Here is a 56,467-nt window from a genome sequence, read left to right on the forward strand (position 1 = left end):
AAGCGACGCCTTTCCGCCGGCGTCGTGTCTCGCGCTCGACCTCGACCGCTTCAAGGCGATCAATGACCGCTTCGGCCACGAAGCCGGCGATGACGTACTGAAGTCGTTCGCGAAGATTCTGCGCAGCGTGCTCGGACGCGATGTGATCCTGGCGCGCATCGGCGGCGAAGAGTTTGCCGCGCTGTTGCCGGGGCACGAAAGCGCCCGCGCGAAAGACCTGGCCGAAGCCGTCGTTCGCCGCTTCGCGCAGACCGTCACGCGCACGGCGGGCGGCGTGGAGATCGAGGCGACGGTGAGTATCGGCATGGCGCGCATCGGCACCGATGAAGACACGCTGGAAAAAGTGCTCGCTGCCGCGGATCGCGCGCTCTACAGCGCAAAATCGCGCGGCGGCAACCGGCTTGAAATCGCGCGAGCCGCGACGGCCCGCGCGAATCTCGACGATGCGCCGGACCGCCGTCTGACGGCACTCTGAGCGTTCATTCGCCTGGGTCGAGAAGCCCGTTGCAACACCCGGACGATCACCGGCTGCTCAAGAGCTTGTCGAAGTCACGATCGAGTCCGGCCAACGATGAATCGATCGTCTTGCGCTTCTCGGCCACCCATGCGTCCTGCTGCGCGATCTTCGCTCTTGCCGCAGTCAGCATGCGTGCCATCTCGGCCGGTTGAGGCCCGCCGACGGTACGCCGGTTATCGACGATAGCCGCCGGATTCAGCGTCGAACGAAATTCCTCTTCGCTCATCGGCAGCACGCCGTTGCCGTAGCCTTTGGTCGTTTCGGCGTAGATGCGCTGCGCCTGATCGTAGGGGAAATCGCTGGGCTTGATATCGTTCGCTCGCGCGTATTCCACGACCTCCGACGCGAAGTGGTGGCCCAATCGGAAAGGCAGCTTGTATTTGCGCATCAGCACGTCGGCGACTTCCTGCGATGCGGTCCAGTCGCTGTTCAGTTCCTCCAGCGCCCGGCCCTGATCGATCACCAAAGCCTTGAGAATGTCGTCCCATTTGCGCAGGACGGTGATAGCGCTGTTCACCATTTCCTTGTTGTCCCTGACTTCCTTCGCGTCCGGCATGCCGGGCGGCAGATTGTGTGCGCGAATGACCGGTCCCATCGCGAGCGTGATGGCAGTCGATGCATACGCGCGTGTCGAATTCAGCAGGCCCGGATTGCGCTTCTGAGGCATCGCGCTGGAAACGTAGGTGTTGTTGCCGCCTTCCTGAAGCAGAATCCACGGACGCGGCTGCGCATATTGCGTCATGACGTCCTCGATGAAACTGCCCGCATGAAGCGCGATGCTCGTCACGATCGAGCCGACTTCTACCGGATGATCGACCGCGGCGATTTGATGCGCGTCGTAGGCGTTGTCGACGATGTCGGCGAAGCCCAGATATTGCGCCATGCGAACGCGGTCCAGCGGCCAGCTCGTGCCGTTCAGCACCGTGGTTCCCATCGGGCACAGATCGATGCGTGCGTACGCTTCGCGGATGCGCTGCGCGTCGCGATCGAGGGCGGCAGCGTAACCGAGCAGATAATGCCCGTAGCTGTTCGGCTGGGCGGCGACGCCATTGGTGTAATTCGGCACGATGGTGCGCTCGTGCTTTTGCGCCAGCGTCACGAGCGTCGCGGATGTCTTGTTCAACTGTTCGGCGAGGCGCAGCATATCGTCGCGCAAGATGGCGGCGCGATACGTGGCATGCATGTCCTGGCTGGAGCGCCCGGCGTGCAGCAGCGTCACATCCATTCCTGCGGCTTGAATCAGCAGCGGCTCGAATGTGATGACGGTGGAAGGGCGCTTGCCGCCGGGTTGATTGCCGTCGTGAATCACTTTGGCGAGGCCTGCCGCGATGCCGGGCACCAACGCCTTGTCCAGCAACCCTTCCTGACTATTGATGACCGCGGTAGCCTTGTTGATTTCGCCGAGCCAGTAAAACTCGTCGCGGTTCGTCGTCTGCTGGGCGCTCGCGGGCAACGCATGGAGAAGAATCGCGAAAGCGAGCGGAATTACCTTCTTTCTGAGCATGGTCTCGATTGTCCTTGTCGCTGCAGTGACAGCGTTTGTTCGAATAGCCGTTGCGCCGATAGCGAAGAGCGCATTCTAAACGCGGGCCTTTTCATCCATCATCGCAATCGATGAAGCGGGTCATCGCGGTGTCTCCTCGATCTCGCAAGCGCGGCGGGGTCATCGATGCGAATCTGGAACCCGAGCTTTCGCGCCGCTTTCGATGGCGCGCGCCGCCGATGCGCGCTTCGTAAAGCTAAAATTGCGGTTTTAGCCCGGAATACGTGCATGTCCTTCGCCTCGCTTGGCCTGATCGGTCCGTTATTACGTAATCTGCAGGACCTCGAATATCGGACACCTACGCCGGTGCAGGCGAAGGCGATTCCTGCCGTGCTCGGCGGCAAGGACGTCATGGCTGCGGCGCAGACCGGCACTGGCAAGACGGCGGGTTTTGCGCTGCCGCTGTTGCAACGGCTGGTGCAGCACGGTCCGCCGGTGTCCAGCAACCGGGCGCGCGTTCTGGTGCTGGTGCCTACGCGTGAGCTGGCAGAACAGGTGCTGCAGAGTTTCATCGAATACGGCAAAGGCCTCGACTTGCGATATCTGGCCGCCTACGGCGGTGTGAGCATCAATCCGCAGATGATGAAGTTGCGCAAGGGCGTCGATGTGCTCGTCGCCACGCCGGGCCGTTTGCTGGATCTCAATCGGCAGAACGCGGTGCAGTTCGATCAAGTGCAGACGCTCGTGCTGGACGAAGCCGACCGCATGCTCGATCTCGGCTTTGCGCGCGAACTCAACGCTGTCTTTGCGGCGTTGCCGACCGAGCGCCAGACGCTGCTGTTCTCCGCCACCTTCACCGACGATATCCGCGCGATGGCGGCGGGCATTCTGCGCGGGCCGGTCAATATCAGCGTCAGTCCGCCCAATGCGACGGCCAGCAAGATCAGGCAGTGGGTCGTGCCGGTGGACAAGAGAAACAAGCCTGATCTCTTCATGCATCTCGTGGCCGAGAACAACTGGGAACACGCGCTGGTGTTCGTCAAAACCCGCAATGGCGTGGATTATCTGGCGGCGATGTTGGATGAAGCGGGATACGCCGTCGACACCATTCACGGCGACAAGCCGCAGCCCGCGCGCTTGCGTGCGCTCGAGCGCTTCAAGACGGGCGAAGTGAGCATGCTGGTCGCCACCGACGTAGCCGCGCGCGGGCTGGATATCGATGACTTGCCGCTGGTGATCAACGTCGATCTGCCGATCGTCGCGCAGGACTATGTGCACCGTATTGGCCGTACCGGACGCGCGGGCGCCAGCGGTGTGGCGATGTCCTTGGTGTGTGCCGATGAAGCGCCGCAACTGGCCGCGATCGAAGCGCTGATCCGGCAAACGCTGCCGCGTGAAGAAGAGCCGGGTTTCGAGGCCGAACACCGCGTGCCGCAAACCAGCGCGACGGGCCAGATCATCAAGAAACCCAAAAAGCCGAAGAAGCCCAAAGTCGCGCCGGCCGCGACGTCCCGCGTTGCGACCGCGGACAAAGGCATGATCTCGCCTGGCAGCAATCCTTTCGGCGTGCAGAAGCCACGCGGCAAATCCGCCGGCAAGCCAGCGGCGGGGTCGCGCAAGCCCGCTGGTAAATCCGCTGATGGGCGAAGCAAACGGCGACCCTGATCCGGTGTGAACCTCAGCGTGGCGATAAACGACCGCTAGTGGCCGAGAGCAATCAGCGAGACCCGTGCCATGGGACGGCGGTCGAGCGTGACGTCACGGATGCGCCGCGCCGCCACGATCCGCTCTTCTTTAGCCTTTCGAATCCGCTGAACAACCAGCCGTTTTCGAGTCTGATCGCCGGATCGCGGTGCTGACGCTTGCCTTACGCTGATGACGTCGATGGTCGGCTTCCCGAAAGCCGCATCGGACACATCAAGCGCGGTTCATCGCCGCGCCCGCATCCTTATCGGTAAGGTCATCGTGAAGCCCATTCTTTTCACCGCCGCGGCGAGCGCGGCGTTTTCCCTGTGTCTGTCCGCGTGCGGCGGATCGACTCCGTCGACGTCGGGCGGCGTATACATGGGCCCGGTCGCGAACGCATCGGTGACCGTGCACGAGATCGCGGCCGACGGCACCGTCGCCGACAAGGCTTCCGCCGTCGCCACGACCGGCAGCGACGGCACGTTCAAGCTGACGGGCACGCTGCGCTATCCGCTGCTCGTGCGCGTGAAGGGCGGCAGCTTCGAGGAAGAAGCGAACGGCACGGCGACGACGCTCACCGGCGAACTCGACGCGGTCTATCTGAGCGCGCCTTCGCAGATGGTCGTCTCCGCGTATTCGAACGCGATCGTCGCCGATGCGCGCGCCGCGGGCGGTCTTATCGCGGGCAATATCGCGGCGGCTATGTCGCGCGTGAACGCGTTCGCCGGCGATATCGACGTGCAGCAAACCATGCCGGCACTCGTCGCGGCCGGCACGGCGTCGACGGTCACGGACAGCGCGAAGATGGCGCTCGCCCTCGGCGCGGAGTCCGAAAGCCGCACGGCCCACGGCAGCAGCATCGAGGCGAGCACGCAGGACATCGTCGCGCAGGCGGCCAACGGCGACACGCTGACGTCGTGTCACGCGGGCGCGGGCAACATCGCGGAAGACGGCACGGTGAGCGCGCCGGGCGGCGGCAACTGCTCGATCACGACGGGCGCGGCGACGTACATGTCGAATCCGCGCAACCGCTCGGGCATCACGTCGGTCGCACAGATCGAGCCGGTGATGCCAGGCGCGGTGCAGACCGCGAAGGGCAGCGCGAGCACGTGCGGCGACCGCGTCGCGCTTCTGACCGATAACCTCGCGCTCTTCGATGGCCGCCGAAACGACGTGCAGGCGAAGCTCACCGGCAAGCTGACGAAGACCAACTGGTCGACGCTCAAGACGCCGAGCAGCTGGGGGCCGCTCGCCGGCCAGTACGGCGCGATCCAGGCGCCCGCCGGGTGCGCGGATATCGGCACGTTCCAGCGTGAACTGGTGATCGCGGTCGAGAATTACTGGGTCGATCAGAACATCAACTATTGCCACCACCATATTCCAGGCTGGCTGCCGTTCGACGATTCGTCGGACGCCGATCCGAAATATCGCAACTCGTCCAAGGGCAGCACGTCGGGCGGAAAGACCGATCCGGCGCAGACGTACGGCATGACATGCACGGCGCAGCGCAGCGGCGTCGACGGCTCGCAGGTCGTGCAGCGCAAGGGCGAAACGAACGCGGCCGCGCTCGAGCCGGCGCAGATTCAGTGGCACGGCGTCGACTGCTCCGACTTCACCGCGTGGGTCTACAACTTCGCGGGCTTGACCACGGACAATCGCGAAGTCGAAACCGGCATCACGACGCAGGCGTGCATGACGCCCGCGGGCGCCACGACGACGCCGAAATGGGCGGGCGTCAAGCAAATGGGCGTGTTGCTCGACATCAACCACGGCAATTTCGATGCGACGTCGAAGCTGCTGTTGCCGGGCGATCTGCTCTATATCACGCAGGCGCCGAAGAAGGTCAACGGCGTGACGGCGCCCGAAACGGCGACGTCGACGATCGCGTTGTCGCACGTCGTCACGTGGACGGGCAAGACGTGGTCGCAGTTGCGCAACGGGCCGGACGGCTGGCGCTACGATCCGGCGCACATCGGCGAGCCGGGTTCGCGTCTGGGCGGCGATCTCGCGTACATCCTCAACGACGACGACGTCGAGGCCGCGCTGAAGCGTCTCGATCCGTACATGATCATCGACAGCCATTACGCGGGTCCGGCGTATCGCCCGTTCTACGGCTGGTATCGCGGCAGCGTGTCGAACGCGCGACGCATCATCGATGCGGACGCGGCCCGCGCGAACCCCGAGCTCGCCGATCTGATCATCGAGCAACGTTCGACGCGCGCGGCCACGACGACCACGCTCGGCCAGATCGTGCTGGCGTCCAATCGCGGTCTCAAGAACGGCTACACGCTGCAGTACACGCAAGGCAGCAACGGCGCGATCGCGGACTGCGAACGCGTGGGCATCGCTAAATAAAGCGGCGTAAAAGCCGTCAAGCAACGGCGCGGCAAGACCACGGACAGTCGCCTCTTCGGCGCACTGCTGGACGTTTTTGGCCGCGCCGCTTCGGCTAGGCGAGGACGTCGCCGCGGCCGGATAGCGTGCGTTCGAGGCCGCCCTCACGAGCGACCCTGTGTACGCGCCAAGCTACGGACATTACTTCCCGTACATGTCGAAATCGAAGTACCGTGCTTCGATCTTGCGATAGGTTCCGTCGCGCAGCATTTCGGCGAGGGCGCCATTCAACGCCTCACGCAGTTCCGGATCCGATTTGCGCACGCCGGCGGCGTCGCCGTCGCCCATGATCTTCGCGTCATAGACCACATCGCCCGCGAATGCGAAACCCTTGCCCGCGGGCGTCGCCAGAAAACCCAGCTTGCCCTGCACGGCATCCATCAGCACCGCATCGACGCGGCCCGCCGTCAGATCGGCATACGCCTGGTCGTAGCTCGGATACGCGACCACTTCGACGCCGGACGATGCCCACTTTTCCCGCGCATAGGTTTCCTGCACCGTGCCTTGTTCGACGGCCACCCGCTTGCCGGCGAGCTTCGACGCGTCGGGCAGCAGATGCGCGCTCTCCTTGGCGATGAGGCGTGTCTGATTGCGGTACAGCCGGTCCGTGAAATCGATCTGCTCGCGGCGCTTCGCGTTCGCTGCCATCGATGACAGGATCACGTCGAACTTGCGCGCCTGCAGGCCGGGGATCAGGCCGTCGAAGCTGCTTTGCACCCAGACGCACTTCGCCTTGAGTTTCGCGCACAGTGCATTGCCGAGGTCGACGTCGAAGCCCACGACCTGACCGTCCTTCGCGACCGATTCGAACGGCGGATAGGTCGGGTCGACGCCGACGCGGATCGTGCTCCATTCCTTGGCCGATGCCATCGTGCTGACGGCCATCAGGGCGAGCGCGGCGGCGGTCAACATCGTCTTTGCGCGGGTGGTCTTCATTGGGGGCTCCGTGTGTGGGTGTCGTTTCGTCTGTCGTGGATGGATTCAACTGGGAAATTCGCCGCGTGCGAAGTCGTCGTCGAGCGCGATGGACTCGGCGATTTCATCGACCGTGACCGGCTTGATCGGCGCGCGGATGCGGTAGTAACCGACATCGCCGACCGCGCGCTCCTGCACCTGCGCGATCAGTTCGCCGACCGTCGTGCCGCACCATCGGCCCTGACACGGGCCCATGCCGCAGCGTGAGAATGCCTTCATCTGGTTGGGTCCCTGGCAGCCCAACGCCGCGATCGCGCGAATCTCGCCCGCGGTGACTTCCTCGCACCGGCACACGATCACGTCGTCGGCGGGACGGCGCAGCGCGGCGGGCGGCGCGTAGAGCGCATCGAGCAGCGGACGCACGGCGAGATGGCGTTTCATCGCAAGCCGCGCAGGACGGCTGCGTGCATCGCGCGCTGGCGCATCGAGCGCGCCGAGTTCGCGCGCGATATCGAGCGCCGCAAGCGTGCCCGCGTGCGCGGCGGCCTTCGCCCCGCCGATGCCCGCGCCATCGCCCGCGATCCACACGTTCTTCACGCTGCTGCGCCCGCGCGCATCGGTGCGAGGCCGCCAGCAGGCCGACGACGCATCCCATTCGTGCTCGCAAGCGAGCGCGCGCGACAGTTGCGTCGACGGAATCACGCCCTGATGCAGCAGCACGAGCGACGTGTCGATCGATCGGGACGCGCCTTGTTCATCGACGAAACGCACGCGTTCGACCCGTCCTTCGCCTTCGATCGAAAAAGCGCCAGCACGGCGATGCACCGGGATGCCCGCGCGCTTGACCGCGCGCATCATGCGCAGACCCTTGAGCAGATAGTCGGCGCCGGCGAGTGCGGGGAGCGCATGAGGCAGCGCGGCGCGCCAGGCATCGCGCGGTGTCGTGTCGATGATGGCCCGCACACGGCGTCCCGCATTCAGCAATTGCGATGCGAACAGCCACAAGAGCGGTCCGCAGCCGGCGAGCACGGCGTCTTGCGAGGGCGCCAATCCGGACGACTTCAGCAGCGTCTGCGCCGCGCCGACGCCCATCACGCCCGGCAAGGTCCAGCCGCGCACGGGCCACGGACGCTCCTGCGCGCCGGTCGCGACGAGCACCGCGCGCGCCGAAACGTCGAGCGTGCCGCCGGGCTCGCCGTCGTGCGCGCGGCGCGTGAGCATGGCGACGGCGCGGCCGTTTCCGGACTCGATCTGCCATACGACGCAGCGCGCGAGATGGGTCGCGCCGCTGGCCTCGAAAGCGTCGATCAGCGCGCGTCCCGCGAGATAGTCGTCGCCGAGCACGGATGCATCCGCGAGCGGAGACCGCGACGCGTTGCGATAGATCTGTCCGCCGGGCGCTTCGCCTTCGTCCGCGACTAACACCTCGAGGCCCGCGCGGCGCGCGACGATCGCCGCCGACATGCCCGCAGGCCCGGCGCCGATGATCAGCAGATCGCACTTCGACTGTGCCGGATGCCGTGTCATGCGAGTCTCGCCTTGCCGGGCATCGGACGCACACGCATGCCTTCGCGCACGCGCGTCATGCACGCCTGCACGTTCGGCACGCCGTCGATTTCGACCAGACAGTCGAAGCACACGCCCATCATGCAGAACGGTCCGCGCGGTGCGCCGCTGACCGGCGTGTTCCGGCACGCCAGCGTGCCGCTTTCCAGCAGCGCCGCCGCGACCGTGTAATGCGTCGGCACCTGCCGATGCGCGCCGTCGATGTCGATGCACACCAGCGGCGTCGACAGCGTGGCGAGGGATTCGAAGTGCGTGGGCATGTCTAATTCGAAAAGCGCGTGGCGACGAAAGGATGAAGAATCGCGGGCCGTGCGCCGCCCGCGATCCACGGTGCGATGACGTCCGCGTGCGCGGCGGCGAGCGTCACGCCGCTATGACAAATGGCGAGGAACGCGCCGGGATGCGCCGCCGATTCCTCGTAGACCGGCAGTCCGTCCGGCGTCATGATGCGCAACGCGCCCCATGCCCGCACGATGCGCGCATGCGCGAGTGCCGGAAACGCGGTGCGTGCGCGCCGGGCAATATCGGCCATGACGGCGCGTGTCTGGCCGTCGTCGAAGCCGACCTGCTCGGCGGAGTCGCCGAGGAGCACGGAGCCTTCGCGCGTCTGCCGCACGACCAGCGTCGGATAGTCGAGAAACGGCGCGAGCCGCTCGGTCACCATGATCTGACCGCGCAGAGGCGTGATCGGCGCGTTCATGCCGACCATCGGCGCGAGGCGCTTGTTGTCGAGGCCCGCGGCGAGCACGACGCGTCCGGCTTGCAGCATGCCGTGCGTCGTGTCGATCTCGAAGCGGCCCGCGCGAGGGCGAATCTCGCGCACCTCGCTATGCGGAAGATACGTGCCGCCGTGCGACGCAAAGGCCTGCTGCATGGCGCGCAGCGTGTAGAGCGGGCTCGCGTGGCCATCGTGCGGCGAATAGAGCGCGCCCGCAAGTTCGTCCGATGCCGAAGGCACACGCGCCTTGACCGCGTCGATGTCGAGCACTTCGTAGTCGAGCGATGCGTCCTGCGCATGAATCGATTGGAGCAGCTGCCGGCCGGCTTCGAGCTGCTCGGCCGTCTCGCACAACTCGATGCCGCCGGGCCGTTCGAATCCGGCGTCGATGCCCGTTTCGCGCTTCAATTGCGCGGCGAAAGCGCTCCAGCGCTCCGACGACTCGCGCGACCATTGCGCATACGGCAGGCATCGTCCGCCTTTGCCCTGCACCCAGACAAGGCCGAAATTGCCGCGCGCCGCGCGATGCGCGGAGTCGGCTCCGTCGCACACGGCAACGCGCCGGCCCGCACGCGCGAGCCCGTAGGCGATGGCCATGCCGACGAGTCCGCCGCCCGCGACCACGAGATCGAACAGGCGGCATGTGTTATGGGCGAGATCGACGTGCATGAATTGCGCTTTGTGCCTGCATTGATGTATCGAGACGCAACTTTCGGCGGATAAAAAACGCCCGTCAAATGCCGAATGATCGGTCATCTATAATTCAATGTTATGGAAATGTCCGAGCTCAAAATCCGGCAGATCGAAGCGTTTCGCGCGGTCATGCTTCGACACACCGTCACGCGCGCCGCCGAGTCGCTGCATATCTCGCAGCCCGCGGTGAGCCGTCTTATCGCCGATCTCGAAAGCCGCGTCGGTTTCGTGCTGTTCGAACGGCAGCAGGGGAGGCTTGCGCCCACGGCCGAAGCGCGCGTGCTGTTCGAGGAAGTGGAGCGCGCGTTCGTCGGACTGGACCGGATCACGCAGGCGGCCCACCAGATTCGCGCGATGCGACGCGGTTCGCTGCGCGTGGCAGGGTCGCCCGCCGTCGCGCTCGATCTGCTGCCGGCGGTGATCGCGCGTTTCGTCGAGCAGCATCCGGGCATCGACGTGAGTCTGCTCGCGCACAGTGCGACGACGGTGGTCGACAAGGTTGCGTCCGGCCAGTGCGACGTGGGCCTGACCGCCGAGGCTATCCCGCATCCGGCCGTGAAGAGCGAGCGGCTTCCGAACGCGGTGATGCGATGTATCGTGCCGCGCGGGCATCGCCTGGCGCGCCGTGCATCGTTGAGTCCCGACGACCTGCGCGGCGAGCCCTTCGTTTCGTTTCCGCACAGCTTTGACGCCCGCGCCGCGATCGACCGCGTCTTCGTGGAAGCGGGCGTGACACGCAATCTCCTGATCGAGGCGCAGTTATCGCAAGCGATCGTGGCGCTGGTCGCCAATCGAGCGGGAGTCGCGCTCATCGACCCGGTGACGGCGGCCTACGCACGGCAACGTGTGGCGGTGAAGCGTTTCGCGCCTGCCGTGCACGATCATTTTTATATCGTGACGAATGCCTCCCGGCCCGTTCCCGTTGTGGCCGACGCGTTTTGCGACGCCGTGCGGGAGGCCTTCGGACGGGTTGTCGCTGAGGTCTGACTTCATGCGGAACTCGCCCCGGTTTCATCCGTGATGGATGTCGAGACCCGCGCACGCTCATCACCGTGCAGCGACTGCCGCATCAGCCGCCAAGACGTCCGTAGCGAATCGAAACGTCAAGAATCTTAACGGTCCGCCGTTCCAACGTCTTGCAAAATCGCCCGAAGCCCCGCCCGACGGGGCTTCGGCGCATATGGCCCGGACCTTGCCTTATTGGCGGCTACACAACCCGGAGCCGCACATGATCGAACGAGGCCGAGCCGCCACGCTCACCCACACCGTCACATCCGCGGATCTCGCATCCGCCCACGCGCGCGACGCGTACGAGCGCTACCCCGACGTGCTGTCCACGCCCGCGCTCCTGTCGCTGATCGAGCGCGCTTCTGCCGATGTGCTGCGCGACGCCATCGGTGACGGGCAACTGTCCGTCGGCGTGACGACGCATCTCAACCATCTCGCGCCGACGCCGCTCGGCGCCGAAGTATCCGCGACCGCGACCTTCCGCGACATCGACGGCGCGCTGTACTGGTTCGACATCGTCGCCACCGATGCGGGCGGGCCGATCGGCACCGCGAGCCACGCGCGGGCGATCGTCGAGCGGTCCGCGATCGAAGCACGCGCCGCCAAACGCCGCCGCGCCGAATAACGCCAACACGACAGAGGACCACACATGAACGTAGCAGTTCATTCGCCGGCGCGCGGCGTCTACTTCGACGAAGCGTTCGAGACGCTCCCGCTCGACGAAGTGCGGCGTCATCAGGATGCGTTATGGGCGTCTCACTGGCCGTATCTGCGCGCGATGTCCGCGTTCTATCGCACGAAGCTCGAGCGCTGGGCCGGCCGCGACGACATCACGCTCGACACGCTGCAGGAGATGCCCTTCACCGAGAAGGACGACTTGCGCGTAAGCCAGGAGAACGCGTCGCCGTATGGCGATTACGTCGCGTGCACGGAGAGCGGCATCGCGCGGCTGCATCGTACGTCGGGGACGACGGGACGGCCGCTGATCCTCGCCAACAGCGCGCGCGATGCCGCGGATATCGCCCGCGTCGGCGCGCGCTCGATGTGGGCGGCGGGACTGCGCCCGGAGCATCGCGTCGTGCACTGCCTCAACTACTGCATGTGGACGGGCGGCTTCACCGATCACACGATTCTCGAAGCCGCCGGCGCGACCGTCGTGCCGTTCGGCGTCGGCAACACGCGGCTTCTGATCGATTCGATCCTGAATCTCGGCATCGACGCGATTTCGTGCACGCCGTCTTATCCGGCGCTGATCGAGCAGGTGCTGCGCGAGACCGGCGGCCCCGCGCCGCGCGATCTCGGGCTGAAGCTCGGGCTTTTCGGCGGCGAGGCCGGTCTCGACAATCCGGAGTTGCGCGCCGCGATGGAGGAGAAGTGGGGCTTCGCGGTGCGCAATGCGAACTTCGGCCTTTCGGAAGTGCTGAGCATTCTCGGCGGGCAAACGGACTGGACGACCGATCTGCTGTATCACGCGGCGGACGTGGTGTTCGCCGAGATCATCGATCCGCACACGCTCGCGCGTCTGCCGATCGAAGCCGGCACGACGGGCGAACTCGTCTGCACGCATCTGCGCAAGCAGTGCCAGCCGCTCGTGCGTTATCGCACGCGCGACGTCGTCACGGTGACGGCCACCGACGCCGGCCCCGATGGCCGCAGCGCCTGGCGCTTTCGCGTGACGGGCCGCACCGACGACATGTTCAACGTGCGTGGCGTCAACGTGTTCCCGGGCGCGGTGCGGCTCGCGGTCGAGGCGTTGCCGCAATGGGCGTCGGGCATGTTTCGCATCGTGCTGAAAGGGCCGGGGCCATACGACCGCATCGCGATGACGGTCGAGGCCGCGAACGGCTTGCCCGTCGCACGCTGGAACGATGCCGCCGCGCGCATCGAGGCGGCCGTGCGCGAACGCATCGGCGCGAGCGCGGCTGTGACCATCGTCCCGTTCGAGCACTTTCCGCGCACCGAAGGCAAGACACGCTGGATCGACAGGGAGCCCGCATGAGCTACGTCAGGACACGCACGGAAGGACCGCTTCGGGTGGTGACGCTCGACCGCCCGGAGCGCATGAACGCGATCGGCGGCGCGCTGCTCGACGATCTGCACGAGGCGCTGCAAGAAGCGAACGACGACCCCTCGTGCCGCGTCATCGTGCTGACGGGCGCGGGCCGCGCGTTCTGCGCGGGCGACGATCTCAAGGAGTTCGGCGAGCAGAGCGCGACTGACGCAAGCATTCGTCTGCATATCGAGCGCATTCAGCGCATCACGCGCGATCTGATGTTCAACGCGAAGCCCGTCGTCGGCGCGGTGCATGGCTTTGCCGTCGGCGGCGGCTTCGAATGGATGCTCAATTGCGACATGGTCGTGGCGTCCGACGATCTCGTCGCGTTCTTTCCGGAGATGGCGTGGGGCCAGTTCGTCACGGGCGGCGTCACGCATTTGCTGCCGCAGGCGCTCGGCCATCAACGCGCAATGGAATTGTGGCTGCTCGGCGAGCGGCAAAGCGCGCAATCGCTGATGTCGATGGGACTCGTCAATCGCGTCGTGCCACGCGACGCCATGCTCGATACGTCGATCGCGCTGGCCTCGCGCATCGCGGAGCAATCGCCGGGATCCATCGCGCGGCTGAAGCGCCTCGTCACCACGCAATTGAGCGAATCGCTCGCACGGAGTCTCGAACTCGAGTTCGACGCGACGATCGACGCCTTCGCCGATCCCGACGCCGCCGAACGCGTCAAGCAGTTCGCCACGAGAAAGGAGCGCGCGCAATGAACCCCAAAGCCTTGACGTTCGATTACTTCGGCACGCTCGTCGATGTGGATCGCGGCGGCACGCTCGGCATCGCGGAAGTGTTGCGGCGTCTGTCGATCGAGACCGGCGACGCGATGTTCGACATCTATCTCGACTGGGATATTCGCAATGTGCGGCTGTATCGCGGGCAGGCGTATGCGCGTTACCGCGACGTGGCGGGCGAGGCGCTCGCCGCCGTGCTCGATGCGCGCTGGCCCGGCGCGCGCAAGGGCCACGCGCTGGACGAGCTGACCGACCTGTTTCTCGCGCATCTCGTCGAGGCGTCGCCCGCGCATGAGGACGCCGAGCCGTTTCTCGACTGGGCGGCGTCGCGCTATCCGCTGATGCCGATCACCAACATGGACAGCGACCTGTGGCGGCGCACGCAGCTCACCCGCTACTTCGAGCATGTGACGACGGCCGAGATGGCGCAGGCGTACAAGCCGTCCGAGGCGATCTTCAGGCTGGCGCTCGACCGCCTCGCGCTGCCGGCGCATGACGTGTTGCACTGCTCGCTCGCGAGCTGGGCCGACATCGACGGCGCGAAGCCGCTCGGCATGGCGGTCGCATGGATCAATCGCGGCGCGGACACGCTCGGCGCGTGGCAGCCGCGCCCGGATTTCGAGTTCGACACCTTGTCGCCGGTACGGGACCTTCTTGAGAATCTGACACTCACTGCGACGGGAGAATCACGATGAAACCGATGAAGACGGCAATCACGTTCATTGCATGCGCGGCGATGCTATGCGGCGCGGCGCATGCGCAGGAAGTCGTGAAGATCGGCGTGGCCGGCCCGCTGACCGGCAGTGCGGCGTCGAGCGGCAAGGACGACGAGCGGGGCGTGCGACTCGCCATCGACGAATTGAACGCGAAGGGCTTCGCAATCGCCGGCAAGCCGGTGAAATTCGAGCTGATTTCGATGGACGATCAGGGCGATCCGAAGGTCGGTGTGAACGTCGCTCAGAAGCTCGTCGACGATGGCGTGTCGGCGGTCATCGGCCATTACAACTCGGGCGTGAGCATTCCGGCGGCGCGCATTTACAACGACGCCAAAGTCGTGATGATGACGGGCGCCTCTTCGAACCCGGATCTCACGCATCTCGGCTATCCGTACGTGTTCCGCCTCGCCACCAACGACAACGTGATGGGCGGGCGCATGGCGGTCTATGCGTCGAAAGTGCTGGGCGCGCAACGCGCCGCCGTCATCGACGACCGCACCGCCTACGGCACGGGCGTCGCGGACGTGTTCATCAAGACAGCGCAGAAGGAAGGCTTGCAGATCGTCGCGCGCGAGTACAGCACCGACAAGGCGACCGACTTCAAGGCCATTCTCACGCAGATCAAATCGCGCAATCCGCAGGTCGTGTTCTACGGCGGCTATTACGCGCAGGCCGCGACGCTCGCGCGGCAAATGAGCGAGCTCGGCCTGAGCGCGACGCTCGTCGGCGGCGACGGCATCTGTTCGCCCGAATTCGACAAGCTCTCGGCGGGCGTCGCGGACAAGCGCATGTTCTGCGCGCAAGGCGGCGCGCCGCTCGACACGCTGCCCGGGGGCAAGACCTTCCGCGCGAAGTTCAGGAATGCGTTCAGCGCCGATGTCGATACCTACGCGCCCGCGTTCTATGCGGCGACGCTCGTCGTCGCGGATGCGATGCGCAAGGCGGGATCGGCGAAACCGGAGGTATTCGTGAAGGCGCTGCGCGATCAGTCGTTCGACAGCATTCTGGGCCCCGTCAAGTTCGATTCCAACGGCGACTGGATCGATGCGCCTGTCACGGTGTACCGGCTGAACAGCGGGGCGCTCACGGCGATCGCACAGAAGGACTGAGCGCGCGATGCCGCGATGCGCGGGGCGGCGGGATTTTGTCCTGTTACATTCGAAGCCGTTGACCCACCGCATCGCAGGTAGATATGGCCACCGTCGCGCTCGATCCCAGCATCGCCACACTCGAGAGCGCGCTCGCGTCGCCCAGATGGCGCGATGCGCGCCGCCTGGCCGCGCGCGAGGCCGGCGCGTGCATCTTCACGCTCGATCGCAGTGGCCATGTGCTCGAACCGCTCGCGCACATTGGCGATGCCGCGCTCGATGCCTTCCTCGCGCGCTGTCCTTCGTCGGGCCTCGCCGCGCTCGCCGAAGCCGCCACCGTTTCATCGGACGGCCGCTGCGTGACGCTGGCGCTGCAGGACGCCGATGCATCGATCGCGCAGGCGTTCGCGCTGCGTGTCGATGCGCATGGCCGTCGGGTTTTTCTCGTCGCGTTGCGCTGGCGGAAGGCGGCGAATGAAGCGGCGGATGAAGCGACGAATGAAGCGACCCCCGCGCCCTGGATCACGCTGCTCGGCGCGACGCTCGACGTGCTGCTGCAAAGCGCGTTCGACCTGGCCGCCTACGACACGCTCGTCGAGGAACAGCGCGCGATCATCGATCATATCGGCGATGGGCTGATGGTCATCGGACAGGGCCAAGTGTTGCGCCACGTCAATTCGGTCGCGGGACGCATTCTGGGCATCGATCCGCGGACGAGCATCGGCAAGACGCTGAACGAAGTGATCGATTTCGAGCCGATCGTCGGGCCGATCTATCGGACAGGTGTGGGTTACGTCGATCGCGAGCTCATCATCGATTCGCCCGCGCGCCACTTGCACCTGCTCGATACCGCTATCCCGATCAAGAATCGTTGCGGCGAAGTCGTGTCGGTGGTGAACACGTTTCGCGAGATGCGGCGCGTGCGCAAGATGGCGGGGCGCTACGCGGGCAATCACGCACGCTTTACCTTCGACAACGTGATCGGCTCCAACGCGGGCCTCAAGCGCGCGGTCGATGCAGCGAAGAAGGCGGCGCGCGGCGCGTCGAACGTGTTGTTGTCCGGCGAAAGCGGCGTCGGCAAGGAAGTGTTCGCGCAGGCGATCCACAATGCGAGCGCGCGCGCCGCGCTGCCGTTCATCGCGATCAATTGCGCGGCGCTGCCCCATGCGCTGATCGAAAGCGAGCTCTTCGGCCACGCGCCCGGCAGCTTTACCGGGGCGGCGCGGGAAGGCCGTCCGGGCAAGTTCGAATCGGCGGACGGCGGCACGGTGTTCCTCGACGAAATCTCGGAGTTGCCCATCGACGTGCAGGCGAAACTCTTGCGCGTGCTGCAGGAGCGCGAAGTCACGCGCATCGGCGACACGCGCGGCATTCCCGTCGACGTGCGCATCATCTGCGCGAGCAATCGCGATCTCGCTTCGATGGTGCTCGCGAAGACGTTTCGCGAGGATCTGTACTATCGCTGCAATGTCATCGAGATCATGATCGCGCCGCTGCGGGAGCGTCGCGAGGACATCCGCGCGATGGCCGCGTTCTTCCTCGATCGATATTGCGCGCGCATGCACAAGCCGAGGCCCGAAATCGCGGAGCGGGCACTGCGGCAACTCGAAGCGCATGACTGGCCGGGCAATGTGCGCGAAATCGAGAATCTCGTCGAGAAGATCGTCAACTTCAACGAAGGCGAGCCTGTCGCGGATGTATCGGCGTTTTTGGGCGGCGCATCGGTTCCGCCGGCGCGCGATGGGTCGGCCGAGCATCATGGCGAGCCGGTGTCGCTGAAGGAGGCGGAGCGCCTCGCCATCGAAAGTGCGTTGAAGGCGTGCCACCTCAATGTGACGCATTGCGCCAAGCTCCTGCAGGTGTCGAAGCCCGCGCTCTACGCAAAGATGAAGCGGCACGGCATTCGCGTCGAACGGTCGATTCGTCAACTGGGTTGAGCGGGCGGGCTTTTCACGGCAATCAAATGGTGCGCTGCGATTGCCCCTCTGCCAGATCGGCGGCGAAGTCGCGATAGGCGTGCAGGGGACGGCCCAAAATGCCGACAAGGCGCTCGGCATCGCCGAGTTCGGGCACCATCCCGTCGCTGACGTAACGCTCGGCCATCAGGCGCATCTCGTACGCCATCCACTTTGGCATGAAGCTCGCCAGATTCTGCTCGAAGCCAGTCGGGTCGTCGCCACCATAGCCAACGGGACGACCGAGCACGTCGGTCCAGATGGCGGCGAGTTGGGGGCCGGTCAGCGTGTCAGGCCCGACAAGGTTGATGACCTCCAGTGGAAGGTGAGCGGCCGCCTCGTCCCGACGGATCAGTTCGAGGGCCGCGACCTCCGCAATGTCGCGGGTGTTCACCATTGCGACGCCCTTCGTTCCGATAGGCATCGGGTAGACGCCGTGCTCGATGACCACGTCCTTGATCATCAGTTCGTTATCCATGAAGTACGCGGGCCGCAGGATAGTGGCGCTGAAGCCCATCGCCTCGATCATATGCTCCGCACCGGACTTGACGGCGAAATGCGGCACATTGACGAAGCGCTCTGCGTGCATCACCGACAGATACACGACGCGTTCGACGCCGGACTCGCGGGCGATATTCAGCGCGATCAGCGCCTGCGTGAATTCATCGCCCGAGACCGCGTTGAGCAAGAACAATGTGCGCACGCCGGCGAACGCGCGGCGAAGTGAGTCGATGTCGAGCATTTCGCCCTGCACGACACTCACGGCGCTGGGAAAGTCGGCCTTCGACGGATCCCGCACGAGTACGCGCACGTCGGCATTGCGACGCACGAGCTGGTCGACGACCTGGCGGCCGACACGGCCGGTGGCGCCGGTAACGAGAATAGTCATGGTGTTGCTCCTTGAGCGTGGTTGGGATGGCTCAAAGGTACGTGATCCAAATCTGGTCCGGAAGATGCTATAAAGAGACGACGTGTCTCACCAATGGAACGCTGGAATAGCGCGAATGGATCTTCTTGCACTTGCTGATTTCAACCTCGTCGCTCGTTACGGAAGCTTCGGCGAGGCCGCTCGCGCCGCGGGTCGTCCGAAGGCGACGCTTTCGCGAAGGGTGAGCGAACTCGAAAGCGACCTTCAAATCCGGCTTCTCGAACGGGGACCGCGAGGCGTAAAGCTCACGCAGGAAGGACTGGCGCTCCATGAGCGCACCGGTGCGCTTCTCGCCGAGCTCAGCGCCAGTGCCGCAGCGATAGCATCGAGCAGCGAGCAGCCTCGCGGCCGCTTGCGAATCAGCGCACCCGCGCTTTTCTCGCAAATCGCCATGGGAAAACTGGTCGCCTCGTTCGCGCTGAAGTGGCCGGAGGTTCGATTGGAAGTCACGACGGAAGATCGCCCGGTCGACATGATCGAAGAAGGTTATGACCTGGTTATACGGGTCAACCCGGCTCCCGACGAGAATCTGGTTGGACGGATCATCCTGCACGACCGGCTCGTCGTCGTGGCGAAGCCCGGACTGGAGCCGCCCGAGGGAAAAGCGCGCGTGCCGGCAGTCATCCGTGGAGCGGCCGATCAAACGTCGTTCTGGGATGTCACCGGCGCCGAGGGGAGAAAGCGCATATTCGTCGAGCCATTCGCCACACTGTCATCGCTCGTCATGGTGCGCGACACGGTCCGGCTTGGCGTTGGGATCGCGTGCCTGCCGCTGTCGCTCGTCAGCCGCGATATCGCCGCCGGTCGACTTTCACAGTGGGGCGAGCTGGACGGGTCCGACATCGCGCTGTGGGCGCTTTACCCTTCAAGGCGCTTTCTGAGCGCGCGCGTGTCCGCTTTCCTGAATCACCTCAAAGCATCGTTTCCCTCCGGCGCTCCGGAGGAATTGGCGGCGTTGATCGACGGGTAGGAGCGTCAGCCGATGCGCTGATACGAGGGTCTCGCCGTTGCGTTCGTCTTCGAGCCGGCCGCAACAAGCTGCGCTGCGGTGAATCGCGCTCGGACGCTTCGCCCTCAAGCCTTTGCCCACGCTGCCGATAACAAACGCATGGTGGCGTCAGCGACGCAAGTGGATGATTATCGGTGCCGGACGACGGCGCGGCAGGATAGGAGTATGTCGGGGTTGCCCAACACATCGCGGGAGATTACGGAAGGCGCAACGATCGGCGTGGCTATCGTGGGCCGCGATGCGCGCGGCGGTCTGATCGTCAGGACCTGCAACGACGCGTTCATGCGCATGACGGACGCCTCGCGAGCGGACACGCCCGCGCTTCCCCTCGCGGTCGATGCCATGATGCCGGCCGAGGCGCATCCGATCCTCATCGAAAAGTTGAAGGCGTGCTTCGACGGCCAGACGCACACGCATCGATTCATCGACGGCGCGCGTTCGTGGCGTCTCACGCTCGAACCGCTCAGGGGGCCGGGCGCGCTTGAAGCCGTGCACGAAGTCATGATTTCGTGCATCGACGATGCGCCGAAGAAGCCGCTCACGCGCGAAGTCGAATTCGACGCGTCGCGCTTTCGCGCGGTCGTGGACTCGGCGTACGACGCGATCGTGAGCATCGACGAGCGGCACGAGATCACGCTGTTCAATCGGGCCGCCGAGAATCTGTTCGGCTATACATCGGCAGAAGCGCTCGGGAGGCGCATCGAGATGTTGCTGCCAGAGCGCGCGCGTGCGCATCACGCGGACAACGTGCGGCAGTTCGCGAATTCGCCGATGACGAACCTGCGCGCGATGACCGCGCCGCGCATGGACGAAAGCAACAGCGTTTTCGGGCGGCATCGCGACGGCACCATCATTCCGGTGGAAATCGCCATCTCCAAGATCGACGTGGGCGGCGTGGTCGAGTTCACCGCGGTCATTCGCGACATCACCGAGCGCGCGCGGCTCATGGAACTGCTGAAGCAACAGGCCGTCACCGATGCGCTCACCGGTCTGCCGAACCGACGCGAGTTCATCGACTTCGTCGAAAAGCTGCTCGCGACCGACGAGATCCTGTCCGTCTTCATTCTCGACATCGATTTCTTCAAGGCGATCAACGATAACTACGGCCACGATATCGGCGATGAAGTGCTGCGCGTGCTCGCGAATGTCGGAAAGTCGATCCCGCTCGAATCCATGCTGTTCGCGCGCTGGGGCGGCGAGGAGTTCGTCGCGGCGCTGCCGGGCGCGGACGCGAGTGCCGCGCCGCGGATCGCGGACGCCTTGCGCCAGCGTCTGGAGCGGCAGGATGTCGAGCATGTCTGGCGCGTCAAGGCGATTCCTTTCACCGTGAGCATCGGCGTGGTGACACGCGAGCCCGGCGAGCGCGACGTGGATGCGCTCATGCGGCGCGCGGACCGGGCGTTGTATCACGCGAAGGCGGCGGGGCGTAACCGTGTCGAGGTCAGATGAACGCGGGCAGAAGCCCGGCCTGCACGAAGCGCGGGACCGCGCTCAATCCGTGAACAGCGCCTTGCGGATGATCGCGTGCACGCCCCAGTTGCCATCGACGACTTGCGTGACGCCGAAGTCCACCGCCACCGACATCAGCGAGATGGCTTCGTCTTCGGTGAGTCCCTTGGTGGACATCAGAAACCGCCGCGTCTTGATGAAGGCATCGCGCATGGCCTGATCCAGCGTGGACTTCTGATAGACCTCGCTTTGCGCGCTGGTGCCGAACTCGGCCAGATAGTCGGGATGGCTGAAGCCGTGCAGCACCCATTCATCGGCGGTTTCGACGAGCGGATACGTGAGGTCCGCGAACGACTGCGAGGCAAGCGTGTGCTTCTTGTGCAGGATCAGTTCGAAGTCGCCGGTGAGCGAGCATTCGATGGCCGTGCCGCACAACTCGGAATCGCCCTGCGACGCGTGCGGGTCGCCGATCGACAAGAGCGCCCCGGCCACGCCGACCGGCAGAAACACGCTCGCACCGGGACCGACGCGCCAGTTGTCGAGATTGCCGCCGAAGGCCGAAGGCGGAATCGAATCGATCAGACCGTTCTGCTGCGGCGCCACGCCGATCACGCCGAAGTGCGGTCGCACGGGAATGGTCACGTTCTTCAGCACGTCGTGATTCTCGACGACGCTCGCGTGATCCACCGGCACGCCCGGATAATCGATGATCGGATGCAGCACGCCGAAAGGATCGCGCTGCGGCGTCCAGCGGTAGTTGTAGACGGCGCGCGCATAGGCGCTGTCGTCGCGCGCTTCGTCCGTGTGAATCTCGTAGATGGTCACGACTTCGCGCGGCTTCGGTTCGGTGAGCAGTTCGCGATAGTGAAAGCCCCACCACGCCGCGACGTTGCTGCCGAACGCGCGGCCGTGGAACTTCGGGTTCCGGCAGCGGCGCGGATGAATATCGACGATGCGCACTTCCAGGACATCGCCCGGTTCCGCACCTGTCACCGCAATCGGCCCGGTGCAGATATGCACGCCGAAGCCTTCGCCCGCGCCGCGTCCATAGATGGAGGCGTTCATCGGGCCCGCGCCGCGACGGTCCACGTTCTTGCGTTCGGCTGTCCAGTGGAACACGCTCTCCGCGCCGGGATCGCCCGCGATCATGCGGTCCCAGTCATCCGACGCATGCTGCGTGAGCGTTTCGACCGTCACCGTATCGCCGCTCGCGACTTCGAGCACGGGCTTGAGATCGTGGCTGAAATAGCCCCAGTGCACCGTGTTCGCCGTTGCCCGCAGCAAATGATGCCGCGGCCTGCCGCCCGTCCGCGCAGGCCGCGCTTGCACGGCATCGCTTTCGTCGCGCACGGCGACGAGCGTGTCGCCCGTCTCTTCACTGCGCGCCTGCGCGATCAGACTCGCGGCGTTCACCGGCAGCCCGCGCGATAGCGAATGCACGAGATGGCGCGCGAGTTCCAGGTTCGCTTCGTGCCGGAACGTGCGCGGCGATGCGCCATAACGCTCGCGGAACACGCGGCTGAAGTGGGCCGGATCGTTGAAGCCCCAGCGAAAGCAGATGTCGGATATGGAGACTTTCTCCGAGAGCGGATCGGCCAGTTCCGCGCGGCAGCGTTCGAGGCGGCGCGAGCGCACATACGTCGAGAAACTCTGTCCGGCGAGTTCGAACAGCTTCTGCACGTAACGCGGCGACACGCGTTCGTCTTTGGCGAGCGAGGCCACGCTCAGGGTCGAATCGGCGAGATGCGTTTCGATGAAGCGGCACAGTCGCGCGAACAACGCCGACTGCGGCGGCGTCAGCCCGTTGAACGAACCTTTGCGTTCCTGTCCGGCGAGACAGGCCACGAGCATTTCGGCGAGCGCGAGTTCGGTGGGACGCAACTCCTCCGCGCTCAGCGTTTCGAGGCTTTCCACGACCGAACGCAGAAAGCCCGAGAAGATGTGGCCGATGCCCGTCGTGCCCGGCAACAAGGCCACGCGCAGCGAGAGCGGCGAAATGAGACGCGCGTTGATGGCGCTCCTGGGCGCCCGCACGATGAACGCGCGAAAGCGTCCCGCGAAAACCAGCGACGCGCTCTGGCCCGGCGCGGCATAGACGATGTCATGCGGGCTCACGCGCTCGCGCAGACCATCGGCGACGAGCGTGGCGTCGCCATCGATCAGCAGCGCGAGCATGAGACTGTCCGCGTGATCCGCGCTCATCTGCAGCGTCTGCGCGGCCGAGGCGATGGTCGTGAACTCGATCCCGCCCGCCGATACGCGCGATGTCAGCGTGCCGTGCAAACCGCGTTCGCCGCCTTCGATCTTGCCGCGCCATCCGAGACGTGCGAGCGCCGCGTTCCATTCATGCCGGCGCTCGAACTCGGGATACGACTCGGTGGTGAAGCGCGACAGGTTCAACGAAAAACTCCACGATAGGCGAAGCAGCAAGCGCTTTTCAAAAGCAACCTTCGCGCCATCGCGATGCTTACGGCGACGGGTGCATCGCGTATCGAAGACAGTGCATACATGCGCCATCGCGGCGCACGTCTGCACTTGCGCGCATCACGCGACGCGCGGCCTCATGCGTTCTTGGACGAGCGTGCACGCCAATACCAGCAGTTGTGCGCAGCCAGTCAAGTTCGCGGGATTTCGGTCGCCTACGCTCTGGGCATCGCAAGTCAATCGTCATCAGCCGTCAGGAGCGTATCGATGCAAAGGAATCTCATGGGCCGTTTATCTCGCGCAGGACTTGGCGCGCTGTGCGCGGTGTTGTTCGCCTTCGCGGGGCAGGCGCACGCCGCCGCGCCCGCCGAATGCAGCGCGTTGCAGGCGAAGTACCCGCAGTTCAAGGGCAAGACACTCACCAATGCGATCAATCCGCATACGCCGGGCTATGAAGCGCTCGACCCGAACGATCCGAGCAAGTACATCGGCTTCGATATCGATCTGGGCGAGTTGATCGCGCAATGCCTCGGCTTCACGATGGCCTACAAGCCCGTGACCTTCGCCGCGCTGCTCACGACCTTGCAGGGCGGTCAGGCCGATATCGTCATCTCCGATATCTACGCGACCGAGGAGCGCGCCAAGGCCGCCGACTTCATCACGTACTCGAAGGTGTTCGACGGCGTACTCGTCGCCAAGGGCAATCCGAAGAAGATCACCGGCATCAACACGTCGATGTGCGGCACGACAGCCGCCGAAAACACGGGCTATGTGGAAGTGCCGCTGATTCAGGCACTGGCGCCGCAATGCAAGGCGGCCGGCAAGCCCGAAGCCACCGTGCAGCTCTACGACAACAACGCCAACTGCATCCAGGCCATTCTCGCGGGCCGCGCGGATACGTACATCAACGACGTGAACACGGTCGACCAGGCGGTGAAGGCGTATCCGGACAAGCTGGAGAAAGCGACCGCCGTGACCTTGCCGTACTTCGTGGGCATCGGCGTGCCGAAGGACAAGCCCGATTTCCGCGATGCCGTGATGGCCGCGCTCGTCGCCATTCAGAAGAGCGGCGCGCAGTCCGAACTGCTGAAGAAGTGGGGCCTCGGCGTCGAGAATCTCGCGACGCCGCAACTCGTCGTTGCCAAGTAAGCGCAGAAGCATCGGCATATGGACCTGTTCCTTCACTATCTCGGCCTGCCTTATCTGCTCGACGGCATCCGCTTCACGATCACCGTCACCTTGCTCGGACTCGCGGGCGGGCTCGTGCTGGGACTCGTCCTTGCCGCCATGCAACTGAGCCGAATCGGACCGCTCGCGGCCATCGCGCGCGGCTATACGGTGATTTTTCGCGGCACGCCGCTGATTCTGCAACTCGTGTTCGCCTACGACGCCCTGCCGCATATCGGCATCAAGCTGAGCGCCATCGGCGCGGCGGGCCTCGCGCTCGCCGCGAACGAAGCGCCGTTCATCGCGGAGATATTCCGCTCGGGCGTGCTCGGCGTGGATCGCGGACAGACGCTCGCGGGGCAGGCGCTCGGCATGACGCCTTCCGTGCTGATGCGCCGGATCATCGCGCCGCAGGCCCTTCGCTCGATGATTCCCGCGCTCGGCAACGAAACCGTCAGCGCGTTGAAGAACTCTTCGCTGGCTTCGGTCATCTCGGTGGGCGAGCTGACCTTGCGCAGCACGCAGCTTGCTTCGTCGACGTTCGACTTCTTTTCGATCTTCTTTGCGTCGGGTCTCTTGTATTTGTGTCTGACGGGCGCGATCGCCGCCATTCAGCTGATGATCGAACGCGCGCTCGATCTGGACCGCGCCAGCTCGCGCGGCGGCTTCTGGGGACGACGCCGGAGCACGCCCGTATCGACGAAGCCCGCAGGCCCGACCGATCTGCCGCCGGTCTTCGTCCCGGCTCGCGTGACACCCGGCGACCGCGCACGCCGCTACGACGCGCTGTCTCGCAACGGCACCGCCGTGCAGATCAATGGCGTACACAAGCGCTACGGCGAGCAGCCGGTGCTCAATGGCTTCGATCTCGACATCCGCTCGGGCGAAGTCGTCGCGTTGCTCGGACCGAGCGGCTCGGGCAAGAGCACGCTGCTTCGCTGCATCAATCATCTGGAACAGTGGGAACAAGGCGAGATACGCGTGGGCGGACGGCGCCTGGGCTTTCGCGATGACGGGCGGCGCATGAATCCGCGCGAGCTTGCGAAGGAGCGCGCGAGTCTCGGCGTCGCCATGGTGTTCCAGCAGTTCAATCTTTTCGGCCATCTGACGGCGCGCGAGAACATTGCATTGCCGCTCGTCTGGGTGCACGGCGCGACGCTCGCCGATGCCAACCGACGCGCGGATGCCCTGCTCGAACGCGTGGGCCTCGCGCATCGCGCCGATGCGTTGCCGCGTCATCTGTCGGGCGGCCAGCAACAACGCGTGGCGATTGCGCGTGCGCTCGCGCCGAATCCGCGCGTGCTGCTGCTCGACGAGCCGACTTCCGCGCTCGATCCGGAACTCGTGGGCGAAGTGCTCGAAGTGATCCGCCGCCTCGCGCTCGACGATGGCCTGACGATGATCATTTCGACGCATCAGTTGCGCTTCGCCGATGAAGTGGCCGACCGCGTCGTGTTCCTGAGCGGCGGCAGCGTCGTGGAGGACGGACCCGCGCATCAGGTCTTGACGCGGCCGCATCATCCGTTGACGGCGCGCTTTCTCAACGTGATGGGCGCGGGGAGCACGCTCGAAACCGTGCACTGAATCGCATCGATAACACAGCCACTCGCCGAGGACGAATCAATGAAGCATTACACGCTGCCCGTTTCATCATCCACCGTGCATTGGGGATACTTCAGCAAACGGGTAGAACCGCGCCTCACGCTCAAGTCGGGCGACCGCGCCACCATCGAAACGCTGACGCATCACGCGAACGACGACCACGAGCGCATGATCGCGGGCGATCCGGGCGCGCAGAGCGTGTTCGAATGGACGCGCGAGCACAAGGCCGTTTCGCGGCGCGGCGCGGGTCCGACCGAAGGACCGTTCCGCCTCGGCGCTGGCGAAGGCGTGGGCGTGCATCTGCTCACCGGTCCGGTGGCGATCGAAGGCGCCGAACCCGGCGACGTGCTCGAAGTTCGCATCCTCGACGTCAGGCCGCGGCCGAGTTGCAGCGCGTGTCATGCGGGCAAGTGCTTCGGCTCGAACGTGGCCGCGTCGTGGGGCTTTCAGTATCACGATCTGATCGAGGAGCCGAAGCCGCGCGAAGTGGTGACCATCTTCGAACTCGATACTTCCGGCGAGCCGTATGCGCGCGCGGTCTACAACTATGTGTGGACGCCGCAGACCGACCCGGATGGCATCGTGCACGCGACGATCGATTATCCCGGCGTGCAGGTGGATCACCGGCTCGTGACGAAGCGCGAAAACATCTTGCCGGATATCCGCGTGCCGGCGCGACTGCATTTCGGCACCATGGGCGTCGCGCCCGCCGAAGCGGACTATGTCAGTTCGATTCCGCCGAGCTACACGGGCGGCAACATCGACGACTGGCGCATCGGCCGGGGCGCGACCATGTATTACCCGGTCGCGGTCGAAGGCGCGCTTTTCTCGGTGGGCGACCCGCATGCCGCGCAGGGCGACAGCGAACTGGGCGGCACCGCTATCGAAACATCGTTGACGGGGGACTTCGAATTCATCCTGCACAAGAAAGCGGATCTCGAAGGCACGCTCCTCGAAGGGCTCACGCATCCGCTGCTCGAAACGGATCAGCAATGGTCGGTGTACGGCTTCACGTTCCCCAACTATCTGGCCGAACTCGGGACGAACGCGCAAGTGGAAGTGGCGCAGCATGCGAGCCTCGACAAAGCCATGCGCGATGCCTTTCGCAAGCTGCGCCGCTTTCTGATGACGGTGCACGGCTTGAGCGAAGACGAAGCCATTGCGCTGATGTCGGTGGCGGCGGACTTCGGCGTGACGCAGGTGGTCGACGCGAATTGGGGCGTACACGGTTCGATCCGCAAGGAAGTGTTCAAGAACTACAAGAAGCGTTGATCGACGCGAATCAAGACATCGATCCATAGCCTGTCAATCAGCGCGCACGCGCGCGTCGCTTGCATGACTGAAGCGAGCCGCCTGTCCATCCATCCATAACGTTCACGAAACCCTCGCCAAGGGAATGCCGGGTCGCGTCCGTTCGTATCGGCGGGCGAGAAGAGGGCATCGCCTGCACTTCGGCGATGCGCGTCGCGCACCAATGTGTTTCGTCGCCTTACGTGCGTTTTTGTCCGTCCGTGTCGCTTCGGAACAGAACGGACATGCGCTCAGGCACGCCGCGCCAAGTATCGCCCGATGGCGGCCAAGCGCGGGAAATCGGAACGGAAGCCGCTAAAGGGTAGGCGTTCCTAATCGACGCACGCGAAGGATAACCCTCATGCGACCCGCCAAAGTGCCTGCCACTGTCATTACCGGTTTCCTTGGAGCCGGCAAGACCACGCTCGTGAATCACCTGCTCGAATCCACGCGGCCGATGCAGATCGGCATCGTCGTGAACGAATTCGGCGAAGTCGGTATCGACGGGCAGTTGATCGTCGCCGATGAACGCGCCGTGATCGAGATCAACAACGGCTGCGTCTGCTGCACGGTCCGCACCGATCTCGTCGCCAGCGTGCGCGACATGTTGATGCGCTTCGGCGATCGCCTCGCGCGTCTCATCATCGAAACGTCGGGCCTCGCCGATCCCGCGCCGGTGCTGCAGACCTTTCTCGCCGATCCCGACGTGCGCGAGCGCGTGGAACTGGAATCGGTCGTCGCCGTGGTCGATGCAATGCACGCGCAATCCCAGCTACATGACGACATCGCGCGGGAGCAAGTGGTGTTCGCGGACCGCATCGTCATCAACAAGACCGATCTCGTTTCGACCGATGCCGTCGATGCGCTCGTCGCCGGGATTAGCCGGCTCAATCCCACTGCACGCATCGAGTACGCGCAGCATTCGAGGATCGACGCCCATGCGCTTTTCGGCACGCGGAGCTTTTCGGTCGACAACCTGCTCGCCATCGAGCCGAATCTGCTCGACGAAGACGGCCACGATCACGAACACGACGACAGCATTGCATCGTGCGCGATCGTGGTGCCCGGCGGCATCGATGCGACGCGTTTCAACCGCTGGATCAATCAGCTCGTGCAAACGCAAGGCACACAACTTCTGCGCATGAAAGGCGTGCTCAACATGCACGACGAACCGCGACGCCTGCATTTCCATAGCGTGCATATGTTGCTCGACACCACGTTCGGCCGTGCGTGGATGCGCGACGAAACACGAGAGAGCCGTTTCGTGATGATCGGCCGCAACATCGACGCCGCGCGAATGCGCGACGGCCTTCTGAGTTGCATGAACTGAAGCCTTCATTCATTTCTTCTTCAAGGAGCTACGCATGAAAAAGCCAGAGGCATACACGGTGAGCATCGGCGTATTGGCGGTCGTCGATACATGGCTCACCGGCACGATCTTTCCGGTTCCGGTTTGGGTGACGTTCATCGCGTGGGCGTCGTTCTTCGTGCTCGGCGGCGGGCGCGCGGGCTTCGTCAAGAGCGTGGCGTCGAATCTCACGGGACTCGTCATCGCTTCGCTTACCTTGCTCTGCATTGCGACGACGAGCGGCGGCGCGATCGCGGTGGCCGTGCTGGTTGGCATCGGCAGCGCGGCGATGGTTCAGGCGTCGAAGATCAAATTGCTCGATGTGTTGCCCGCGATCGTCTGGGGCTTCGCCTCGACGGTCGGCACGATGGTCGCAACGGGCAAGGCGATCACCACGGCGGGCATCGGCAATCCTGCGCTGGTCGCGGCCGCCGCGCTCGTTACCGGCGCAGTGTTCGGCTTCGTCTCGGAAGTGGTCGGCGAAGCCCTGCAATTCAGACGCGAGCATCGGCTCGGATAAGACCGTTTCCATTCAAGCGGAGCACAACATGAAGCTGCAACATCATCTCGGCGGCATCGAAAATCTGGGGCCGGTCAGCACTGAAAAGCGCGTATTCGTCGAGCCGTGGGAGAAGCGCATCTTCGGCATTCATACGGTGATGATGGCGGAGAGCGCGCATCTGTCGGACACGCCGCATCGCTATCCGGTCGATACGCTGCCCACCGCCTTCAAGAGCAACTGGACCTGGGCCTCGCTGCGCACCGGCGCCGAAGACATGCAGCCGTTCGAGTACTTCAAGTATCGCTACTACGAGAAATGGCTCGGCGGCATTGCGCAGTTTTTCGTCGATCAGGGGTATGTGTCGGCGGAGGAACTCGCTGAGAAAACCGCCCACTACAGCGCGCACCCGGACGCGCCTTTACCCGATCGCCCCAATGCCGAACTCGCGGCGCAGATCGACGCCTATTTGCAGCACGGCGACTCGGGCTATCACGCGCTCGACGGCGCGGCGCGCTTTCGAGCGGGCGATGCCGTGCGTATCGCCGATCCCGAAGCGGTGGACCACACGCGCTTGCCGGGGTATTTGCGCAACAAGACCGGCGTGGTGGATCTCGTCTATCCCGGCGCGTTCTCCTATTTCGTCTCGACGGGCGTGGACGGTATCGGCGCGCCGATGCCTGTGTATCGCGTTGCCTTCGACGCCGCGTCGATCTGGGGCGCCGGCAAAAGCGAGCCGAACACGACCATTTACGCCGACCTGTACGAAGCCTACGTGCAGGCCGCCGATTGAACTCGAACATAAGCCAACCCCGAGCGAACCCATGAGCCAACTCTTCGAATTTTCCGGCGACCGCGAAGCATCGAGCGCCGCCAAAGTGCGTGCGCTGGAAGCCTTGCTGATCGAAAAAGGCGTGATTGCCACCGACTCCGTCGATGTCGTGCTCAAGCACTTCGAGACGATGGCCGGCCCGTTCAACGGCGCGAAGATCGTCGCGCGCGCATGGGTCGATCCGGACTACGCGAGACGTCTCGTCGAAGACACGCCGAAGGCGATCGCCGAACTCTCGCTTCCGCTCGGCATGGCGGGCGCGGAAGGCGAGCATATGGCGGCGGTCGCAAACGACGCGAACGTGCATAACCTCATCATCTGCACGCTGTGTTCGTGTTATCCGTGGCCGGTGCTCGGCCTGCCGCCGTATTGGTACAAGGACCCTGTATTTCGCGCGCGCGGCGTGCGCGAACCGCGCGCCGTCCTGCAGGAATTCGGCGTACAGGTGCCCGCCGCGAAGGAGGTGAAGGTGTGGGACAGCAGCGCGCAGATTCGCTGGTTCGTGGTGCCCGAGCGCCCCGCGAACACGGAGCATCTGAGTGAGGAAGAACTCGCCGCGCTCGTTACGCCCGAGTCGATGATGGGCGTCGCACTCGTCGAAGCGCCCGCAGCCTGAGGAGCGTGCCATGTTCACGCGTTTCGAAGAATACGCTGCCGCGTCGATGCTCGGCGCACCAGATTCTCCGCCGCGTCTCGACGGCAAGCTGCTGTTCACCAATCGCTGGGAGCGCGATGTGTTCGGCCTCGCGCTCTCGCTATCGAAGGCGGGATGTTTCGAGTGGGAGGACTTTCGCCAGAGCCTGATCGCGTCCATCGCGAAGTGGGAAGCAATCGAATGCGCGAATCAGCCGCGCTGGGACTACTACGAGCGTTTTCTCGAAGCGCTGCTGAACGTGGTCGAGACGAGCGGCGTGCTGTCGCGCCGGGAGATCGAAGCGATCGTCGCGGCGCGCAGCCGCTAACATTTTTCCGACTCTTTTGGAGGTACTTCATGAATCAAGCTGTCCTGCATTCCACTGACACGTTCGAACCGATTCCACTGCGCGAACTGCTGCCGTGGACGATCTTCGGCGGATTGCTGATGCTGCTGGCGCTGTATTTCGTCGGCGCGGAGCAGGGTGCTACCGCCGTCTTTCAGGGCACCGCCATTCACGAGTTCGTGCATGACGGACGCCATCTGTTGGGCTTCCCCTGCCACTGACGAGGAGACGACGATGGTCGGCAAACTGTTGATGCGCGGCATGCTCGCGGGCCTCATCGCGGGACTGCTGGCGTTCTGCTTCGCGCGGGTGGCGGGCGAGCCGCAAGTCGAACGCGCGATCGCTTTCGAGGCCCATGAAGCGCACGAGCACGCTCACGCCGGCGATGCGCCCGAGCCTGAAATCGTCAGTCGTGAAACGCAAGCGGGCGTGGGCTTGCTGACGGGCGTACTCGCGTACGGCGCTGCATTCGGTGGGCTCTTCGCGTTGTGCTTCGCCTATGCGTGGGGACGCGCGGGAAGCATGGGCGCGCGGCCGCTTGCAGCATGGCTTGCGCTCGCGGCTTTCGCCGCCCTAGTGGTGCTGCCGGCGCTGAAATATCCGGCGAATCCGCCTTCGGTGGGCGCGGCGGAAACCATCGGCGTGCGCACCGCGCTTTATTTTTTATGCATGGGGATTTCCGTCGCCATTACACTGCTGTCGATAGCTTTGCGCCAAGCCCTGTCGCGCAAATGGGGCGATGCCAACGCGACGCTCGCCGGTCTGCTGGCTTTCGCGATCATGGCCGCCGCGATGCTCGCGCTGTTGCCGGCTATCGACGAAGTGCCCGCCGAGTTTCCCGCCACGTTGCTGTGGCAATTCCGGGTGGCGTCGATCGGCATGCAGGCGATCATCTGGACGGTCATCGGCGCTGCGTTCGGCGTGGCGGCGGAGCGCATGGCGTTGCCCGGCGCTGCGCGCGTGCGTCGAGGCATGCCCATGAGCAAGTCTGTTCTCAGAGGATCCGGATATCCGCGATGAAACGCATCAAGGTCGGAATGCTCGTCTTTCCTGGATTTCAGCTGCTCGACATCGCCGGGCCGAAGGATGCGTTCGCCGAAGTCAAGGTGCTGAGTTCAGGCGAGTGCGAGTACGAAATGATGATGGTCGGCACGACGCGGGGCACGGTGCAATCGTCGAGCGGCCTGACTACCGTGCCGGATCGTACGATCTTCGATCCGTGCCCGGAGTTCGACACCATCATCGTGCCGGGCGGGCTCGGCATCTTCGACGCCTTCGACGATCCGGCGCTGAGCAACTGGCTGCGCGCGCAGCATCGGCAGTGCCGCCGCGTGTCCGCTATCTGCAACGGGTTGTTCGCCCTCGGCTCGGCGGGGCTGCTCGACAACAAACTGGTGACGACTCACTGGATGGACGTGCCCCGGCTCGCCAGCACTTTTCCGAAGGCGCGCATCGAGCCGGATCATATCTTCGTTCGCGACGGCAGCATCTACACGACGGCCGGTGTCACGGCGGGCATCGACCTCTCGCTCGCGATGATCGAAGACGACTTCGGCCGGCAAATGGCGCTCGATGTCGCCAAGTATCTGATCGTCTATCTGCGGCGCTCGGGCGGGCAGTCGCAGTTCAGCCCGCTGCTGGAAACGCAGGCTTCGCCGGGTTCGCAGACTATCGAAGTCCAGCAATTCATGCTGGATAACCTGCATGTGGATCATACGGTCGCGTCGCTCGCGGAACGCGTGCATATGAGCGCGCGCAATCTCTCGCGCATCTTCGCCAAGGATTGCGGCATCACGCCGATGACTTACCTCGCCAATGCGCGCATCGATGCCGCGCGGCGCTACCTGGAAGCCACGGACTTGCCGCTGAGAGTCATCGCACACCGATGCGGCTTCGAGGACACCGACAAATTCCGCCGCACCTTCCTGCGCCGTCTGCAGATCAGTCCGGTCGATTACCGCAACCGGTTCAGATCGATGAACAAGCAAGAGTCGCTCAGTGCGGTCTGAAGAGACTCGCCACGCGGGGATGATGCGCTGAGCGTGACTTTTCCGGCACTAAACGCGTGCATGGCCATGCACTTCTTCGGGGCTAAAGCGGCGCACTAAGACTTTAATTAAAGGTTAATTTTGGCGAGCCGTAAGAGGCGTAATAGATAGGTGCGCGAACACGATCGCCGGCGGCCATTCGCTGCCCTGTGAACGCCCGCCTGCATGACTCTTCTTGCACGTTTCCAAACGTCTCGCCCATGAAACGGAATCCTTTCTTCAAGCTGCTCGCGCGCTTGCGCGTGGGGCACAAGTTGCTGCTCATCTACCTGCTCGATCTCAGCGCGGTGATCTACATCAGCGGGATTCTGATTCACGAAAAGTATCTGGCGATCGATTTTTCGAACAAGGAGATTGTCGGCAACGCGTATGTTCACGAGGTCGAACATGGCATCACGTCCATCGCGATGGCGGGCGCGGGCAGACCGCCGACGGCGGCGCAGCTCGATGCCGAGATCGACAGGCTCGTTCGTGCCGAGCAGCAATACGGCGCGCAAATGGGAAGCGCGGAGCCGAGCAACGCGCTGCGGACCGCTCTGCAGACGATGGCGCACGAACGCGAAGTCGGGATCGCGTCGACGGACCAGGCGCTGACGGCCTCCCGCGATCTGATAACGCGCATCGGTAATCAGTCGAACCTGATTCTCGACCCGGATCTCGACAGCTACTACGCGATGTCGCTCTCGATCTTGCGCTATCCCGCGCTGCTGACCGCGGTGAACAGCATCGGCCGCCATCTGCACGACGGCGCTCACGCGCGCTCGCGAGAGGAAGTGCGTTCGCGTTATCTGGTCCTCGAAGGGCAACTCGACGGGGTCATGCAAGGTTTGCGGTCGGACTACGCCGAGGCGGGGGCTGCCAATCGTCAATTCGAGCGCACACTCAGCCCGTCGTTCGATCGAATGCGCATTGCCGTCGAGGCATTCAGGCATGCGGCGCGCGTGGTGGTGGACGACAACGTGGCGCCGGATGCAGCTGTGCTGATGATCGTCGACAGCGCGCAGCAAGCGCTCGTTCAAAGCGTAGACGGCCTCTGGCGCGATACCGGCGAGCAGCTAGACGGCCTGCTGCACGCACGCGTGCAAGCCCTGTTTTCGCGCATGTGGCTGCATTTGGGCACGGCGCTTTTCCTGCTCTGCGCCATCCTGACACTGGTTTATTGCGTCGCGCAGCAGATTTCGTCGCCGCTACGCAAACTCGCGCGCGTGATGGATGTGGTGCGCCGCACCGGCGATCACACGAAGCGCGCCGACTGGGACAGTCAGGACGAGATCGGCCAACTCGTGCGCGGCTTCAACGAAATGCTTGCGCAACTGGATCGCGAACGCGTCGTGCAGAAGGAATTGGCGGCGACCGCCCGCGCGTCGGCCGCGCAATCAGCGCTCGTGGAAGCCACGCCCGTGCCGATGGTCGTCACCGCCATTCCCGGCCACGAGGTATTGCACGCCAATGCGCCTGGACTCTTCTGGCTCAATGGGAGCAGCACCGACCCGTGGGCTCAGGGTCTCGACTCCGCGACCCGCGCGCGCTTCTTTCAGCAACTTTCCGACCGCGAAGCCATCGACGAATTCGAAGTTCACTGGAAAGCGACCTCGCAGCCGAGCTGGGCGATGCTGTCGGCGCGCCGTCTCGACTTCCAGGGACGCGACGCCATTCTCACCGCCTTCACGCCGATCAATCAGATCAAGCTCATGGAGCAGCGGCTGGAACTGTGGGGCAAGGTGTTCGAGGCATCGTCCGAGGCGATCGTCATCCTGAACGCCGAGGCGCGTCTGCTCACTGCGAATCCTTCGTTCTTTCGCGCAACCGGTTATCGGATGGACGACGTGGCGGGCAAGCCGCCGGCCTTCATCGACACGCAGGCGCAGGAAGACGAAAACGGTCCGCTGGGTAACCTCTTGCAACGCGTCGGGCGCAGCAGCACCTGGCACGGCGAAGCGCAAATAAGCCGCCGCGAGGGCGGTGATTATCCGGCGTGGCTCATGATCAGCGCGGTACACGACAAGCGCGGCACCGTATCGCATTACATCTGCACGCTGATCGACATCACGGACCGCAAGAAGAGCGAAGCGCGCATTCAGTTTCTCGCGCAGCATGACGTGCTCACCGAACTGCCCAACCGTGCACTCTTTGCCGCGAAACTCGGCGTTGCCATCGCAGCAGCGCAGCGAACGCGGCAGCGCGTCGCGGTGCTGTTCATCGATCTGGACCGCTTCAAGAACATCAACGATTCGCTCGGACATCACATCGGTGATGGCCTGTTGCGGTCCGTGTCGCGACGCCTGCTCAATGCGGTCGGCACCCACGACACCGTGAGCCGCCTGGGCGGAGACGAGTTCACGGTGCTGCTCAACGGAGTCGGTCACGCGAGCGAAGTGGCGCGCAGCATCGAACAGCGGCTGCTCCCGCTGCTTCGCGAAGCGCATGAAGTGAGCGGGCTGACACTGCAGGTTGCGAGCAGCATCGGCGTCGCACTATACCCGGATGATGGCGAAGACATCGATACGTTGATGCAGAACGCCGACGCCGCGATGTATCAGGCCAAGTCTGCCGGACGAAATCAGGTCAAGTTTTTCTCGGCCGACATGGCCGAACAGGCGAGGCATCGGCTCACGCTGGAAACGTGTTTGCGCACGGCCATCGAGTTCGGCGAGTTGCGGCTCGAGTGGCAGCCGTGCCTCGAAGCGCGGTCCGGTGCGCTCGCGAGCGTCGAAGGACTGCTGCGCTGGAAAAGCGCGGTACTGGGTGAAATCGGTCCGGCTGTGTTTATCCCGGTGGCGGAGGACACGCGCCTCATCGTTTCCATTGGCGCGTGGGTGATCGAGGAAGCGTGCCGGCAGCTTGCCGCCTGGCGCGACGAAGAGGGCCTCGAAATACGCGCGTCCGTCAACATTTCGGCGCTCCAGCTACGCGAGCCGGAGCTCGTTGCGGCGCTTGGCACGAGTCTGCTCGCGCATGGCGTGCCGCCGCATTGCCTGGAACTCGAAATCACCGAGACGGTTCTCATGGATGGCGCCGAACACTACGCGCAAGCCATTCACGCCATTCGCGGGCTAGGCGTCAAGCTCTCGCTCGACGACTTCGGCACCGGCTACTCGAGTCTCAGCTATCTGAACCGGTTTCCGCTCGACCGTCTGAAGATCGACCGCGCGTTCGTGCGAGACATGCTCGACGCATCTGCCGATCTTGCCATCGTCAAGGCGATCGTCGATCTCGGGCATGAGCTTGGTTTGCGCGTGGTGGCCGAAGGGGTGGAAACCGGCCATCAAGCGCAAGTGTTGCGCAAGATCGGCTGCGATGAGTTGCAAGGTTTCCTGTTCGCACCGGCGATCCCAGCCGAGGAATTGGTGCTGTGGAACAGGGCGCGGCAGGACGAGGCGCTCGATGCTTCGCCGGCTTGAGGTGAAGCATCGAGGCCGGCGCCCGTACAGCCGTCGAACTCTGCTGGAATGACGAGCGGGATTGAGCAAACGGCCGATTTGGCCGATCCCGCTCGAGGCAGCGCGCCCCCTTTACTTGCCTAATTTCTCAGCCTCGCTCGGCTCCTCTCTGGGGTTGTAGCGCGGCGTGGGCTGTGGCAGCAGAAAGAAGGCGATGGACAGCAATGCAATGGCCACGCCGATGCGGCACGCCGCGATCGCGACGGGAACTGCAGCGATCTGAACCAGCGTCGCAGCGCCGTAGCGGCGCGTCATCTGCTGGAGGAAATCCGGCGCGAGCCGTTCGTCCATCAGCCGGCGGCCTGGCATTGCATAGAACCACTTCGCCATCCAGGTGCAGGCGGTCAGGGCAAGACCGGCAACGAGGGTTACTGATGCGACGGGCTCGAAGCCCGTGCCGAGGTGAAAGCACCACACGCGGATCGGATAAGGAATGACGACGATCGCCAGCAGGAACAGGAGGTTGATTACGCCGAACCAGTGATCGCTCTTTGCATAAATGCGACCCGAATAATGGTGTTGCAGCCAGTAGGCTCCGATCACGACATAGCAGAGAACGAGCGCGAGATATTCGCGCCACTGCTCCGCCATGGCGCTTGCCAGGTCGCTGTAGTCATGCGTGCCCTCGGGGGATCCGGGAACCTTGATCTCGACGATCAGCAGGGTCAGCGCGATCGCGAACACCGCGTCGCTGAATCCCTCGAAGCGGTCGAGTCCGCGCTCGGCACCATGCGTTTCCGTGTCGGCAGATTTACGCCTGTTACGTAGCATCATCTGAGTCCTTTCGCGCTCGGCAAGATCAGAGTCACCGGCCGAAAAACGGCAACGCTTTTCCTTTGCGTGCCGCCTTCATTGGCAGCCGACGAAGCACGGCCCGGACGACTTGCGCGTTCGCAAGGCTGACTCGAGCGCCGAACCCGTCTGACGCGGCCCCGCTACGACGGCGTCGCGGCGGAAGACTCGAAGCATTCGGTGTGCCGCCCACGCGTTCGCAAGCGGGGGTTGGGCATCACGATACCGGCCGACCAGACGAAGTTTGGCTTGAAAGGGGTCAAGTCGACCTTTGAACACGTCCGACGGGGGAACGCTCGCGTGCCGCGGCAGCGTGTCCGCAGCGCGTCCCGCGGTCGGCCAGACGAAAACCGGATGTCCGCCGCGATCCTCGACTCAAGTGCTTGCGGTTAGTGCCGTTAGCAGGGAGGACGCCGCGAATTGCCGCGACCACAACCATGCACACGGAATCTGCAATGAAAGTTTCTACTCGGCTGACACTGTTAGCCGTCACAGCGCTTATCGCTTTGCTCGCAGTCGGAGGATACAGCGTCTATAGCGAGCGACGCGCAATGCTCGATGCGAAACAGGCGGAGATAGTCAACCTGTTGAAAATGGCCGAGCACCTCGCTGAGTATTATCACAATCAGGAAGTTGCCGGTGCGATGACTACGGAGCAAGCGCAGTCCGCAACGAAGACCGCTTTGAACAGGATGAATCATTCCGATCAGAGTTACTTCTGGGCCCGCCTCCCGGATGGGACCTCGCTCGTTCATCGGAAACAGGAAAACATCGGCAAAATCCTGCTGGGCAAGGCGCCGGACGGACGGCCAGACACAGAGTTCTATCGCGAGATGCTCGCCAAGGAGCACATCCCCGTGGTGATGGTGGTCACCGCCCACCCATCGACCGGCGTCATGACAGGCAAGATGAACGGCATTGTCGAGTTCAAGCCTTGGGGCTGGTGGATCGGCACCGGATTCTTCACCGACGATATCAGCGCCACCATCCTGCATACGACGCTTCAGACTGCCGGCTTGATAGGCGTAGCGCTCTTGGTCATTGCTGCGTTGGCGTGGAAAATCATACGCAGCGTCACGGGAGCCCTCGGCGGAGAACCAGAGTTTGCCGCGCGCGTTGTTCGGGAGATTGCAGGCGGAGACCTCGGTTCGCCAACGCCCTTGAAGGACGGTGATGACCGCAGCCTTCTCGCGGCAGTCGAAAGCATGCGCCGTGGTCTGCAAGACATGGTTATCACGATCCGAACAAGTTCGGAATCCGTATCATCGGGCGCTGTTCAGATTGCGGCTGGCAATACCGACCTCTCGAGTCGCACAGAGCAGCAAGCGGCATCGCTGCAAGAAACCGCCGCGAGCATGGAGGAACTGACGGCGACGGTTAAGCAAAACTCGGAGAACGCCCAGCAAGCGAGCGGACTGGCGGACAATGCGAATGCGGTCGCCAACGAAGGAAGCGCCATCATCGGTCAGGTGATTCAGACGATGGATGGCATCGAGCAGAGCTCCGAAAAGATCGCCGAAATCATCGGGATTATCGAAGGCATCGCATTCCAGACCAACATCCTGGCGCTCAACGCTGCAGTCGAAGCAGCACGCGCCGGCGAGCAGGGCCGCGGCTTTGCCGTCGTTGCGAGCGAAGTGCGCAACCTTGCGCAGCGGTCATCGACGGCCGCCAGGGAGATCAAGGATCTCATCGAAACGTCAGGCGGAAGAGTCCAAGAAGGGACCGTACTCGTCGCACAGGCAGGCGAGACGATGAAGCGCGTGGGCACGGCGATCCAGCGAGTCACCGACATCATGGGCGAGATCGCGTCCGCATCCAACGAGCAAAGCCGTGGCATCGAGCAAGTGAATCAAGCTATCTCGCAGATGGACGAGGTGACGCAGCAGAACGCCGCGCTCGTTGAAGAGGCAGCGGCCGCGGCAGGTTCGATGGAGGACCAGGCGAAGCAACTGACCGCCGCCGTAGGCGTGTTTCGCACCGGTCAGACGCTCGCCGTCAAGCCAATCAGTCATCGCGCTCCTCAGACGCCGCGACCCGCACTCGCCGAAAAGAGCGGGACGACGCCGCGCGTGCCGAAGCCTTCGGGCGGGCAGAAGCCGGTTGCAGTCGCGGCGGCGGCTGACGGCGACTGGTCGACGTTCTGAGCGTGGCGGGCGGCCGATGCCTTGGCCTGAGTCGGCGGCGAAGGCTTGCGTCGAATTCGACGCGTTGTCTCGATCGGACGTCCTTGGGCTCGCTCAACACCGTCGTCTCGAAAGGCGGCCGTTGTAGTGAATCAATAGTGCGAAGCATCTTGCAGGGGCGATAGCCAATACTTGCGAGCGCTTCTTTGAATGAAGGAGAAGGAAAGGGTGGTAAATGCTCACACGCGTTTGTTGGTGGTCGATGACATGGCCACCATGCGCAATCTGATCCGAAAAATGCTGAGAGCGATTGGTTATACGACCATCGACGAAGCAGAGGACGGAGTGTCAGCGCTCGAAAAGTTGCGCACGCAACAGTTCGATCTCGTCATAACTGATTGGAACATGCCCAATATGGACGGGCTGACTCTCCTGCAGGAGATCCGCAAGTCCGATCTGGCCGAACTGCCGGTATTGATGGTGACCGCCGAAAAGCGGCGCGAGAACGTGCTCGCCGCGATCAACGCCGGTGCGAGCGGCTATATCGTGAAGCCGTTTTCAGAAGCCGCGCTCGCAGACAAGCTGGCTCAAATTGCGCCGCCTTTAGCCAGCGCCGCGCCGACAGGTAAGGACACATCCGGATTCGGCGCGATCTTCGAGAGAACCCTATGATGGCGCGAGCGCTCTGCTTGGTCGCTCGCAAGCGACACAAGAGGATTTTTTCGGCGTCTGCGAGAAGCGCTTGAGCGTAGTTTCTACATGAACGGCGGCGTAGACGGCAGGGCGCTGAGCATGGAGCGCGGCTGGTGGCCGGATGCTGACTCGCGTTTAATCGACTACGCGATGCGTCTGGCTGGCCGTCGCTGGGACTCACCATCCGCCTCGGTGCGCGCGTGAGGGCCGTGCCGATGCTGCGGATGTCGCGCTGAACCTGCATCGCGTGCGCCCACCCGAGCAGGTGCGCCCGCCGTTTGCATTCGACGATGGACCATGACCAGCCTCCGTGAGCCGGCCGTCAACGTTGTCCTTCATTCGCGCCAGTGGACGGCACGCCGGCCGGACTTGGAGGATCGCGTAATTCAGCGTCTTCGTTAGCGCGGTGGGGCGGGTTCTTGGGCTGTGCCGGACCGAGATCGGTGAGCCCGTCGAAATCGATCGGATTCTGAGGCGGCTTGCTGTTTTCCGTTCGTGCGGCGCACATGATCGGCTCCATCGTTGTCTTGATTTCTCAAGAACAGCAAACGGTGTTCCGGCCGTTTGGCATTCTTCGTGCTGCAGTCGATGTTGGGCGCCTCGAGGCGCTCACATTCACGTACCGATTGGAGCCGATCATGACCATTCCGCAGAACGAACCCGGCACTGACGTTGTCGATACCGACAAGACGAAGCAACCCGACACGAAGCCCGTCGAACCGAAACAGGATTTGCCGTTGACGGAGGCTGATGACGGCAACACTCGGACGCCGCCGAATCCATCGTGACCGGCAAGGGACCGGCCATTAGCAAGCGTCCAAAACGCCCGTTGCACGTCATTCCCGCACCAGGCGCGCTTCTCGATCAGCACCCAAAAACTCGATGCGGAAATCGTGATGGATGACCGCCCAATCGATCCGTTCGAGGTCGCATGACGCGATCGGCGCGGAGGCGCTACGGCGCATCACGCGTCTTCAAAACTCTCGCCGCGCTCGGCGATCAGCTTGCCCAGTTCGCGCGTCGATAAGACGCGTCGCATGGGATTGGTCGAGCCCGACTCATCATCCGCAAGATTCTCGATGATCGTGAGCAGCACCTTGCGCGCTGTCTTGATTTCGCGGTCAGTCAAACCCGTCACGCTGATCTCGTTAACTTCCTCGGCAAGCGGAACGAGCTGGTCTTTCAATGCGCGCCCTTCGGCGGTGAGGAACACATGCGTGTTCTTCTTGTTGTCCGGCCGCTGCTGACGCTCGACGAGTCCCAGCTTCTCCATCGCAGTGACGGCGGCGAAGGTCGTCGGCGCCATCACGCCGGCCTGTTCGCTCAATTCGCGCTGCGTCAGGCCGTCTTTCTCCCACAGAATGCGCAGGAAAGTCCAGTGCCCGAACGACACCGAGTGCTCGGCGAGCCGCATCTGCAGTGCGCGCACCATCGAGCGCGTGGCGTCCTTTACAAGGTGCGCGAGGCGATCGTTGGGCACCGATTCGTGCCAATGGCGCAGCATCTCCGCGGTCTCGCGGGGCGCGCCCTCCACAGCCTTCTTTCGTGTCATGGCGGTTCGTTCCCGAATGCAGTTGGTCTTCCCGACATCATAGCCGCGCAGCCGTCGCGCCCGCATCCGTTGCAAAGCGCGCAGAACTCCGTGCAAACCCGAACTTGTCCGCGCGCGCCGGTCTCCTTACCATAATGATTAGATATCGAATAAAAATAAGGTATGTCCGGGTCGCGGGAGGCATCTTTCTGCGCCAGGGCATCGTCCTCATGAGCATGGGAATCGGAGACGCTTTGTGGCCAAATCCACAGTCACGCAATTCATATCGGAATCGGACGCGGCGGCAGCGCGCGTAGAGGCCACGTATCACAAGGTCACCTGGCGGCTGATGTCGTTCATCTTCGTCTGCTGGGTGCTCAATTATCTGGATCGCGTGAACGTCAGCTTCGCGCAACTGCATCTGAAGCAGGATCTCGGTTTGTCCGACGCCGCTTACGGTCTCGGCGTGAGTCTGTTCTTCATCGGCTATATCCTGCTGGAAGTGCCGAGCACGCTGTGGCTCAAGAAGATCGGCGCACGCCTCACGATTTCCCGCATCATGATCCTGTGGGGCGGCATCTCGACCGCGATGGCCTTCATGACCACGCCGGCGCAGTTTTATATCGCGCGCATCCTGCTCGGCGCGGCGGAGGCCGGGTTCTGGCCCGGCATCATTCTCTATCTGACGTACTGGTACCCGGGCGCGCGGCGCGCGCGGATCACATCGCGCTTCCTGCTGGCGATTGCCGCGGCGGGCATCATCGGCGGGCCGCTCTCGGGCTGGATCCTGCATAACTTCGTCGACGTGCTCGGCTACAAGAACTGGCAGTGGCTCTTCTTTCTCGAAGGCCTGCCTGCGCTGCTGATGGGCATCGTCGCGTTCTTCTATCTCGTCGATCGCCCGCAAGACGCGCGCTGGCTCGACGAGGAACAGAAGAAGATCATCCTCGATGCGCTCGCCGCCGACCGCGCCGAGAAAAAGCCCGCCAAACATACGCGTCATCAGTTGCTGGCGGCGCTCAAGGATCCGCGCGTGTATATCCTCGCGGCGGGCTGGGGCACGGTGCCTTTGTGCGGCACGATCCTCAACTACTGGACGCCGACCATCATCCGTCAGGCGGGCGTGTCGGACGTGCTGAACGTCGGTTTGCTGTCCGCGCTGCCGTACATCATCGGCGCGCTCGGCATGTTCGCGGTCGCGCGCAGTTCCGACGTGACGCTGGAACGCCGCTGGCATTTCTTCCTGTGTACGGCGGTGGGCGCGCTGGGCGGCTTCCTGCTGCCCGTGCTGGCCGGCAATACGACAGCGGCCATCGTCTGTCTGGGCATGATCTCCATTTCGTACTTCGGCGCGGCCGCGATCATCTGGTCGATTCCACCGGCCTATCTCTCCGATGACGCCGCCGCCGCGGGCATCGGCGCGATCAGTTGCCTGGGGCAAGTCGGCGCGTTCTGCGGACCCATCGCGCTCGGCTGGATCAAGACGATGACGGGCAGTCTGGCCATCGGGCTATCGGCGATCGCGGCCATCGTCATGCTGGGCGGACTCGCCGTGCTGATCGGCGTGCCGGCCAACACGCTGCGCGAGCACGCGGAAAAGCATTCGTAAGCATCGATTCTCGCAGCAGCGGCGGCGCCTTCGTCATGAAGGCGCCGTTTTTTCTTGTAACGAGGTGACGCGCTTCAGGGAAAACCCGCTTGCCGATAAATGATTAGATATCTAATATAAACGTCATGGTGATCGACGCTGGGAAGGCTCGATCGAATGAGGCGACAAGCAGGGGAGCCGGTGCAATGAACGACGAACTGTCATTCAAGACGCTCGTGGTGACGAAGAAGGATCAGGTGGCGGAAGGCATCTTCCGTTTCGAGTTGCGTGACGGCGCAGGCGGCGAGCTGCCTGCGTTCACGGCCGGCGCGCATCTGACGGTGCGCGTGCCGAACGGCGCGAATCGCAGCTATTCGCTGTGCAATGATCCGGCCGAGACGGACCGCTATGTGATCGCGGTGAAGCGCGACGCGGCGGGTCGCGGCGGCTCGGTCAGCATGGCGGACGACCTCGCGCAAGGCGATCGCATCGACGTCTCGGAGCCGCGCAACGAATTCGTGCTCAACGAGCGCGCGCGCAGTTTCGTATTCGTTGCGGGCGGCATCGGCATCACGCCGATTCTCTCGATGATGCGTTATCTGAAGGCCATCGACGGCCCGCGTTTCAAGCTCATCTACGTCTCGCGCAGCCCCGAGACCACCGCTTTCATCGACGAACTGTCGGGCCCGGAATGGAAGCCGCATGTGGTCATTCATCACGACCACGGCGACCTCGCGCAAGCGTTCGATTTCTGGCCCGTGTTCGAGAAGCCCGCGAGCGGCGCTCATGTGTATTGCTGCGGCCCGCGCGCGTTGATGGACGGCGTGCGCGACATGACCGGGCACTGGCCGACCGGCAGCGTGCACTTCGAGAGCTTCGGCGTGGATCAGTCGCGCGCAGCCGACAACGCGCCTTTCAGCGTGAAGCTGGAACGCTCGGGCCGCTCTTTCGAGATTCCGAAGGACCGCTCGATTCTCGAAATCTTGCGGGACAACGGCATCCGCGCGCCGAGCTCGTGCGAAAGCGGCACTTGCGGATCGTGCCGTACGACGCTGTGCGCGGGCGAAGCGGATCATCGCGACATGGTGCTCGGCGAGGACGAGAAGCGCGATCAGATCATGATCTGCGTATCGCGTGCGAAGAGCGAAGAACTGGTGCTGGATCTCTGAAGAACATTCCCCACTGCATAGGTTGGTCAGGAGAAGCGTAAATGCTCACGCATGAAGAAAATGAATTGCTGTGCCGCGTCGAAGGCGATGCGCCGATGGGTCAGTTGATGCGCCGTCACTGGACGCCGGTGTGTCTCATCGAAGAAGTCAGCGAACCTGACGGGGCGCCGGTGAAGGCGCGTCTGTTCGGCGAGGATCTCGTCGTCTTCCGCGATACCGACGGCAATGTCGGCGTGATGGACGAGTACTGTCCGCATCGCCGGGTGTCGCTCGTCTATGGACGCAACGAAGATTGCGGTCTGCGCTGTCTCTATCACGGCTGGAAGATGGACGTGAAGGGCAATGTGATCGAGATGGTCTCGGAGCCTTCGTGCAGCGACATGACGAAGAAGGTCAAGCACAAGGCCTATGAAACGAAAGAGTGGGGCGGCTTCGTATGGGCTTACATGGGCCCGCAGGACGCCATTCCCGAGTTCGTGCCGCCGGCATGGGCGCCGACCGAAGACACGCGCGTGAGCATCGCCAAGGCGATCCTGCCGTGCAACTGGGCGCAGATTCTCGAAGGCGCGATCGATTCGGCGCACAGCTCCAGTCTGCACTCGTCGGACTTCGTGCCGGCGCGTGTGGGCGGCGCGGAAGCGACCTCCAAGAACTGGCTGCGTCCATCGACGGACAAGGCGCCGCGCCTCCAGGTGCATCGCACCGAATACGGCTTTCGCTATGCCGCGCTGCGCCGCCCGATACAGAACGCGGCTACGCATGACTACGTGCGCTCGACCGTGTTCGTCGCGCCGGCAACCGCGCTGATCCCGCCGAACAACCTCTACAACGTCGCGAACATCAACGTGCCCTGCGACGATCACAGCACGGCGTTCTACTTCATGGCGTGGGGCCATCCGGACAAGACGCCGGAAACCGAGACGTGGCGCAAGTTCCTGGGGCAGCAGGTCGGCATCGATCTCGACGAGTACTATCGGCCGCTGCGCAATCACGACAACCGTTTCTGGCAGGATCGCGAAGCCATGAAGGCCGGCAACTTCACCGGCATCAAGGGCTTCCCGAATCAGGACATCGCCATGTGGGTGACGATGGGCGCGATCGCGGATCGCACCGAAGAGCGCCTCGGCGCGAGCGATGTCGCCGTGGTCGAGTTCCGCCGCCGCATGCTCGATGCGCTCGAGGCGTTCAAGTCCGGCGAGGCGGCCATCGGGACCGGCGAGAAGGCCATTCCACGCAGCGTGTGCTCGTTCCAGGCGATGGTGCCGAAAGACACCGACTGGAAGCAATACGCGGCGCATCCGGTCTGGATGGAGTCCGTCGACAAGGAAGCGCCGGAACTCGAATCGAACTATCAGGTTCAGGTCTGATGACCACGATCAGACTCGGCATCGTCGGCCTCGGCCGCGCCTTTTCGCTGATGCTGCCGACGTTTCTCGCCGACGCGCGCGTGCGACTCGCCGGGGCGTGCGATCCGCGCGAGACGGCGCGCGCGCAGTTCGAAGCGGATTTCGACGCGCCCGCTTTCGACGACATCGAAGCGCTCGCGCGCCGCGCCGATATCGATGCGCTTTACATCGCGAGTCCGCATCAGTTTCATGCGGCGCATACGCGAATCGCGGCGGCGCACGGCAAGCATGTGCTCGTCGAGAAGCCGATGGCGCTGTCGCTCGCCGAGTGCGACGACATGATCGCCGCATGTCGCGAGGCGAACGTGCATCTCATCGTCGGTCACTGCCATAGCTTCGACACGCCGTATCTGCGAACGCGCGAGTTGATCGCATCGGGCGCGTTCGGCGCCGTGAAGATGATCCAGGCGCTCAACTACACCGACTATCTCTACCGGCCGCGCCGTCCGGAGGAACTGAAAACGGAAGAGGGCGGCGGCGCGGTTTTCAGCCAGGCGGCGCATCAGGTGGATATCGTGCGAATGCTTGCGGGAAGCCGTGCTACGCGCATCCGGGCTGCCGTCGGCAACTGGGATACGGCGCGTCCGACCGAAGGCGCGTATACCGCGACGCTCTGGTTCGAGAACGGCGCATTCGCGACGCTTGCCTACAACGGCTATGGACATTTCGATTCCGACGAGTGGACCGGCTGGATCGGCGAAATGGGTCAGACGCGCAACGCCGACGAGTATGGCGCCGCGCGGCGCAAGCTCGCGAAAGTGGCGTCGCGCGAAGAAGAGGCGCGTCTCAAGGCTGCGGGCACGTACGGCGGCAACGCCTATGCGCCCGCCGCCAAGACAGCCGATACCCGCAGGCATCAGCACTTCGGGCCGCTGATCGTGTCGTGCGAGCGCGGCGATCTCCGGCCGATGCCCGATAGCATCGTCGTGTATGGAGACGAACGGCGCGAGCGCATCGAGCTCGATGCGCCCGAGGTGCCGCGCGCGGAAGTCATCGACGAACTCATGGCCGCCGTGCACGGCGAGACCGCTCCGCTGCACGACGGCGTCTGGGCGCGCGGCACGCTGGAGATCTGCCTCGCGATGCTGCGTTCGAGCGCCGAACAGCGCGACGTGCTCATCGGCGGCGAAACGTCAATCACAAAGGAAAGTTGAATATGGGCAAGCTCAATCTGTCGGTCGCGGTGGGGAACTACGATCGCATGCGGCCGCTGGTCGATGGCGAAGTGCAGATCGACGGCGTCGATCCGACCTTCATGCTGCAGGATCCGGAAGAGATCTTCTTTCGCGCGTTTCGCCACGCCGACTACGATATCTGCGAACTGTCGCTGTCGAGCTATAGCGTGAAGACGGCGGCGGGCACGAGCCCGTATATCGGCGTGCCGATTTTTCCGTCGCGCGCGTTCCGGCATACGTCGATCCATGTGCGCAACGATCGCGGCATCGAATCGCCTGCCGACTTGAAGGGCAAGCGCATCGGCGTGCCGGAATATCAGCTGACGGCGAACGTGTGGGCGCGGCTCTTTCTCGAGGAAGATCACGGTCTGAAGCCGTCGGACGTCACGTGGGTTCGCGGCGGCTATGAGGAAGCCGGCCGGCTCGAAAAGATCAGTCTCAAGCTGCCCGGCGACGTGAGGCTCGAAAACGCACCGGAGAACCAGACGATCTCGGGCATGCTCGCATCCGGCGAGATCGATGCGCTCATCGGCCCGCGCGCGCCGTCGTGCTTCGCGAACGGGCATCCGAACGTCAAATACCTTTTCGACGATCCGCAAAAGGCCGCCGCCGACTGGTACACGCGCACGAAACTGTTCCCGATCATGCATCTGCTGGGCGTGCGGCGCACGCTCGCCGAGCAGCATCCGTGGCTGCCCGGCGCGGTGGCGAAGGCGTTCGAGAAGAGCAAGGCGCGGGCGCTCGCCAGACTCAGCGATACGTCCGCGACCAAGGTGACGCTGCCGTTCGTCGAAGAACAGTTGCGCAATGCGCGGCGTCTCATGGGCCACGATTTCTGGTCGTATGGCTTCGAGCCGAACCGGCACGTGTTGTCGCGGTTCCTTGAGCGGCATCATCAGGAAGGCTTGTCCAGCCGGCTGCTGCAGCCCGAGGAACTCTTTCATCCCGCGACGCTGGAAAGCTTCAAGATCTGAGCGTGACATGGCCGCGGCGACGCGGCCTCACATCTTCGATAGCGCCTCACATGCCGGTTCCGGCATCTTCCGTTCAGTCTGGACTCACCGGATGACGGCCGTCGCGCGACCGTCCATTGTCGCCACTCAGGCAACACGGTGTACGCACTCGCGACCCTACTGGCCTTCGCTACCGCTTCCTACAATCCGTCACACGCTCGGTCGAACGCGAGCGAAAGGAAGCGCAACGCGCGCGCACGCCATCAAATTTCCAGGACTATCGAAGATGAGCCAGACAACCCGCAATGTGCAGCCCGTTATCGCCAAGCTCGGCAAAGAAGGATCGGGCGAGCTCGTGTCTTCCCGATACGCAGTTCGCATAGGCGATATCGATGTCGTGCTGATCAGCGACGGCGTGCTGCCGCTGCCGACCTCCACCATGTCCACGAACGTGAGCGAAGCCGATCGCAACGAATGGTTCGATGGCCGTTTCCTGCAACGGGACACGTTCGACTGGGCGTTGAATATCGCGCTCGTGCGCAGCGGCGAACGCCTGATCCTGATCGACTCGGGCGTAGGCGATGGTTTCGAATACTTCTCGCGCGCCGGTCAGTCGGTAATGCGCCTGGAATCGGCCGGTATCGACCTGGCTGCCATCACCGATATCGTGATTACGCATATGCACATGGATCACGTCGGCGGGCTGAATGTCGATGGCGTCAAGGCGAAGCTGCGTCCCGACGTGCGCATTCATGTGTCCGCCGCTGAAATCGCGTTCTGGAAGAATCCGGACTTCAGCAAGACGGTGATGCCCGAAGCGGTTCCTCCGGCGCTCCGCGAGGCTGCTGCGAAGTTCGCCAAACGCTACAGCGAGAACATCGTGCAGTTCGATCAGACAGTTGAAGTCGCACAGGGCGTGTCGGCGCGGGTGACGGGTGGCCACACGCCGGGGCACTGCGTCGTGGACGTCGCATCGAACGGGGAGAAGCTGACGTTCGTCGGCGACGCCATTTTCGAAGTCAACTTCGACAACCCCGATTGGCAGAATGGCTTCGAACATGATCCCGAAGCCTGTGTGGACGTGCGTATTGCGCTGCTCGACGACGCCGCTGACACCGGCACGCTGCTCGCTGCTGCGCACGTCGCGTTTCCGTCGATCGGTCATGTTGCAAAAAGCGGTGAGCGTTACCGCTTCGTGCCGGTGCAGTGGGACTATTGATCGATACTTCGCGGCGCATTGCGAGTTGGATTCGAGGACATCCGCGTCACTGGCAATGATAGTCAGTGAGCGGCCTTCTTCTACTGGTTCTATACAACGGACACGATATGGAACTCAACGGTCTCCTGCCGGCCGTGTGCTGCACGGCTTTGCTTGCAACAGTACCCGCCATTGCGGTTGCAGACTCCTTCACTGTCAAGGTCGATGGGCTGAATCGCGGTCGGTTCGAAAATGAACAGGTGTACGGTCAATTCGGCTGTCATGGCGAAAACGTCTCTCCGCGCATTTCGTGGTCGCATGTTCCGGCCGGCACGAAGAGCATCGTCATCACCATCTACGACCCGGATGCACCCACCGGCGGTTTGGGCTGGACGCACTGGCAAGTGGCAAACATTCCGCCGTCGCAAGCATCGATTGAAAAAGGCGCGTCGGGCAATGCCCGAGTGCTGCCGATAGGTGCAATCGAGACGCTGACCGATTTCGGTGCTTCGGCGTATGGCGGACCGTGCCCGCCGCCGGGCAAAGCGCATCGATACATCGTGACGGCTTCGGCTTTGACCGTTTCGAGCCTCGATGTCAAAGCGGATTCAAGTCCCGCGCTTGTCGCCTATCAGATGCATGGGAAAGTCATCGGCCAGGCGCGCTACGTGGCGCGCTATCACCGTTCGGCGGACTGAGCAGACCTGCAAGGCGCGGCTCTCCGATGCGAACCGGCACGCGGGTTGCGGAAGATACGCGATCAACCCACGGAGAGCACCATGAGCCAACTGACTTTGCACGATCTCGCAACCAAGATGGCGGAGATCGACTTCGCGATGCTTTCGACGCGCTCGCTGAACGGCAAGATCGCCGCGCGGCCGATGAGCAATAACCGCGATGTCGAATACGACGGCGACAGCTACTTCTTCACGCTCGAAGAAACGCATACGGTGCAGGAGATCAAGGCCGATGCGACCGTGGCGCTGACTTTCACGAGCAGCGCGAACCCGGACGGCGCGCCGCCGCTTTTCGTGGCCGTCGAGGGCCGCGCGGAGCTCATTCGCGAGAAACCGGCGATGAAGGATCACTGGAACGAAGACATCGAGAAGTGGTTCTCGGAAGGCTTCGAAACGCCGGGGATCGTACTCATCAAGGTTCGCGCCGAGCGCATTCACTACTGGATGGGCGAGGAGGATGGCGAAATCACGCCTGACTGATTGCCGTAGCCGCTGACAGAATGATCTTGCCGACATTCGTCGACGATTCCATCCGCCGATGCGGGTCGGTTGCACGCGCGAGCGGATACGTCGAGTCCACGACGCGGATTGCAGCGAGCGAGGCTGCGCATTCAGCGGCGCTTCGACAGAAAGGGCACAACCAGTCCCGCGCCGAACGCCAAATAGACAGCGGCGATGTGCGCCGCGGGCAGGTGATATTCGAAGCCGGGCGTGAAGCGCCTGGGGACGACGATATAATCGCCGGCCGCTGCGGCAAGCGTCGTCGCTGCGGCGAGTGCGACGCGTTGTCCGTGAGTCGGCGCGGCACCGCCGCGCAGTCTCGGCGATGTGCGCGCGGCCGCGACAGCCAGCGCATTGCAGGCGGCCCAGCCGATCGACATCGACTGGTGAATGGCGAGACCGGCAAGCAGATGGCGCCCTTCCGGCCGCGCGGTCTGGTTTGCTTCTTGCGGCCATAACCAGTGGCTGACGGCGCTGATCGGCGCGCTTGCGCGTTTGCCGTGCAGACGCCCACAGATCGCAAGGGCCGCCGTCGATAACAGTCCGGCAACGGAGCCGGGAATCAGGATATCCGTCACAGGGTCGATGTCTTCAGTCATGGTCATTTTTCTGACAGGCGCCACGGGGCTCCTCGGCTCGCGCATCGCGGCGGCGCTGGTTGCGCAAGGACACGCGGTGAGGTGCGCCGCGCGCCATGCGCCTGGCGGCGAAGGCGCCGTGAGAGGCTGCCGTTTCGTGGCGCTCGATTTGAGCGATGAACTCGACCCAGCAAGCGTGATGCCGCTGCTCGAAGGCGTCGATGTGGTCATCAATGCCGCCGGCATCTTCGAGGACCGGACCGGACACGACTTCTCGCGCATCCATACGCGTTCGCCGATCGCGCTGTTCCAGGCGGCCGTGATGGCAGGCGTGGGCCGCATCGTGCAGATATCGGCGCTTGGCGCGGATGCGGGCGCACAGACGCCTTATCACCGCTCCAAGAAAGCCGCCGACGACGCGTTGCGCGCGTTGCCCATCTCGTCGTTGATCGTGCAGCCTTCGCTCGTGTTCGCCGAAGACGGACGCAGTACGCAGTTCTTCGCCGCGTGGTCGACGTTGCCGGTCGTGCCGCTGCCGGGGTCGGGCGCGCAGGTCGTGCAGCCGGTTCATGTGGACGATGTGGTCGAACTCGTGACGCGCGGCGCGTTGACGCGCGCAAGCGCAGCCCCCGCGAGCGAGACGGTGGCGGCTGTCGGTCCGAGACCCGTGACGATGAAGGAATACTTGCGTCTGCTGAATCGGCTTTGCTCCGCCGGTGCGCCCTTGTTCATGCCGGTGCCGATGCCGCTCGTCAAGACGGCTGCCGCGTTATGCGCGCGCTTGCCCGGCGCGCTGATGAGCCCCGATGCACTCGCGATGCTGGAACGGGGCAACGCGGCATCGGCGGATGGCATGCAGCGATGGCTCGGCAGGCCGCCCCGATCGCTCGGCGACGAGCCGTCGAAACGCGCCACGCTTGGCCTGCGTGCGAAGCTCGCGTGGCTCGCGCCGCTGCTGGCGGGCGCGATCGGTGCGGTGTGGATATGGACCGCGATCGTGTCCGCCTGGCTTTATCCGCGAGCGGCGAGCCTCGACTTGCTGGCGCGAGTCGGCGCGCCCGAAGGCACGCGCCTCTTCCTGCTGTATTCGGCCGCGCTGCTGGACCTGCTATTGGGCGTGCTGTGCTTCGCGTGGCCCGCGCGGCTCGGACCGCGACGCCGTCTCTGGTGGGCGCAGATCGGGTTGATCGTCGTCTATTCGGTGCTGATTACCTGGCGCTTGCCGGAGTTCTGGCTGCATCCGTATGGCCCGCTGTCGAAGAATCTGCCGATGATCGCCGCACTTTTACTGCTGATGAACATTGATGGAAAGGGCTCGACGTGACTTATCTGACGATCAAGTGGATCCATGTGATCTCGTCGACGATCCTGTTCGGCACCGGAATCGGCTCCGCGTTCTATCTGCTCGCCGCGAGCATCGGACGCGATGCACGGACCGTCGCGCGCGTGTCGCGGCTCGTGGTGCTGGCCGACTGGCTTTTCACGACGCCGACCGCCATCGTTCAGCCGCTCACCGGCTATCTGATGATGCGGCTCACGGGCTTTCCCGTTTCGAGTCCCTGGCTCGCCTGGTCGATCGGCCTCTACGTTTTCGCGATCGCGTGCTGGCTGCCCGTCGTGTGGCTGCAGATGCGCCTCGCCGCCGAGGCGCAAGCCTGCGCCGTATCCGACGCCGGGCTGTCGAGGCGCTACTGGCGCCTCATGTCCGCATGGATCGCGCTCGGCGTGATGGCGTTCGTCGCGTTCGTCTGCATCTTCTGGCTGATGGTCACGAAGACGCTCTAGGCACGCGGTTCAATCCGTCCGGCTGTAATAAACATACGAAGGTTGTCTCAGCTCGCCTTCCTTCCCGGCGACATCGCCGGAATTCGGAAACTGTGGAAGCTTGTCCCACAGCAGCGCGCGTCCGAGCATCTGTTCGCGATCCAGTTCGGGATGATCGTGCTTGAGCCGATTCAGAAACTGCTCGAAGTCCGACACATAGAGATCGGTCTTGACGGCGTGCTCGCGCCGATGAAAGAGACGCTGCAAGAAACTCATCGCTTGCTCCTCGTGGTGCGGCCCGGGCTATTCGCGCTCCAGCCTGAACACGTGCGATGCGCGTGAACCGTTGCGCTCTTCGGCGTACACCGTTTCCGTAACGACGACCCGATAGCCCGGCTTCGGCAAGATGGAAGGGAGATTGCCCGTCACGCGGCTATCGATGCCGCCCAGTCCTGCGGCCGGCGCCGGCACGTTGTTTTCGAGCGTCGCGTTCGATGTGATGACGTTGTCGTGCCAGCCCGACAGATCGCGGCGCGCCTCGATCGACTTCGCGTCCGCGTCCACGGTATCGTCCGTCGAGCCCATGCCTTGCGAATCCACGCCGACGATGCGGCTGTTCGCCCGCTGCACCGGATCGCCGGAATCCCGCGCGATCGAAGCATGGTCGATGTCGGGCAGCGGCGACGGGTCATTGCGCTGCCCGGGCTCGGCCGAGCCAGCATTGCGGTCGCGGCCGAACTCCGCTGCCTGCGTGGCGGCATCGGGCGATGCGGTGCCTGTCGCTGGTGTCTTGGCGGGGCTTTTTGCCGCCATCTCGTTCTGCTGGGCCTGGGTCGGGTTGCCTTCGGCGTTCTGCATGCTTGCTCCAAGTCGTCGTTTCTCGCTGCACGACTCGGTCTGCGCATGGCGCGTGCCTAGCGCATGACGGACTCGCTGGCGGCACCCGTCTTCCGCCGTTGCCGCTTGCGCGAAGCGCGGATAGACGCTGCGAGTTCCATCGCGTACGGCACGACGCCGAATATCGCGCAGAGCATCAGCACGGCTGTGACGGTCGTCGAGGACAACGGAGGATCGCGCCATGCGGGCGTGTAACTAGCGGCGTTATCGAACAGTCTGGCGAAGACATCGGGATGTGCGAGACAAATGATGGCTAGCCCGACGATCGGCGCCATCTCAAGAACGCTATGTACCATTTGCTCGACGGGTGTAATGACGCGCGTCGCCGATGCGTAGCGCAGATCCGCATACACGGTGAGATGGTGGACGACGATGAGCGCGGCCATCGCAACGATCGCGAACGCGTTGATTTGCAGGAACAACGCGCACAGCACGACACCGGCGCCTTCGGTTAGCTGGGCGATATGCATCAGCGATTCGCGCACGCCGGCAGTCTCGGGAAGATTCGCCCAGCGGTGACAAAGCGCGTCCGCGGTGCCGGCGGCGAGCCACAACGGAAGCACGCCGTAGAGCAGGAAGTGCTGCGCGAGCGCCGGATTCATGTTCCGCTGCCGCCGGGCGATGCCGCGGCCTGACACAGTTGAAGCGAGACGCCGCCGACGAAGGAAAGCGACGCGAGATGCTCGGCGCAGCGCCTGAGCGCGCCGATGTCGGCCTCGCAAACGAAGTTGATGCCATCGGGTGCGACGCGGGCATCGAGAACGGCGACGTGGCGCTGCATCAGTGCGGTTATCAGGTCGTGCTCGGGAAGCGGCTCCGCTGTCATGGTTCGAATAGTGATGTTGGCTTTAGGCATGTTCGACTGGTTTCACCACAGGTACGTGCTCATTGCCACGGGCACTGCCGCCCGTCACAACTCAGCGCGCATGTACGAAATGCGAGGAAGCGGAACGTCAACGCGGAAGTACAAACGCGGGCGTCCACAAACCGCGCGATCCGAACACCGAGGGTCTGCCTGGCAGCAGAGCGCTCGCGGATGACAAGGCGACCGGCGTCAGCCTGCCGCTGTTTCAAGAAGTGAACCCGGCCTCTTATATTCAAGACGCGTGCTGAAAGTTGCACGGCCACCGATCCACAGACGGTTGGCCGACCGGCTCGCGACACAATGTCCGAACATCGGTGCACCGTTCAGTGTGAAACACAGTCGGTCGGAACGCTGTGACAGGCGGACGGCGGGTTGCCTTTGGCCACCGAACCGCGCACCCGTTCTGATTGCTGGTTGATCTGGCGTCGCGATCATCCCACCCACAAGCGGGCGGCGGCGCTGCCCGCGCGAACGTCGGTGTCCTTCCCACGAAGCGCGCTTTCGGTGCCTCGACCTGAGACTGAGACGAAAGACGAGATTCGCTTTTCGACGAAGTCGACGGCTGCCTGGGCTGCCACGCACGAGACCCGCTTGCTAACTCCGGGCATGTCGTATCGGCAGCGTGGCTCGACGGGTCGGGTGCTTGCGACCCGCACGCACTGTCGCGATCACTTTGATTGTCGGGTTTCAACATGGGATTTTTGGGAATCGGAATTGCTCAACCCTGCCACGAAGGCTTGTTAATGAACCGCGCACCGTGTTGATTCGGCTATGTCGGTTGTGCAAGAAGGAATCGATGATGGATCAGGCTTTTGACTGTGTTGTTATCGGCGGCGGTCCGGCAGGGTTGACCGCCGCACTCTATCTTGCCCGGTTCAGGCGCTCGACCCTGGTTATCGATGCCGGTCAGAGCAGAGCGTCGCGGATCCCGATCGTGCGTAACCTTGCTGGTTTTGAAGGCGGCATCAGCGGCAAGGAACTCATCGTCAAGATGCGTCGGCAGGTCGATTGCTACCCGGTGCCGATAATCGCCGGCCGAGTCGTCGCGATACGACAGGTGTCCGCCGGCTTCGTCGTGGACTACAGGAGCAGCGGCGATGCTGACAGGCAGAGCGCTCTGGCACATCGTGTCCTGCTCGCGTTCGGGATCCGCGATAGGCTACCGCCGATCGTCGGAGCCGAACGGCTTACCGAAAAAGGATTGCTCAGGCTGTGCGCGATATGCGATGGCTTCGAGGCGCAAGGCAAACGGGCGGCGATGCTAGGTTCCGCGTCACGAGCGCTGTCGCACGCTTTGTTCTTCCGAACGTTTTGCAGGCAGGTAGCTGTCGTCGCGCCCGACCTTTCGGCGCTGACGCAAGAGGAGCGCGCGTCGGCCGTAGAGAACGCCATAGAATTGGTGCCGTTGGGTGCGCTCGAAGCTTCGGCTAACGCTGACGGGCGCTTGAGCGTTGTCTGCCCGGATGGGCGGCGACAGAGGTTCGATATTGTCTATCCTGTGCTTGGCTCTCGCGAAGAAACTGAGCTATTGAGTGGCTTGAACGTCGAACGGGATGAGGACGGCATGATCGTGGCGGATAAGCGGCAGCGCACTAGCGTGGCCGGCATATTTGCCGCGGGCGATGCAGTCAATTCGTTGAATCAGATCTGCGTGGCAGTCGGCGAAGCCGCGATCGCGGCGACGGCTATCCATTGCAGCTTGCCAGGCAATCCGCTTTGAAGCGGCGGCAGGCCGCTGCGACATCAGCATCGGCGTGAGTAGGCTAGCTGCGCCGTATCTTGCTTCGCACTGTCGCGGCTCAGAGCGAGGGAATCTGTGAAAAGATGGTCTGGCCGGGCCGGGCCGGGACGCTCACGGCGCGGCTCACCCAGCTTCATGGTAGCCTGATCACTTGTCACGCAACGCGTTACGCTTGCCACCATGGCTTCCACGTCGATTCCCGGCACCACCC

The 56,467-nt window shown here is 63.8% G+C and carries 53 protein-coding genes (2 of these 53 only partly in view); 39 read left to right on the forward strand and 14 right to left on the reverse strand.

Annotated features, from left to right (window positions below):
- A protein-coding gene (locus NCS00_RS32650; protein WP_008345652.1) for a GGDEF domain-containing protein crosses the window boundary here: on the forward strand, positions 1–475 show its 3' portion. It extends 743 nt beyond the left edge of the window; the window shows 475 of its 1,218 coding nt (coding positions 744–1,218); the start codon falls outside the window, past its left edge; its stop codon occupies positions 473–475.
- Positions 476–521: 46 nt separating this feature from the next.
- Here the strand turns inward: NCS00_RS32650 and NCS00_RS32655 are convergent, their stop codons facing one another.
- The gene (locus NCS00_RS32655; RefSeq protein WP_250442219.1) at positions 522–2,021 is read right to left on the reverse strand and encodes an argininosuccinate lyase; all 1,500 of its coding nucleotides are present in this window, start codon (positions 2,019–2,021) and stop codon (positions 522–524) included.
- Positions 2,022–2,288: 267 nt separating this feature from the next.
- On the opposite strand from NCS00_RS32655, the gene NCS00_RS32660 reads away from it, so the two are divergent.
- Together NCS00_RS32660 and NCS00_RS32665 are read left to right on the forward strand one after the other, a co-directional pair.
- Positions 2,289–3,665 (forward strand): DEAD/DEAH box helicase, encoded by a 1,377-nt coding sequence (locus tag NCS00_RS32660; protein ID WP_250442220.1) that lies wholly within the window; start codon positions 2,289–2,291, stop codon positions 3,663–3,665.
- 279 nt (positions 3,666–3,944) lie between these two features.
- Positions 3,945–6,041: a hypothetical protein gene (locus NCS00_RS32665; RefSeq protein WP_502801620.1), complete on the forward strand. Its 2,097-nt coding sequence runs from the start codon at positions 3,945–3,947 to the stop codon at positions 6,039–6,041.
- A 180-nt stretch (positions 6,042–6,221) separates the two neighbouring features.
- On the opposite strand, the gene NCS00_RS32670 is transcribed toward NCS00_RS32665, so the two are convergent.
- Genes NCS00_RS32670 through NCS00_RS32685 form a run of 4 tightly spaced genes read right to left on the reverse strand, consistent with a single transcriptional unit; the run spans position 6,222 to position 9,948 of the window.
- Complete coding sequence (locus tag NCS00_RS32670; RefSeq protein ID WP_175982149.1) at positions 6,222–7,016, reverse strand: ABC transporter substrate-binding protein; 795 nt, start codon at positions 7,014–7,016, stop codon at positions 6,222–6,224.
- A gap of 45 nt (positions 7,017–7,061) precedes the next feature.
- Positions 7,062–8,522: an NAD(P)/FAD-dependent oxidoreductase gene (locus NCS00_RS32675; protein ID WP_250442222.1), complete on the reverse strand. Its 1,461-nt coding sequence runs from the start codon at positions 8,520–8,522 to the stop codon at positions 7,062–7,064.
- Positions 8,519–8,821 (reverse strand): (2Fe-2S)-binding protein, encoded by a 303-nt coding sequence (locus NCS00_RS32680; RefSeq protein ID WP_250437886.1) that lies wholly within the window; start codon positions 8,819–8,821, stop codon positions 8,519–8,521. The genes NCS00_RS32675 and NCS00_RS32680 overlap by 4 nt, the downstream gene beginning before the upstream one ends.
- A gap of 2 nt (positions 8,822–8,823) precedes the next feature.
- Positions 8,824–9,948 (reverse strand): NAD(P)/FAD-dependent oxidoreductase, encoded by a 1,125-nt coding sequence (locus NCS00_RS32685; RefSeq protein WP_250442223.1) that lies wholly within the window; start codon positions 9,946–9,948, stop codon positions 8,824–8,826.
- Between the two features lie 102 nt (positions 9,949–10,050).
- Between NCS00_RS32685 and NCS00_RS32690 the strand changes: the two genes are divergently transcribed.
- The 7 genes from NCS00_RS32690 (at position 10,051) to NCS00_RS32720 (ending at position 17,508) form a co-directional block, all read left to right on the forward strand.
- Positions 10,051–10,959, forward strand: a complete 909-nt coding sequence (locus NCS00_RS32690) for a LysR substrate-binding domain-containing protein (protein ID WP_250442224.1) — start codon at positions 10,051–10,053, stop codon at positions 10,957–10,959.
- Between the two features lie 241 nt (positions 10,960–11,200).
- A complete protein-coding gene (locus tag NCS00_RS32695; protein WP_250442225.1) occupies positions 11,201–11,605 on the forward strand; it encodes a thioesterase family protein in 405 nt (134 codons plus the stop codon).
- Between the two features lie 24 nt (positions 11,606–11,629).
- Positions 11,630–12,979: a phenylacetate--CoA ligase family protein gene (locus NCS00_RS32700; RefSeq protein ID WP_008345635.1), complete on the forward strand. Its 1,350-nt coding sequence runs from the start codon at positions 11,630–11,632 to the stop codon at positions 12,977–12,979.
- Positions 12,976–13,746, forward strand: coding sequence for an enoyl-CoA hydratase/isomerase family protein (locus NCS00_RS32705; RefSeq protein WP_250442226.1), 771 nt, complete (start codon positions 12,976–12,978; stop codon positions 13,744–13,746). Before NCS00_RS32700 ends, NCS00_RS32705 begins: the two co-directional genes overlap by 4 nt.
- Complete coding sequence (locus tag NCS00_RS32710; protein WP_008345631.1) at positions 13,743–14,462, forward strand: HAD family hydrolase; 720 nt, start codon at positions 13,743–13,745, stop codon at positions 14,460–14,462. The genes NCS00_RS32705 and NCS00_RS32710 overlap by 4 nt, the downstream gene beginning before the upstream one ends.
- Positions 14,459–15,592: a branched-chain amino acid ABC transporter substrate-binding protein gene (locus NCS00_RS32715; RefSeq protein WP_250442227.1), complete on the forward strand. Its 1,134-nt coding sequence runs from the start codon at positions 14,459–14,461 to the stop codon at positions 15,590–15,592. Before NCS00_RS32710 ends, NCS00_RS32715 begins: the two co-directional genes overlap by 4 nt.
- A gap of 83 nt (positions 15,593–15,675) precedes the next feature.
- Positions 15,676–17,508: a sigma-54 interaction domain-containing protein gene (locus NCS00_RS32720; protein ID WP_250442228.1), complete on the forward strand. Its 1,833-nt coding sequence runs from the start codon at positions 15,676–15,678 to the stop codon at positions 17,506–17,508.
- Positions 17,509–17,530: 22 nt separating this feature from the next.
- On the opposite strand, the gene NCS00_RS32725 is transcribed toward NCS00_RS32720, so the two are convergent.
- A complete protein-coding gene (locus tag NCS00_RS32725; protein WP_250437892.1) occupies positions 17,531–18,415 on the reverse strand; it encodes an SDR family oxidoreductase in 885 nt (294 codons plus the stop codon).
- A 115-nt stretch (positions 18,416–18,530) separates the two neighbouring features.
- Between NCS00_RS32725 and NCS00_RS32730 the strand changes: the two genes are divergently transcribed.
- Together NCS00_RS32730 and NCS00_RS32735 are read left to right on the forward strand one after the other, a co-directional pair.
- Positions 18,531–19,424 carry a LysR family transcriptional regulator gene (locus NCS00_RS32730; RefSeq protein ID WP_250442229.1) on the forward strand — a complete coding sequence of 298 codons (894 nt, stop codon included), beginning with the start codon at positions 18,531–18,533 and terminating at the stop codon, positions 19,422–19,424.
- Positions 19,425–19,628: 204 nt separating this feature from the next.
- Complete coding sequence (locus NCS00_RS32735; RefSeq protein ID WP_250442230.1) at positions 19,629–20,912, forward strand: sensor domain-containing diguanylate cyclase; 1,284 nt, start codon at positions 19,629–19,631, stop codon at positions 20,910–20,912.
- Between the two features lie 42 nt (positions 20,913–20,954).
- On the opposite strand, the gene NCS00_RS32740 is transcribed toward NCS00_RS32735, so the two are convergent.
- A complete protein-coding gene (locus NCS00_RS32740) occupies positions 20,955–23,312 on the reverse strand; it encodes an acetamidase/formamidase family protein (protein WP_250442231.1) in 2,358 nt (785 codons plus the stop codon).
- A 291-nt stretch (positions 23,313–23,603) separates the two neighbouring features.
- On the opposite strand from NCS00_RS32740, the gene NCS00_RS32745 reads away from it, so the two are divergent.
- The 12 genes from NCS00_RS32745 (at position 23,604) to NCS00_RS32800 (ending at position 36,503) form a co-directional block, all read left to right on the forward strand.
- Positions 23,604–24,485, forward strand: a complete 882-nt coding sequence (locus NCS00_RS32745; protein WP_250442232.1) for an ABC transporter substrate-binding protein — start codon at positions 23,604–23,606, stop codon at positions 24,483–24,485.
- A gap of 18 nt (positions 24,486–24,503) precedes the next feature.
- Positions 24,504–26,087, forward strand: a complete 1,584-nt coding sequence (locus NCS00_RS32750; protein ID WP_175982136.1) for an amino acid ABC transporter permease/ATP-binding protein — start codon at positions 24,504–24,506, stop codon at positions 26,085–26,087.
- A 39-nt stretch (positions 26,088–26,126) separates the two neighbouring features.
- On the forward strand, positions 26,127–27,377 hold the full coding sequence (locus NCS00_RS32755) for an acetamidase/formamidase family protein (RefSeq protein ID WP_250442233.1): 1,251 nt from the start codon (positions 26,127–26,129) through the stop codon (positions 27,375–27,377).
- 379 nt (positions 27,378–27,756) lie between these two features.
- Positions 27,757–28,725, forward strand: a complete 969-nt coding sequence (locus tag NCS00_RS32760) for a CobW family GTP-binding protein (protein WP_250442234.1) — start codon at positions 27,757–27,759, stop codon at positions 28,723–28,725.
- A 34-nt stretch (positions 28,726–28,759) separates the two neighbouring features.
- Positions 28,760–29,263 (forward strand): DUF1097 domain-containing protein, encoded by a 504-nt coding sequence (locus tag NCS00_RS32765; protein WP_008345611.1) that lies wholly within the window; start codon positions 28,760–28,762, stop codon positions 29,261–29,263.
- A 28-nt stretch (positions 29,264–29,291) separates the two neighbouring features.
- Positions 29,292–30,035, forward strand: coding sequence for a nitrile hydratase subunit beta (gene nthB / locus NCS00_RS32770; RefSeq protein WP_175982133.1), 744 nt, complete (start codon positions 29,292–29,294; stop codon positions 30,033–30,035).
- A 31-nt stretch (positions 30,036–30,066) separates the two neighbouring features.
- Positions 30,067–30,690, forward strand: a complete 624-nt coding sequence (gene nthA / locus NCS00_RS32775; RefSeq protein ID WP_250442235.1) for a nitrile hydratase subunit alpha — start codon at positions 30,067–30,069, stop codon at positions 30,688–30,690.
- A gap of 10 nt (positions 30,691–30,700) precedes the next feature.
- Entirely contained in the window at positions 30,701–31,036 is a 336-nt protein-coding gene (locus NCS00_RS32780) for a nitrile hydratase accessory protein (RefSeq protein WP_061119069.1), read from the forward strand.
- Positions 31,037–31,065: 29 nt separating this feature from the next.
- Positions 31,066–31,275 (forward strand): CbtB domain-containing protein, encoded by a 210-nt coding sequence (locus tag NCS00_RS32785; protein WP_008345603.1) that lies wholly within the window; start codon positions 31,066–31,068, stop codon positions 31,273–31,275.
- A gap of 13 nt (positions 31,276–31,288) precedes the next feature.
- Positions 31,289–32,074 carry a CbtA family protein gene (locus tag NCS00_RS32790; protein ID WP_250437898.1) on the forward strand — a complete coding sequence of 262 codons (786 nt, stop codon included), beginning with the start codon at positions 31,289–31,291 and terminating at the stop codon, positions 32,072–32,074.
- Positions 32,071–33,063 (forward strand): GlxA family transcriptional regulator, encoded by a 993-nt coding sequence (locus tag NCS00_RS32795; protein ID WP_008345598.1) that lies wholly within the window; start codon positions 32,071–32,073, stop codon positions 33,061–33,063. Before NCS00_RS32790 ends, NCS00_RS32795 begins: the two co-directional genes overlap by 4 nt.
- A gap of 239 nt (positions 33,064–33,302) precedes the next feature.
- Entirely contained in the window at positions 33,303–36,503 is a 3,201-nt protein-coding gene (locus NCS00_RS32800; protein ID WP_250442236.1) for a bifunctional diguanylate cyclase/phosphodiesterase, read from the forward strand.
- A 111-nt stretch (positions 36,504–36,614) separates the two neighbouring features.
- On the opposite strand, the gene NCS00_RS32805 is transcribed toward NCS00_RS32800, so the two are convergent.
- Positions 36,615–37,316 (reverse strand): TMEM175 family protein, encoded by a 702-nt coding sequence (locus NCS00_RS32805; protein ID WP_008345595.1) that lies wholly within the window; start codon positions 37,314–37,316, stop codon positions 36,615–36,617.
- 473 nt (positions 37,317–37,789) lie between these two features.
- Between NCS00_RS32805 and NCS00_RS32810 the strand changes: the two genes are divergently transcribed.
- The 3 genes from NCS00_RS32810 (at position 37,790) to NCS00_RS32820 (ending at position 40,941) form a co-directional block, all read left to right on the forward strand.
- Positions 37,790–39,481, forward strand: coding sequence for a methyl-accepting chemotaxis protein (locus NCS00_RS32810; protein ID WP_250442237.1), 1,692 nt, complete (start codon positions 37,790–37,792; stop codon positions 39,479–39,481).
- A 207-nt stretch (positions 39,482–39,688) separates the two neighbouring features.
- Complete coding sequence (locus NCS00_RS32815; RefSeq protein ID WP_144403563.1) at positions 39,689–40,132, forward strand: response regulator; 444 nt, start codon at positions 39,689–39,691, stop codon at positions 40,130–40,132.
- Between the two features lie 527 nt (positions 40,133–40,659).
- Positions 40,660–40,941 carry a hypothetical protein gene (locus NCS00_RS32820; protein WP_250442238.1) on the forward strand — a complete coding sequence of 94 codons (282 nt, stop codon included), beginning with the start codon at positions 40,660–40,662 and terminating at the stop codon, positions 40,939–40,941.
- A gap of 176 nt (positions 40,942–41,117) precedes the next feature.
- Here the strand turns inward: NCS00_RS32820 and NCS00_RS32825 are convergent, their stop codons facing one another.
- Positions 41,118–41,705: a MarR family winged helix-turn-helix transcriptional regulator gene (locus tag NCS00_RS32825; RefSeq protein WP_033535651.1), complete on the reverse strand. Its 588-nt coding sequence runs from the start codon at positions 41,703–41,705 to the stop codon at positions 41,118–41,120.
- Between the two features lie 235 nt (positions 41,706–41,940).
- Here NCS00_RS32825 and NCS00_RS32830 point away from each other — a divergent pair, with 235 nt between their 5' ends.
- The 8 genes from NCS00_RS32830 to NCS00_RS32865 all read left to right on the forward strand — a co-directional run bounded on the left by NCS00_RS32830 (position 41,941) and on the right by NCS00_RS32865 (position 50,390).
- On the forward strand, positions 41,941–43,293 hold the full coding sequence (locus tag NCS00_RS32830) for an MFS transporter (RefSeq protein ID WP_008345585.1): 1,353 nt from the start codon (positions 41,941–41,943) through the stop codon (positions 43,291–43,293).
- 185 nt (positions 43,294–43,478) lie between these two features.
- Positions 43,479–44,441 (forward strand): PDR/VanB family oxidoreductase, encoded by a 963-nt coding sequence (locus NCS00_RS32835; RefSeq protein ID WP_250437903.1) that lies wholly within the window; start codon positions 43,479–43,481, stop codon positions 44,439–44,441.
- 41 nt (positions 44,442–44,482) lie between these two features.
- Positions 44,483–45,808: a Rieske 2Fe-2S domain-containing protein gene (locus tag NCS00_RS32840; protein ID WP_175982127.1), complete on the forward strand. Its 1,326-nt coding sequence runs from the start codon at positions 44,483–44,485 to the stop codon at positions 45,806–45,808.
- Positions 45,808–47,001 carry a Gfo/Idh/MocA family protein gene (locus NCS00_RS32845; protein ID WP_250442239.1) on the forward strand — a complete coding sequence of 398 codons (1,194 nt, stop codon included), beginning with the start codon at positions 45,808–45,810 and terminating at the stop codon, positions 46,999–47,001. The genes NCS00_RS32840 and NCS00_RS32845 overlap by 1 nt, the downstream gene beginning before the upstream one ends.
- Before the next feature lie 2 nt (positions 47,002–47,003).
- Positions 47,004–47,996: an ABC transporter substrate-binding protein gene (locus tag NCS00_RS32850; RefSeq protein WP_250442240.1), complete on the forward strand. Its 993-nt coding sequence runs from the start codon at positions 47,004–47,006 to the stop codon at positions 47,994–47,996.
- A 265-nt stretch (positions 47,997–48,261) separates the two neighbouring features.
- Positions 48,262–49,194: an MBL fold metallo-hydrolase gene (locus NCS00_RS32855; protein WP_008345578.1), complete on the forward strand. Its 933-nt coding sequence runs from the start codon at positions 48,262–48,264 to the stop codon at positions 49,192–49,194.
- Between the two features lie 107 nt (positions 49,195–49,301).
- Positions 49,302–49,871 carry a YbhB/YbcL family Raf kinase inhibitor-like protein gene (locus NCS00_RS32860; RefSeq protein WP_250442241.1) on the forward strand — a complete coding sequence of 190 codons (570 nt, stop codon included), beginning with the start codon at positions 49,302–49,304 and terminating at the stop codon, positions 49,869–49,871.
- A gap of 81 nt (positions 49,872–49,952) precedes the next feature.
- Complete coding sequence (locus tag NCS00_RS32865; protein WP_175982125.1) at positions 49,953–50,390, forward strand: pyridoxamine 5'-phosphate oxidase family protein; 438 nt, start codon at positions 49,953–49,955, stop codon at positions 50,388–50,390.
- A gap of 131 nt (positions 50,391–50,521) precedes the next feature.
- Here the strand turns inward: NCS00_RS32865 and NCS00_RS32870 are convergent, their stop codons facing one another.
- Positions 50,522–51,010: a hypothetical protein gene (locus NCS00_RS32870; protein ID WP_250442242.1), complete on the reverse strand. Its 489-nt coding sequence runs from the start codon at positions 51,008–51,010 to the stop codon at positions 50,522–50,524.
- Here NCS00_RS32870 and NCS00_RS32875 point away from each other — a divergent pair.
- Both NCS00_RS32875 and NCS00_RS32880 read left to right on the forward strand, forming a co-directional pair.
- A complete protein-coding gene (locus NCS00_RS32875; protein ID WP_250442243.1) occupies positions 51,009–52,313 on the forward strand; it encodes an SDR family oxidoreductase in 1,305 nt (434 codons plus the stop codon). The two genes, NCS00_RS32870 and NCS00_RS32875, sit on opposite strands and share 2 nt — an antisense overlap.
- Positions 52,310–52,774, forward strand: coding sequence for a DUF2269 family protein (locus tag NCS00_RS32880; RefSeq protein ID WP_250442244.1), 465 nt, complete (start codon positions 52,310–52,312; stop codon positions 52,772–52,774). Before NCS00_RS32875 ends, NCS00_RS32880 begins: the two co-directional genes overlap by 4 nt.
- Before the next feature lie 9 nt (positions 52,775–52,783).
- Here the strand turns inward: NCS00_RS32880 and NCS00_RS32885 are convergent, their stop codons facing one another.
- Genes NCS00_RS32885 through NCS00_RS32900 form a run of 4 tightly spaced genes read right to left on the reverse strand, consistent with a single transcriptional unit; the run spans position 52,784 to position 54,506 of the window.
- Entirely contained in the window at positions 52,784–53,029 is a 246-nt protein-coding gene (locus tag NCS00_RS32885) for a DUF3460 family protein (protein WP_250437908.1), read from the reverse strand.
- A 27-nt stretch (positions 53,030–53,056) separates the two neighbouring features.
- Positions 53,057–53,611, reverse strand: a complete 555-nt coding sequence (locus NCS00_RS32890) for a DUF3005 domain-containing protein (RefSeq protein ID WP_008345556.1) — start codon at positions 53,609–53,611, stop codon at positions 53,057–53,059.
- Positions 53,612–53,667: 56 nt separating this feature from the next.
- Positions 53,668–54,252 carry a diguanylate cyclase gene (locus NCS00_RS32895; RefSeq protein WP_250442245.1) on the reverse strand — a complete coding sequence of 195 codons (585 nt, stop codon included), beginning with the start codon at positions 54,250–54,252 and terminating at the stop codon, positions 53,668–53,670.
- Positions 54,249–54,506 (reverse strand): hypothetical protein, encoded by a 258-nt coding sequence (locus NCS00_RS32900; protein ID WP_144403552.1) that lies wholly within the window; start codon positions 54,504–54,506, stop codon positions 54,249–54,251. Before NCS00_RS32900 ends, NCS00_RS32895 begins: the two co-directional genes overlap by 4 nt.
- 808 nt (positions 54,507–55,314) lie before the next feature.
- Here NCS00_RS32900 and NCS00_RS32905 point away from each other — a divergent pair.
- Together NCS00_RS32905 and NCS00_RS32910 are read left to right on the forward strand one after the other, a co-directional pair.
- A complete protein-coding gene (locus tag NCS00_RS32905; RefSeq protein ID WP_250442246.1) occupies positions 55,315–56,235 on the forward strand; it encodes an NAD(P)/FAD-dependent oxidoreductase in 921 nt (306 codons plus the stop codon).
- A 201-nt stretch (positions 56,236–56,436) separates the two neighbouring features.
- A protein-coding gene (locus tag NCS00_RS32910; RefSeq protein WP_008345543.1) for a HigA family addiction module antitoxin crosses the window boundary here: on the forward strand, positions 56,437–56,467 show its 5' portion. The gene runs 332 nt beyond the window's last position; only the first 31 of its 363 coding nucleotides appear in the window; the start codon lies at positions 56,437–56,439; its stop codon lies off the right edge, out of view.

Source organism: Caballeronia sp. AZ1_KS37, from assembly GCF_023631165.1.
Classification (GTDB): domain Bacteria; phylum Pseudomonadota; class Gammaproteobacteria; order Burkholderiales; family Burkholderiaceae; genus Caballeronia; species Caballeronia zhejiangensis.

What these genes read in the sequence shown, in the direction of transcription:
- NCS00_RS32825 (WP_033535651.1), bottom strand. Translation starts at nt 41,705, where the DNA reads ATGACACGAAAGAAGGCTGTGGAGGGCGCGCCCCGCGAGACCGCGGAG.
- NCS00_RS32715 (WP_250442227.1), top strand. Translation starts at nt 14,459, where the DNA reads ATGAAACCGATGAAGACGGCAATCACGTTCATTGCATGCGCGGCGATG.
- nthA (WP_250442235.1), top strand. Translation starts at nt 30,067, where the DNA reads ATGAGCCAACTCTTCGAATTTTCCGGCGACCGCGAAGCATCGAGCGCC.
- NCS00_RS32780 (WP_061119069.1), top strand. Translation starts at nt 30,701, where the DNA reads ATGTTCACGCGTTTCGAAGAATACGCTGCCGCGTCGATGCTCGGCGCA.
- NCS00_RS32800 (WP_250442236.1), top strand. Translation starts at nt 33,303, where the DNA reads ATGAAACGGAATCCTTTCTTCAAGCTGCTCGCGCGCTTGCGCGTGGGG.
- NCS00_RS32745 (WP_250442232.1), top strand. Translation starts at nt 23,604, where the DNA reads ATGCAAAGGAATCTCATGGGCCGTTTATCTCGCGCAGGACTTGGCGCG.
- NCS00_RS32735 (WP_250442230.1), top strand. Translation starts at nt 19,629, where the DNA reads ATGTCGGGGTTGCCCAACACATCGCGGGAGATTACGGAAGGCGCAACG.
- nthB (WP_175982133.1), top strand. Translation starts at nt 29,292, where the DNA reads ATGAAGCTGCAACATCATCTCGGCGGCATCGAAAATCTGGGGCCGGTC.
- NCS00_RS32855 (WP_008345578.1), top strand. Translation starts at nt 48,262, where the DNA reads ATGAGCCAGACAACCCGCAATGTGCAGCCCGTTATCGCCAAGCTCGGC.
- NCS00_RS32755 (WP_250442233.1), top strand. Translation starts at nt 26,127, where the DNA reads ATGAAGCATTACACGCTGCCCGTTTCATCATCCACCGTGCATTGGGGA.
- NCS00_RS32785 (WP_008345603.1), top strand. Translation starts at nt 31,066, where the DNA reads ATGAATCAAGCTGTCCTGCATTCCACTGACACGTTCGAACCGATTCCA.
- NCS00_RS32845 (WP_250442239.1), top strand. Translation starts at nt 45,808, where the DNA reads ATGACCACGATCAGACTCGGCATCGTCGGCCTCGGCCGCGCCTTTTCG.
- NCS00_RS32765 (WP_008345611.1), top strand. Translation starts at nt 28,760, where the DNA reads ATGAAAAAGCCAGAGGCATACACGGTGAGCATCGGCGTATTGGCGGTC.
- NCS00_RS32805 (WP_008345595.1), bottom strand. Translation starts at nt 37,316, where the DNA reads ATGATGCTACGTAACAGGCGTAAATCTGCCGACACGGAAACGCATGGT.
- NCS00_RS32795 (WP_008345598.1), top strand. Translation starts at nt 32,071, where the DNA reads ATGAAACGCATCAAGGTCGGAATGCTCGTCTTTCCTGGATTTCAGCTG.
- NCS00_RS32820 (WP_250442238.1), top strand. Translation starts at nt 40,660, where the DNA reads ATGATCGGCTCCATCGTTGTCTTGATTTCTCAAGAACAGCAAACGGTG.
- NCS00_RS32850 (WP_250442240.1), top strand. Translation starts at nt 47,004, where the DNA reads ATGGGCAAGCTCAATCTGTCGGTCGCGGTGGGGAACTACGATCGCATG.
- NCS00_RS32680 (WP_250437886.1), bottom strand. Translation starts at nt 8,821, where the DNA reads ATGCCCACGCACTTCGAATCCCTCGCCACGCTGTCGACGCCGCTGGTG.
- NCS00_RS32710 (WP_008345631.1), top strand. Translation starts at nt 13,743, where the DNA reads ATGAACCCCAAAGCCTTGACGTTCGATTACTTCGGCACGCTCGTCGAT.
- NCS00_RS32695 (WP_250442225.1), top strand. Translation starts at nt 11,201, where the DNA reads ATGATCGAACGAGGCCGAGCCGCCACGCTCACCCACACCGTCACATCC.
- NCS00_RS32675 (WP_250442222.1), bottom strand. Translation starts at nt 8,522, where the DNA reads ATGACACGGCATCCGGCACAGTCGAAGTGCGATCTGCTGATCATCGGC.
- NCS00_RS32760 (WP_250442234.1), top strand. Translation starts at nt 27,757, where the DNA reads ATGCGACCCGCCAAAGTGCCTGCCACTGTCATTACCGGTTTCCTTGGA.
- NCS00_RS32890 (WP_008345556.1), bottom strand. Translation starts at nt 53,611, where the DNA reads ATGCAGAACGCCGAAGGCAACCCGACCCAGGCCCAGCAGAACGAGATG.
- NCS00_RS32790 (WP_250437898.1), top strand. Translation starts at nt 31,289, where the DNA reads ATGGTCGGCAAACTGTTGATGCGCGGCATGCTCGCGGGCCTCATCGCG.
- NCS00_RS32670 (WP_175982149.1), bottom strand. Translation starts at nt 7,016, where the DNA reads ATGAAGACCACCCGCGCAAAGACGATGTTGACCGCCGCCGCGCTCGCC.
- NCS00_RS32725 (WP_250437892.1), bottom strand. Translation starts at nt 18,415, where the DNA reads ATGACTATTCTCGTTACCGGCGCCACCGGCCGTGTCGGCCGCCAGGTC.
- NCS00_RS32810 (WP_250442237.1), top strand. Translation starts at nt 37,790, where the DNA reads ATGAAAGTTTCTACTCGGCTGACACTGTTAGCCGTCACAGCGCTTATC.
- NCS00_RS32860 (WP_250442241.1), top strand. Translation starts at nt 49,302, where the DNA reads ATGGAACTCAACGGTCTCCTGCCGGCCGTGTGCTGCACGGCTTTGCTT.
- NCS00_RS32700 (WP_008345635.1), top strand. Translation starts at nt 11,630, where the DNA reads ATGAACGTAGCAGTTCATTCGCCGGCGCGCGGCGTCTACTTCGACGAA.
- NCS00_RS32660 (WP_250442220.1), top strand. Translation starts at nt 2,289, where the DNA reads ATGTCCTTCGCCTCGCTTGGCCTGATCGGTCCGTTATTACGTAATCTG.
- NCS00_RS32720 (WP_250442228.1), top strand. Translation starts at nt 15,676, where the DNA reads ATGGCCACCGTCGCGCTCGATCCCAGCATCGCCACACTCGAGAGCGCG.
- NCS00_RS32875 (WP_250442243.1), top strand. Translation starts at nt 51,009, where the DNA reads ATGGTCATTTTTCTGACAGGCGCCACGGGGCTCCTCGGCTCGCGCATC.
- NCS00_RS32655 (WP_250442219.1), bottom strand. Translation starts at nt 2,021, where the DNA reads ATGCTCAGAAAGAAGGTAATTCCGCTCGCTTTCGCGATTCTTCTCCAT.
- NCS00_RS32895 (WP_250442245.1), bottom strand. Translation starts at nt 54,252, where the DNA reads ATGAATCCGGCGCTCGCGCAGCACTTCCTGCTCTACGGCGTGCTTCCG.
- NCS00_RS32685 (WP_250442223.1), bottom strand. Translation starts at nt 9,948, where the DNA reads ATGCACGTCGATCTCGCCCATAACACATGCCGCCTGTTCGATCTCGTG.
- NCS00_RS32835 (WP_250437903.1), top strand. Translation starts at nt 43,479, where the DNA reads ATGAACGACGAACTGTCATTCAAGACGCTCGTGGTGACGAAGAAGGAT.
- NCS00_RS32870 (WP_250442242.1), bottom strand. Translation starts at nt 51,010, where the DNA reads ATGACTGAAGACATCGACCCTGTGACGGATATCCTGATTCCCGGCTCC.
- NCS00_RS32840 (WP_175982127.1), top strand. Translation starts at nt 44,483, where the DNA reads ATGCTCACGCATGAAGAAAATGAATTGCTGTGCCGCGTCGAAGGCGAT.
- NCS00_RS32900 (WP_144403552.1), bottom strand. Translation starts at nt 54,506, where the DNA reads ATGCCTAAAGCCAACATCACTATTCGAACCATGACAGCGGAGCCGCTT.
- NCS00_RS32905 (WP_250442246.1), top strand. Translation starts at nt 55,315, where the DNA reads ATGGATCAGGCTTTTGACTGTGTTGTTATCGGCGGCGGTCCGGCAGGG.
- NCS00_RS32705 (WP_250442226.1), top strand. Translation starts at nt 12,976, where the DNA reads ATGAGCTACGTCAGGACACGCACGGAAGGACCGCTTCGGGTGGTGACG.
- NCS00_RS32730 (WP_250442229.1), top strand. Translation starts at nt 18,531, where the DNA reads ATGGATCTTCTTGCACTTGCTGATTTCAACCTCGTCGCTCGTTACGGA.
- NCS00_RS32690 (WP_250442224.1), top strand. Translation starts at nt 10,051, where the DNA reads ATGGAAATGTCCGAGCTCAAAATCCGGCAGATCGAAGCGTTTCGCGCG.
- NCS00_RS32865 (WP_175982125.1), top strand. Translation starts at nt 49,953, where the DNA reads ATGAGCCAACTGACTTTGCACGATCTCGCAACCAAGATGGCGGAGATC.
- NCS00_RS32750 (WP_175982136.1), top strand. Translation starts at nt 24,504, where the DNA reads ATGGACCTGTTCCTTCACTATCTCGGCCTGCCTTATCTGCTCGACGGC.
- NCS00_RS32885 (WP_250437908.1), bottom strand. Translation starts at nt 53,029, where the DNA reads ATGAGTTTCTTGCAGCGTCTCTTTCATCGGCGCGAGCACGCCGTCAAG.